The sequence below is a fragment of the Sulfuritalea sp. genome, assembly GCF_017302275.1.
GTDB lineage: Bacteria > Pseudomonadota > Gammaproteobacteria > Burkholderiales > Rhodocyclaceae > Sulfuritalea.
The window spans coordinates 1-56,402 of record NZ_JAFLDR010000020.1 but is presented as its reverse complement, the minus strand read 5'-3'; the positions used below and the strand labels follow the sequence as shown (position 1 = coordinate 56,402).

At 64.1% G+C, this 56,402-nt stretch carries 53 protein-coding genes and 3 tRNA genes (1 of these 56 running past the window's edge); 10 read left to right on the top strand and 46 right to left on the bottom strand.

Annotation, left to right across the window (positions count from 1 at the left end; genetic code table 11):
• The 25 genes from J0M27_RS12460 to tsaE form a co-directional block, all read right to left on the bottom strand.
• A protein-coding gene (locus tag J0M27_RS12460) for a FixH family protein (protein ID WP_294991976.1) crosses the window boundary here: on the bottom strand, positions 1-157 show its 5' portion. Its footprint begins 374 nt before the window's first position; 157 of the gene's 531 nt are visible here — the first part of the coding sequence; the start codon lies at positions 155-157; the stop codon falls past the left edge of the window.
• Positions 158-168: 11 nt separating this feature from the next.
• Entirely contained in the window at positions 169-1,641 is a 1,473-nt protein-coding gene (ccoG, locus tag J0M27_RS12455) for a cytochrome c oxidase accessory protein CcoG (protein WP_365962702.1), read from the bottom strand.
• Between the two features lie 24 nt (positions 1,642-1,665).
• Positions 1,666-2,619: a cytochrome-c oxidase, cbb3-type subunit III gene (gene ccoP / locus J0M27_RS12450; RefSeq protein WP_294991973.1), complete on the bottom strand. Its 954-nt coding sequence runs from the start codon at positions 2,617-2,619 to the stop codon at positions 1,666-1,668.
• Positions 2,616-2,819, bottom strand: a complete 204-nt coding sequence (locus J0M27_RS12445; protein ID WP_294991970.1) for a CcoQ/FixQ family Cbb3-type cytochrome c oxidase assembly chaperone — start codon at positions 2,817-2,819, stop codon at positions 2,616-2,618. The genes ccoP and J0M27_RS12445 overlap by 4 nt, the downstream gene beginning before the upstream one ends.
• Positions 2,820-2,823: 4 nt before the next feature.
• On the bottom strand, positions 2,824-3,432 hold the full coding sequence (ccoO, locus tag J0M27_RS12440) for a cytochrome-c oxidase, cbb3-type subunit II (RefSeq protein ID WP_365962715.1): 609 nt from the start codon (positions 3,430-3,432) through the stop codon (positions 2,824-2,826).
• A 35-nt stretch (positions 3,433-3,467) separates the two neighbouring features.
• Complete coding sequence (ccoN, locus tag J0M27_RS12435) at positions 3,468-4,904, bottom strand: cytochrome-c oxidase, cbb3-type subunit I (protein WP_294991965.1); 1,437 nt, start codon at positions 4,902-4,904, stop codon at positions 3,468-3,470.
• A 233-nt stretch (positions 4,905-5,137) separates the two neighbouring features.
• Positions 5,138-5,983, bottom strand: a complete 846-nt coding sequence (locus tag J0M27_RS12430) for a chlorite dismutase family protein (RefSeq protein ID WP_294991962.1) — start codon at positions 5,981-5,983, stop codon at positions 5,138-5,140.
• A gap of 88 nt (positions 5,984-6,071) precedes the next feature.
• Complete coding sequence (locus J0M27_RS12425) at positions 6,072-6,752, bottom strand: molecular chaperone TorD family protein (protein WP_294991960.1); 681 nt, start codon at positions 6,750-6,752, stop codon at positions 6,072-6,074.
• Positions 6,753-6,818: 66 nt separating this feature from the next.
• Entirely contained in the window at positions 6,819-7,538 is a 720-nt protein-coding gene (locus J0M27_RS12420; protein WP_294991957.1) for a cytochrome c family protein, read from the bottom strand.
• 59 nt (positions 7,539-7,597) lie between these two features.
• A complete protein-coding gene (locus J0M27_RS12415; RefSeq protein WP_294991954.1) occupies positions 7,598-8,599 on the bottom strand; it encodes a 4Fe-4S dicluster domain-containing protein in 1,002 nt (333 codons plus the stop codon).
• A 35-nt stretch (positions 8,600-8,634) separates the two neighbouring features.
• The gene (locus tag J0M27_RS12410; protein WP_294991952.1) at positions 8,635-11,427 is read right to left on the bottom strand and encodes a molybdopterin-dependent oxidoreductase; all 2,793 of its coding nucleotides are present in this window, start codon (positions 11,425-11,427) and stop codon (positions 8,635-8,637) included.
• Between the two features lie 172 nt (positions 11,428-11,599).
• A complete protein-coding gene (locus tag J0M27_RS12405) occupies positions 11,600-12,970 on the bottom strand; it encodes a sigma-54 dependent transcriptional regulator (RefSeq protein WP_294991949.1) in 1,371 nt (456 codons plus the stop codon).
• Positions 12,967-14,826, bottom strand: a complete 1,860-nt coding sequence (locus J0M27_RS12400) for a PAS domain S-box protein (protein WP_294991946.1) — start codon at positions 14,824-14,826, stop codon at positions 12,967-12,969. Before J0M27_RS12400 ends, J0M27_RS12405 begins: the two co-directional genes overlap by 4 nt.
• A gap of 99 nt (positions 14,827-14,925) precedes the next feature.
• Positions 14,926-16,191, bottom strand: coding sequence for a peptide-methionine (S)-S-oxide reductase MsrA (gene msrA, locus J0M27_RS12395; protein WP_294991944.1), 1,266 nt, complete (start codon positions 16,189-16,191; stop codon positions 14,926-14,928).
• A 377-nt stretch (positions 16,192-16,568) separates the two neighbouring features.
• Positions 16,569-16,772, bottom strand: a complete 204-nt coding sequence (gene ccoS / locus J0M27_RS12390; protein WP_294991941.1) for a cbb3-type cytochrome oxidase assembly protein CcoS — start codon at positions 16,770-16,772, stop codon at positions 16,569-16,571.
• An 8-nt stretch (positions 16,773-16,780) separates the two neighbouring features.
• Positions 16,781-19,255 carry a heavy metal translocating P-type ATPase gene (locus J0M27_RS12385; protein ID WP_365962696.1) on the bottom strand — a complete coding sequence of 825 codons (2,475 nt, stop codon included), beginning with the start codon at positions 19,253-19,255 and terminating at the stop codon, positions 16,781-16,783.
• Between the two features lie 69 nt (positions 19,256-19,324).
• The gene (locus J0M27_RS12380; RefSeq protein ID WP_294991938.1) at positions 19,325-20,092 is read right to left on the bottom strand and encodes a 3-hydroxyacyl-CoA dehydrogenase; all 768 of its coding nucleotides are present in this window, start codon (positions 20,090-20,092) and stop codon (positions 19,325-19,327) included.
• Positions 20,093-20,147: 55 nt separating this feature from the next.
• A tRNA-Thr gene (locus J0M27_RS12375) sits at positions 20,148-20,223 on the bottom strand.
• A 76-nt stretch (positions 20,224-20,299) separates the two neighbouring features.
• The gene (gene ispH, locus J0M27_RS12370) at positions 20,300-21,232 is read right to left on the bottom strand and encodes a 4-hydroxy-3-methylbut-2-enyl diphosphate reductase (protein WP_294991935.1); all 933 of its coding nucleotides are present in this window, start codon (positions 21,230-21,232) and stop codon (positions 20,300-20,302) included.
• Positions 21,232-21,663: an FKBP-type peptidyl-prolyl cis-trans isomerase gene (locus J0M27_RS12365; RefSeq protein WP_294991932.1), complete on the bottom strand. Its 432-nt coding sequence runs from the start codon at positions 21,661-21,663 to the stop codon at positions 21,232-21,234. Before J0M27_RS12365 ends, ispH begins: the two co-directional genes overlap by 1 nt.
• Positions 21,660-22,145, bottom strand: coding sequence for a signal peptidase II (gene lspA, locus J0M27_RS12360; protein WP_294991930.1), 486 nt, complete (start codon positions 22,143-22,145; stop codon positions 21,660-21,662). The genes J0M27_RS12365 and lspA overlap by 4 nt, the downstream gene beginning before the upstream one ends.
• On the bottom strand, positions 22,138-25,029 hold the full coding sequence (gene ileS, locus J0M27_RS12355; RefSeq protein WP_294991927.1) for an isoleucine--tRNA ligase: 2,892 nt from the start codon (positions 25,027-25,029) through the stop codon (positions 22,138-22,140). Before ileS ends, lspA begins: the two co-directional genes overlap by 8 nt.
• Entirely contained in the window at positions 25,022-25,966 is a 945-nt protein-coding gene (locus tag J0M27_RS12350) for a bifunctional riboflavin kinase/FAD synthetase (RefSeq protein WP_294991924.1), read from the bottom strand. The genes ileS and J0M27_RS12350 overlap by 8 nt, the downstream gene beginning before the upstream one ends.
• Positions 25,967-26,156: 190 nt before the next feature.
• The gene (locus tag J0M27_RS12345) at positions 26,157-27,422 is read right to left on the bottom strand and encodes an N-acetylmuramoyl-L-alanine amidase (protein ID WP_294991921.1); all 1,266 of its coding nucleotides are present in this window, start codon (positions 27,420-27,422) and stop codon (positions 26,157-26,159) included.
• Entirely contained in the window at positions 27,377-27,877 is a 501-nt protein-coding gene (gene tsaE / locus J0M27_RS12340; protein WP_294991918.1) for a tRNA (adenosine(37)-N6)-threonylcarbamoyltransferase complex ATPase subunit type 1 TsaE, read from the bottom strand. Before tsaE ends, J0M27_RS12345 begins: the two co-directional genes overlap by 46 nt.
• Between tsaE and queG the strand changes: the two genes are divergently transcribed.
• Positions 27,863-28,948, top strand: coding sequence for a tRNA epoxyqueuosine(34) reductase QueG (gene queG / locus J0M27_RS12335; protein WP_294991915.1), 1,086 nt, complete (start codon positions 27,863-27,865; stop codon positions 28,946-28,948). The genes tsaE and queG overlap by 15 nt on opposite strands.
• Here the strand turns inward: queG and J0M27_RS12330 are convergent.
• The 5 genes from J0M27_RS12330 to J0M27_RS12310 form a co-directional block, all read right to left on the bottom strand.
• Positions 28,945-29,790, bottom strand: coding sequence for a sulfurtransferase (locus tag J0M27_RS12330; protein ID WP_294991912.1), 846 nt, complete (start codon positions 29,788-29,790; stop codon positions 28,945-28,947). The genes queG and J0M27_RS12330 overlap by 4 nt on opposite strands.
• The gene (locus J0M27_RS12325; RefSeq protein WP_294991909.1) at positions 29,787-30,140 is read right to left on the bottom strand and encodes an STAS/SEC14 domain-containing protein; all 354 of its coding nucleotides are present in this window, start codon (positions 30,138-30,140) and stop codon (positions 29,787-29,789) included. The genes J0M27_RS12330 and J0M27_RS12325 overlap by 4 nt, the downstream gene beginning before the upstream one ends.
• A gap of 162 nt (positions 30,141-30,302) precedes the next feature.
• Entirely contained in the window at positions 30,303-30,593 is a 291-nt protein-coding gene (locus J0M27_RS12320; RefSeq protein WP_294991907.1) for an HU family DNA-binding protein, read from the bottom strand.
• 85 nt (positions 30,594-30,678) lie between these two features.
• Positions 30,679-31,779 carry a tRNA 2-thiouridine(34) synthase MnmA gene (gene mnmA / locus J0M27_RS12315; RefSeq protein ID WP_294991905.1) on the bottom strand — a complete coding sequence of 367 codons (1,101 nt, stop codon included), beginning with the start codon at positions 31,777-31,779 and terminating at the stop codon, positions 30,679-30,681.
• Complete coding sequence (locus J0M27_RS12310; protein WP_294991903.1) at positions 31,772-32,224, bottom strand: NUDIX hydrolase; 453 nt, start codon at positions 32,222-32,224, stop codon at positions 31,772-31,774. Before J0M27_RS12310 ends, mnmA begins: the two co-directional genes overlap by 8 nt.
• Before the next feature lie 63 nt (positions 32,225-32,287).
• Between J0M27_RS12310 and J0M27_RS12305 the strand changes: the two genes are divergently transcribed.
• Genes J0M27_RS12305 through J0M27_RS12280 form a run of 6 tightly spaced genes read left to right on the top strand, consistent with a single transcriptional unit; the run spans position 32,288 to position 37,290 of the window.
• Complete coding sequence (locus J0M27_RS12305; protein WP_294991900.1) at positions 32,288-33,208, top strand: branched-chain amino acid transaminase; 921 nt, start codon at positions 32,288-32,290, stop codon at positions 33,206-33,208.
• Positions 33,209-33,228: 20 nt separating this feature from the next.
• Complete coding sequence (locus tag J0M27_RS12300) at positions 33,229-33,435, top strand: zinc-finger domain-containing protein (protein WP_294991898.1); 207 nt, start codon at positions 33,229-33,231, stop codon at positions 33,433-33,435.
• Positions 33,436-33,469: 34 nt separating this feature from the next.
• Positions 33,470-34,462: a lipopolysaccharide heptosyltransferase II gene (gene waaF / locus J0M27_RS12295; RefSeq protein WP_294991895.1), complete on the top strand. Its 993-nt coding sequence runs from the start codon at positions 33,470-33,472 to the stop codon at positions 34,460-34,462.
• 2 nt (positions 34,463-34,464) lie between these two features.
• On the top strand, positions 34,465-34,890 hold the full coding sequence (locus J0M27_RS12290; protein WP_294991892.1) for a nuclear transport factor 2 family protein: 426 nt from the start codon (positions 34,465-34,467) through the stop codon (positions 34,888-34,890).
• On the top strand, positions 34,887-35,876 hold the full coding sequence (locus J0M27_RS12285; RefSeq protein WP_294991889.1) for a hydrolase: 990 nt from the start codon (positions 34,887-34,889) through the stop codon (positions 35,874-35,876). Before J0M27_RS12290 ends, J0M27_RS12285 begins: the two co-directional genes overlap by 4 nt.
• Before the next feature lie 31 nt (positions 35,877-35,907).
• Positions 35,908-37,290, top strand: coding sequence for a phosphomannomutase/phosphoglucomutase (locus J0M27_RS12280; RefSeq protein ID WP_294991886.1), 1,383 nt, complete (start codon positions 35,908-35,910; stop codon positions 37,288-37,290).
• A gap of 65 nt (positions 37,291-37,355) precedes the next feature.
• Here J0M27_RS12280 and alaS read toward each other — a convergent pair whose 3' ends face one another.
• The 4 genes from alaS to J0M27_RS12260 all read right to left on the bottom strand — a co-directional run bounded on the left by alaS (position 37,356) and on the right by J0M27_RS12260 (position 42,572).
• A complete protein-coding gene (gene alaS / locus J0M27_RS12275; protein ID WP_294991884.1) occupies positions 37,356-39,977 on the bottom strand; it encodes an alanine--tRNA ligase in 2,622 nt (873 codons plus the stop codon).
• 169 nt (positions 39,978-40,146) lie between these two features.
• The gene (locus J0M27_RS12270; RefSeq protein ID WP_294991881.1) at positions 40,147-40,527 is read right to left on the bottom strand and encodes a hypothetical protein; all 381 of its coding nucleotides are present in this window, start codon (positions 40,525-40,527) and stop codon (positions 40,147-40,149) included.
• Between the two features lie 99 nt (positions 40,528-40,626).
• Positions 40,627-41,346 carry a glycerophosphodiester phosphodiesterase gene (gene ugpQ / locus J0M27_RS12265; RefSeq protein ID WP_294991878.1) on the bottom strand — a complete coding sequence of 240 codons (720 nt, stop codon included), beginning with the start codon at positions 41,344-41,346 and terminating at the stop codon, positions 40,627-40,629.
• Positions 41,343-42,572 carry an extracellular solute-binding protein gene (locus tag J0M27_RS12260; protein WP_294991876.1) on the bottom strand — a complete coding sequence of 410 codons (1,230 nt, stop codon included), beginning with the start codon at positions 42,570-42,572 and terminating at the stop codon, positions 41,343-41,345. The genes ugpQ and J0M27_RS12260 overlap by 4 nt, the downstream gene beginning before the upstream one ends.
• Before the next feature lie 180 nt (positions 42,573-42,752).
• Here J0M27_RS12260 and J0M27_RS12255 point away from each other — a divergent pair, with 180 nt between their 5' ends.
• The 3 genes from J0M27_RS12255 to J0M27_RS12245 all read left to right on the top strand — a co-directional run bounded on the left by J0M27_RS12255 (position 42,753) and on the right by J0M27_RS12245 (position 44,747).
• Entirely contained in the window at positions 42,753-43,328 is a 576-nt protein-coding gene (locus J0M27_RS12255) for a hypothetical protein (RefSeq protein ID WP_294991874.1), read from the top strand.
• Positions 43,329-43,410: 82 nt separating this feature from the next.
• Positions 43,411-43,487, top strand: a tRNA-Arg gene (locus J0M27_RS12250).
• 159 nt (positions 43,488-43,646) lie between these two features.
• The gene (locus J0M27_RS12245; protein ID WP_294991871.1) at positions 43,647-44,747 is read left to right on the top strand and encodes a DUF2855 family protein; all 1,101 of its coding nucleotides are present in this window, start codon (positions 43,647-43,649) and stop codon (positions 44,745-44,747) included.
• 66 nt (positions 44,748-44,813) lie between these two features.
• On the opposite strand, the gene J0M27_RS12240 is transcribed toward J0M27_RS12245, so the two are convergent.
• From J0M27_RS12240 to J0M27_RS12185, 12 genes are all read right to left on the bottom strand, one after another.
• Positions 44,814-44,889: transfer RNA gene (locus J0M27_RS12240), tRNA-Ala, on the bottom strand.
• A gap of 49 nt (positions 44,890-44,938) precedes the next feature.
• The gene (locus J0M27_RS12235) at positions 44,939-45,208 is read right to left on the bottom strand and encodes a hypothetical protein (RefSeq protein WP_294991869.1); all 270 of its coding nucleotides are present in this window, start codon (positions 45,206-45,208) and stop codon (positions 44,939-44,941) included.
• Positions 45,209-45,299: 91 nt separating this feature from the next.
• The gene (locus J0M27_RS12230) at positions 45,300-46,259 is read right to left on the bottom strand and encodes an L-threonylcarbamoyladenylate synthase (RefSeq protein WP_294991866.1); all 960 of its coding nucleotides are present in this window, start codon (positions 46,257-46,259) and stop codon (positions 45,300-45,302) included.
• A complete protein-coding gene (locus J0M27_RS12225) occupies positions 46,252-47,373 on the bottom strand; it encodes a 5-(carboxyamino)imidazole ribonucleotide synthase (RefSeq protein WP_294992036.1) in 1,122 nt (373 codons plus the stop codon). Before J0M27_RS12225 ends, J0M27_RS12230 begins: the two co-directional genes overlap by 8 nt.
• Positions 47,374-47,396: 23 nt before the next feature.
• A complete protein-coding gene (gene purD, locus J0M27_RS12220; RefSeq protein WP_294991863.1) occupies positions 47,397-48,677 on the bottom strand; it encodes a phosphoribosylamine--glycine ligase in 1,281 nt (426 codons plus the stop codon).
• A gap of 3 nt (positions 48,678-48,680) precedes the next feature.
• A complete protein-coding gene (gene purH / locus J0M27_RS12215) occupies positions 48,681-50,261 on the bottom strand; it encodes a bifunctional phosphoribosylaminoimidazolecarboxamide formyltransferase/IMP cyclohydrolase (protein ID WP_294991861.1) in 1,581 nt (526 codons plus the stop codon).
• Between the two features lie 95 nt (positions 50,262-50,356).
• On the bottom strand, positions 50,357-50,587 hold the full coding sequence (locus tag J0M27_RS12210; protein WP_294991858.1) for a helix-turn-helix domain-containing protein: 231 nt from the start codon (positions 50,585-50,587) through the stop codon (positions 50,357-50,359).
• The gene (gene dusB / locus J0M27_RS12205) at positions 50,584-51,606 is read right to left on the bottom strand and encodes a tRNA dihydrouridine synthase DusB (RefSeq protein ID WP_294991855.1); all 1,023 of its coding nucleotides are present in this window, start codon (positions 51,604-51,606) and stop codon (positions 50,584-50,586) included. Before dusB ends, J0M27_RS12210 begins: the two co-directional genes overlap by 4 nt.
• A 104-nt stretch (positions 51,607-51,710) precedes the next feature.
• Entirely contained in the window at positions 51,711-52,808 is a 1,098-nt protein-coding gene (locus tag J0M27_RS12200; RefSeq protein ID WP_294991853.1) for an FAD-dependent monooxygenase, read from the bottom strand.
• Complete coding sequence (locus J0M27_RS12195; protein WP_294991851.1) at positions 52,798-54,153, bottom strand: aminopeptidase P N-terminal domain-containing protein; 1,356 nt, start codon at positions 54,151-54,153, stop codon at positions 52,798-52,800. Before J0M27_RS12195 ends, J0M27_RS12200 begins: the two co-directional genes overlap by 11 nt.
• 7 nt (positions 54,154-54,160) lie before the next feature.
• Complete coding sequence (gene murU / locus J0M27_RS12190) at positions 54,161-54,892, bottom strand: N-acetylmuramate alpha-1-phosphate uridylyltransferase MurU (RefSeq protein ID WP_294991849.1); 732 nt, start codon at positions 54,890-54,892, stop codon at positions 54,161-54,163.
• 125 nt (positions 54,893-55,017) lie between these two features.
• A complete protein-coding gene (locus tag J0M27_RS12185; RefSeq protein ID WP_294991847.1) occupies positions 55,018-56,055 on the bottom strand; it encodes a phosphotransferase in 1,038 nt (345 codons plus the stop codon).
• Positions 56,056-56,402: the final 347 nt, after the last annotated feature.

Below are 56,402 nucleotides of genomic sequence, written 5' to 3'. Positions count from 1 at the left end.
GGCCCTTGCGGTAATAGTCATCCGTTACGAGGCCATCGTTGCTACTGACTGCAAGCCAGGCGGTGTAGATGCCGGCAACTATCACGATGAACGGTCCGGCGGCCAGGATCCAGGGCCAGGGTTCGCGATACCAGGGACGCGCGGCGAGCGAGTTCATTTTTCCATGCTTCATGGCAGCAGAAAACTTGCCTTCTCGTGCACGGCTACCTTTTCGTCGGCCAGCGATTTCACGTCGAAGAAAATCTGATTCGAACCTTTCTTCCCGGCATCCGGAGGCACCCTCACCTGGATCGAAAAGCTGCGCGCGCCAGCGGCTGGCACCTCAAGGATGCGCTCACCGACCATATCGATGTCCGGCAACCCGGAAACACTTACAGCATACCTGTGGGCCGTCTCGGATATATTGATGACGTGCAGGCGATACACGTTCTCAATCAGCCCGCCCTCAACCTCCCGGGCCAACGTCGCACGGTCGCGGATCACATCGACCCGCAGGGTGGGCTTGGTCGCAATGCCCCAGACAAAGGCGACGCAGATCGCGGCAAGGACTACGGTGTAGATGATCACCCGGGGCCTCGCCACATGACCGACGATTTCCTTCCAGCCCCAATGCGATTCGATGGCATGCTCGGTCGAGTACCGAATCAGGCCTTTCGGATAGCTCATCTTTTCCATGACCTGATCGCACGCGTCGATGCACGCAGCACAGCCGATGCATTCGTACTGGAGTCCTTTGCGGATGTCGATGCCGGTCGGGCAGACTTGCACACAAATGCCGCAATCGACGCAGTCGCCCTTGGCAATCGCTTTCGGGTCTATACCCTTTTTCCGCGCGCCGCGCGGCTCGCCGCGCTCGGTGTCGTAGGTGATGGTCAGCGTGTCGGGATCGAACATGACGCCCTGGAACCGTGCGTACGGGCACATGTGCTTGCAGACCTGTTCGCGCATGTGCCCGGCGAACAGATAGGTAAACGCGCCGTAGAAGATCATCCAGAAGGTTTCCCAGGGACCCAGGGAGAAACTCCACACGGATCCCCACAAGGTCTGGACCGGGGTGAAATAGCCGACGAAGGTAAACCCGGTCCAAATTGACAACAGGCCCCAGGCGCCGTACTTGAAGCTGCGCAGCAAGAACTTGCGCGCACTCATGGGCGCGGCATCGAGTTTGATGCGGGCATTGCGCTCACCCTCGATCTTCTGTTCGATCCAGGTGAAGATTTCGGTATAGACCGTTTGCGGACAGGCATAGCCGCACCACAAGCGTCCGCCGACCGCGGTGAACAGGAACAGGGAATAGGCGGAGATGATCAACAGGACAGCTAGAAAAATCACGTCCTGCGGCCAGAAGACCAATCCGAAGATGTAGAACTTGCGTTCCACCAGATCGAACAGCACTGCCTGCCGCCCATTCCACGGTAGCCAGCACATGCCGTAGAAGATCAGTTGGGTAATCCAGACCAGCGCCCAGCGCCAAGTGGCGAAGATCCCGCTGACCGCACGTGGATGAACCTTCTGATGAACCTCGTAGAGGCTCTCTTCGACAAAGCTCGGTTTGGTCTCCTGCGCTTGGGTGGGGGTAGCTGAAGACATGATTATCGTATTACTATATTCTGATAGACCTTCGTAAAAAGTCCCCGGCACGCATGCCGGGGACGGTCTTGCGGCTTACTTCTTTTCTACGGGTGCTTCAGTCGCCGCCGGAGCCGCCACAGGGGCGTCCTTCTCACCGCCACCGAGCCCGTAGACATAGGCAGTCAGCAGGTGCACCTTGGCCTCGCCGAGGAATTCGCCGTAGGCGGGCATCCGATTGACGCGGCCCTTGGTGATGGTTTCAATGATCGAATTCTCGGAACTGCTGTAGAGCCATACCTTGTCCGCCAGGTTGGGTGCCACACCGACCATGCCCTTGCCGTCCGGACCATGACAGGCGCTGCACGCCGCAGCAAACAGTTCCTTGCCGCGCTGAGTGCGAATCGAATCGGCCGACAGCCCCGACAGCGAACGCACGTAGTTCGCCAAGTCCTTGATCTGGTCACCATTGAGGTCGGGCTTGACACCCTTGGCCGGCATCATGGCATCGCGACCCTTCAGCAGGGTTTCCTTGATCTGGTCCGGGGTGCCGCCGAACAGCCAATCGTTGTCGGTCAGGTTGGGGAAACCAACGGCGCCCTTGGCATCCGAACCGTGGCACTGCGAGCAGTAGGTCAGGAACAGGCGCTGGCCCATTTCCTTCGCCTCGCTGTTGGCCGCAACGGCACGAATGTCCTGGCTCTGGAATTTCTTGAAGATCGGCCCGTACTGATCGTCGGCCTTCTTCATCTCGACGTCATATTGTCCGGTAGACGTCCAGCCAAATTGCCCTTTAAAAGTACCCAGGCCGGGATACATCGCCAGATAGAACAGCGAGAACACGATCGTGATGTAGAACAGCCAGCGCCACCAGCTGGGCAGGGGATTGCTGAATTCCTGCAGATCCTCGTCCCAGACGTGACCCGTGGTTTCACCTTCCACATGCCGCGCCGTGCTTTGCATCCAGAGGAATACGCCACAACCAATGACGCTTGCGAGCACGATGCCAATTACATAGATGTTCCAGAAACCGCTGACAAAATCACTCATGATGATTTCCTTTCCTGATTCTTCGTAACCTGCGGCCCGGACGGCACCATGGGAACAAACGGGCTGTCATCGTCGAGCGGCAGCATCGCCGCCTCGTCGTAGGTCGCCTTGCGCCGGTCCGAATACGCCCACCATACGATGCCTATGAAGGCGATGAAAGCCAGCACCGTGAAGATGGAACGCAGATCGTTGATGTCCATTTGCTTACCTGGTCTGCTTGAGCGCGAGGCCCATGCCCTGCAGGTAGGCGATCAAAGCCTCGACTTCGGTCGCGCCCTCGATGGCCTTTTTCGCGCCGGCGATTTCGGCGTCGGTATAGGGAACCCCGACCGCGCGCAGCGCTTTCATCTTGGCGTCGATCGCATCGTCCTTGAGCGGCCGATCCAGCCAGGCATAGGCCGGCATGTTCGATTCCGGTACCACATCGCGCGGATTCAGCAGGTGGGTCTTGTGCCACTGATCCGAGTAGCGCCCGCCGACGCGTGCCAGGTCGGGTCCGGTACGCTTGGAACCCCACTGGAAGGGATGGTCATAGACGAATTCGCCTGCCACCGAGTAGTGGCCATAGCGCTCCGTTTCGGCGCGGAAGGGGCGAATCATCTGCGAGTGGCAGTTGTAGCAGCCTTCGCGTATGTAGATGTCGCGTCCCGCCAGGCGCAAGGGAGTGTAGGGCTTGACCAGCTCATTGGTCGGCGTGGTCGTGGATTTCTGGAAGAACAGCGGGACGATCTCGAGCAAACCACCCACACTGATGGTGAGGATGGTGAGGACGATCATCAGTCCCACGTTCCGTTCAATTTTGTCATGCGTCAACATGATGTATGGCTCCTTAATCTTTGCGATCGGGCTCAGTGAGCCCCTGCGGGTGCGAGTACCGGCGCATCGACGGCCTTGCCGCCCGCCATCGTCAGGAACATGTTGTAGGCCATGATCACCATGCCGGAGAGGAACAGCAGGCCGCCGAGCAGGCGTATGGTCCAGAACGGATAGGTCGCCTTGACCGACTCGACGAAGGAATAGGTCAGCGTGCCGTCCACGTTCGTTGCGCGCCACATCAAACCCTGCATCACGCCGGCAATCCACATCGAGGCGATGTAGAGCACCACGCCGATCGTTGCGATCCAGAAGTGCGCTTCGATCAGCTTCTTCGAATGCATCTCGGGCTTGCCGAACAGGCGCGGCAGCAGGTAGTAGATCGAGCCGATGGAAATCATCGCCACCCAGCCCAGCGCGCCGGAATGGACGTGGCCGACCGTCCAGTCCGTGTAGTGCGACAGCGCGTTGACGGTCTTGATCGACATCATCGGACCTTCGAAGGTCGACATGCCGTAGAAGGACAGCGAGGTGATCATGAACTTCAGGATCGGATCGTCGCGCAGTTTGTGCCAGGCGCCCGACAGCGTCATGATGCCGTTGATCATGCCGCCCCAGGAAGGTGCGAGCAGGATCAGCGAGAAGATCATGCCGACCGATTGCGTCCAATCGGGCAGGGCCGTGTAGTGCAGGTGGTGCGGACCCGCCCACATGTAGGTGAAGATCAGCGCCCAGAAGTGCACCACCGACAGGCGGTAGGAATACACCGGACGCCCGGCCTGCTTGGGCACGAAGTAGTACATCATGCCGAGGAAGCCGGCGGTGAGGAAGAAGCCGACCGCGTTGTGGCCGTACCACCACTGGATCATCGCATCCTGCACGCCGGCATAGGCCGAGTAGGACTTCGGCGTCAGGACGCCGGCTGAAAACACCGGGATCGCCGCGCTATTGACGAGGTGCAGCACGGCGACGGTCAGGATGAAGCCGCCGAAGAACCAGTTCGCCACATAGATGTGGGATACCGTGCGCTTGACGATGGTGCCGAAGAACACCACGGCATAAGACACCCAGACCAGCGTGATCAGGATGTCGATCGGCCATTCGAGTTCCGCGTACTCCTTGGCCTGGGTGAAGCCCAGCGGCAGGGACAGCGCCGCCAGCACAATGACCACTTGCCAGCCCCAGAAGGTGAAGGCCGCCAGTCCCGGCGCGAACAGCGGTGCATGGCTGGTGCGCTGCACGCAATAGTAGGAAGTGGCGAACAAGGCGCAACCGCCGAAGGCGAAGATCACGGCATTGGTGTGCAGGGGACGCAGGCGCCCGTAACTCAGGAACTCGTGCACGTTCAACTCCGGCCAGACCAGCTGGGCGGCGATGATGACGCCGACCAGCATGCCGACGATGCCCCAGATTACGGTCATCACGGCGAACTGGCGCACGACTTTGTAGTTGTAAGTCGCTTGCGATTGCATGATGGATTCACCTCACATTAAAAAAGAAACCGTGCGCAATACTGCTTTTGATGCGGTGCAGTATATGAATTTTCGGGAGATTACACGCTTAATATTAGCGTTGTTTGATGCACATCAAAATATATACGACTTCAACCATAATAACAATACCATTAGAATGGTCTATAGGCGAATGCGTCCGTCTCATGAGACGGACGCATTCGTGGATACCCGGTCAACAGGCCTTCAAAGGCTTACTCAGCGAGCGCCTTCATTACTTCTTCCGGACTGTGAATGGTGCCCAGCACCGTCGGGCTGCCCCAGCGAACGTGATATTTATTCTCCGGGACCGAGGCCAGCGAGATCATCAGATTGTTGAAGGCACCGAGGTCGTTGGTCTCGAAGTAGGTGATGAAATCGGTGTCATCGATCCCGGTGGAATGGTAGAGCTTGCGTTTGACATTCACCAAGTAGGCCAGAGTCGGCGCTGTATGGGCTTCCATTTCCCGCAGCCGCTGGTCAACCGGAATATTCCACCACTCGGCACTCTTCTTCACGGGAACAACCAACGTGTAGCGCGGGGCCGGCCCCGTATAGCTGGCCGAACTCAGGCCCGCATTCAGTCCGGGCGAGTCTGTCTTGGTAATATAGTTCAAGGGCTTGGTCAAGCCTACCAGCGTCTCGGAAACATCCGCATTCCTGCCGATGCTGGTCGAGCGGAACTGGCGCATGAAGGTCTGCGCCTTGGCCAGATCATAGGCATGGACGCGGAAAAAGAAATCGGAGCCAGTCTCCAGACCGCGCGTCAGATAAACATCGACCAGCACATTGTTCTTGTGTTTCTCGATCAATTGCTTGACTTCGTTGGCGGCTTTCATGCGTTCGGCAGCAGCTACCCTGGACCATTCGGGGCGCAGCTTGAACATGGTGAAGACGCCGAAAACGCCTGGCTGGACGAGAATCTTGGCCCGCTCGATGTTCATGTTGTCGGCGGCTGGCTGCTGAGCAGCGGCAAGGGAAGGCATCCCCGCCACCATGGCGGCAATCGCCGCTCCGATCACGACTGTCGCTCGCGGACTTCTGAAGAATTTTTTGCTCATGACTAGCTCCTTTACAGTTGATGTTCAAGCTTCAAATATCGATGACGGTATCGACTCGCGGCACGCCGTCGATGGAATCACATGCCCACTACGCACCCCGGTCTGCAACATCACGTTTCACCGCCTTTGCGTCGAGAGCCACAAAGTTGTTGGCGAGGGCAATAAGCGCCTTGTAGAAGGGACTCTTCAGCTTGCCCTCTGCCTCCGCCAGCAGTGGTGGCAACCACGCGGCCAGATGGCGCTCCAGAAAATCCTTCTGTGCGCGCAAATAGGGCGACTTGTCCAGCGTTCCATCCTCGGCCTGCACCTGCTTGGCCGTCAGGAATTGCATGAACTCGAGTTCCGCGGTCAGTGAATCCTCCAGGTCGTTTTCCGCCTCGGCCATGGTCAGGCCGAATGCGCGGTAGAAGCTTTTGAGCTCCAGCAGCAGTTCCGGCTTGTTGCCATGCAAGTGGTGACTTCCCTCGTAGAGCGAGATACTGGGCTCCGGCATGTTCGTCTCGAAGGCGCTGATGTAGGCTGCTTCCAGCTCCTGGCGCGGCCCTGTCGCCCACAGACCAGCCAGGCTGTCCTGGCACCCACCGGCGATGTCCGCCGCGCATACCGCCAAGGCATTAACGATAGCATCGGCGTAAGCACCATCCGCCAGTTGCGAGAATACCTCCTCGTCGGGATAGCGAAATCCCATTGCGAGCAATGCATAAATGCGGTTTCGCGCCTTCGCGTTTTCGATCCGACCGATGTTCATCGCTGAGCTCATTTCATTCATGATTTTTCCGTCCTGGTAGGTTCGTATTGCCGTACCCGGTGCATCGACTCCTTTGCGTCAGGTACTTCATTCCTCGGGTTCCTGTGCGTTCTGTTGGAGCTCAGCCCGGATTGCCGGAACCGTTCCTCCCTTGAATACACCGCGCAACTTGTAATGCGTGTGAACCGGATTCTTGTCGCCGGTCGCTCGCACCGCCTTGTTGAAATCGAACTGGTACTTCGGATCGACTTTCGGCGTAAAAGGCGAAAATGGCGCCTTCGCTCCCGCCCAAGGCGAACCCTGATAATTGAGGTGGCAACTCACGCAGGCGCTTTCGTAGTCAAAGTTCTGCTTCGCATCGATCAGCACCTGACGATCAGTGGTTTCACCAGAGGCCTTCAGCTTGTCCACCGCGTCCGCATGCTTCTGGCGATAGATACTTCCGGCACCGTGACACGATTCACAGCTCACTCCGATAACCAACTTGGCATCGTCCGGATTCATGCCAGTCTTGTAACCACCGTTTTCGCCGTGACCAGTCACGTGGCACGCGACGCAATTTGGATCGGCACTGTAATCCTTGGCCGGATCAAGTCCGGCCCGGGTCTTGGCAGCCGCCTTGACATTGGGCTTCAGCGAGTCGAAGGCCTTGGCGTGGCCTGTCTTGCGCCATGCTTCACCTTGGTCGAAATGACATTTGGCGCAAACGCGGTTGCCCGTGTATCCCGGCGTCTGGGCGCCGACGGGCGTTACGAACGAAACGGCCGCCAACAGCCAGCCGAAAATGACAAGAAGTCTGGTATTCATTTTGAAAAGTCTGGGGTCAGGAACCGAGCGGGAGCGGCGCGAGCCGCCCCCGCATGGCTTCAGGTCATCGGCGAGATCATCATGTCGACGCTGCGACGCGCGATCAGGACATCCATCAACTCGGACGCCTGCCCCTTGATCTTCTTCTCACGCTCGGCAGCGAGTATCTTCAGCACATCCTTGACGCCCTTGCCGAATAGTTCTTCGAGCTGCGCGAGGGGAATCTTCGGATCTTCGAAGACATTGCCCTGGGAATCTTCCTTGCGCGGCCCGAGTACCGGAGGCACATAAAACACATTGGGTTCGGTGCCAAATTCCGGATGCAGGGGCAGCGCCACCTTCCACTGCTTCACCAGCTTGTACACCGAGCTATTGACGTCGTCGATAAAGCCGACGTGCATGGCGCGCCCCACACACTGGGCGACACACGCCGTGGCGACACCCTTCTCGATGCGCGGGAAGCAGCCAATGCACTTGTTCGCCTTGTTCTGCAATGGATTGAAGTAGGGCTTGGCGTAGGGGCAGGCCGAAACGCAGTTCTGCGATCCCTTGCACTTGTCGAGGTGGATGAGCACGATGCCGTCCTGTTCGCGCTTGTAGATGGCGTCGTTGGGGCAAGCCTCAAGGCAGGCAGGCTTGGCGCAGTGGTTGCACATGCGCGGCAGGTAGAAGTACGAGTTGTTCGGATAGTCTCCGGCACCCTCGTCCTCATCCCAGTTCGGTGCGGTGCGAGGGGTCGGGCTGGGCCGCACGCGGCCCTTCTTGCCCTCGAACAAACGGCCTGCATAATCGAACTCGAAAGGCACGCCGTAGTCAATCATCGCCGGCACCTTGCCCTTCTGCAGTTGCCCATCCTTGTAACCGCCGCCCTTGCTTGCCCAGTTGCGCGGGTAGCCCATGCCGGGCGCGGTCTCGACGTTACGCCAGTACATGAAGTCCTGGCCGGGGCCGCTGGTCCAGAGTTTTTTGCATGCCACCGTGCAGGTCTGACAACCGATGCACTTGTTGAGATCGGTGACGAAGGTGAGCTGCCGTTTGGGCGCTTTCATAACTGTTGCCATGATGTATTTCCTTCCTTATTGTCCGGTGGTGGCGATCAGAGGGGCATCGGGGTGGCGCCGATATAGCGCTTGACCTCGACCCGCGTATCACGCTGGGTGCCGCCCGGACCGTAGTAGTTCGGCCTGAATACCAAGTGCCCGTAGTTGCCGACCAGGTGGGTCGGCGTGATACGCACCGGGCAGACGCTCTGGGTACTGCCTTCGATCAGGTCCATGTAGAGCTCGGGCGTGTGCCACATCGAGACGCGGCCGCTTTGCTCGCCCTTGCGTACCTTGACCCGGCAGATCACCTTGCCGTGTTCGTTCCAGACCTCGACCCAGTCGTTGTCGTTGATGCCGCGTGCCTTGGCATCCGCCGGCGCCATTTCGACCGACGGGCCGCCGCGCTGAAGCCTGAGCATCTGCACGTTGTCCTTGAAGGTCGAGTGGATCGCGTAGCGGCTGTGCGGCGTGTTGAAGCGCAACGGGAACTTGTCGGCGTTGATCGGACCCTTGAAGACCGGCAGTTCCAGGCCCATGTCGAAGAAAGTGTCATGATCAATGTAGAACTGCTGACGTCCGGTCAATGTAGGCCAGGGTTTCTTGTCCACCGTGTAGTTCTGGAACGGCGTGTAGGGCACGCCCTCCTTCATCGGCGACGTCCAATTGCCCCGGAAGCGCTGCGGCTTTTCGCGCAGCATCGCCATGGTGATGCCCTTGGTCTGCGGCGCCGTGTCGAGGATGAATTGGCATGCCGCCTCATCATCGGCCAGCTTGCCGTCCGAGGTCATCTGGTTCCACAGGTTGGTCAGATCGCGCACCCACTTGAACTGCTCGTCGTTGAACTTCTCGAACTTCTTGCGCCGCGCCGATTCTTCGACCTTCTTCGCCAAGGCCTGGAAGATCTGCCAGTCGGTCCTGGATTCCCACATCGGCTTGATGGCGGGCTCGGTCATGTTGATGGAGGTGTGCTCCATGGTCACATTGAGATCGGTCTTCTCGTACCAGTGGGCCGAGGGCAGGACGATGTCCGAGTAGAGCGCCGTCGAATCCATGCGAATATTGATGTCGACGATCAACTCGAGCTTCGGCCACAGGTTCTGCAGTACATATTTCTGTCCCTTGGCCTGGTTCAGGTAGTTGCCGCGATAGACGATGAAGACCTTGGGGTCACGCCCATTGGCAGGAAGCAGCGGCATCTGCTTGGTCGCGATACTCTTCTGCAGATACTTGTTGGTGTCGATGTTCGAGTTCAACATCTCGTCGTTGACTTCGGCGTGTACATAGGTCCAGATGGTGGTCTGGCAGAACCGTTGCTTGGCCGGGGTTTCAGGCCAGGCCAGGGCGGCCAGACCGGGCAGGAAAGTCGGCTTCCACTGTCCGATGTAGTGCTGCAGTCCGCCACCGTTCTTGCCTTCGCTGCCGGTCAGGGCGCTGAGCAGGTGGAATACGCGCATCAACACGTCACTGTAATACCAGTGGTTGGTGCCGCCACCGCTGATGATCATGGCGGGCTTGGCTGTCGCGTAATCCTTCGCCAGTTGCACGATGACCTTGGCCGGAATGCCGGTGACGGCGGCGGCCTGTTCGGGCGTGTTCTGCTTCATGATGCGCGACTTGAGGATGTCGAACACCGGCTGCACTTCAACCGTTGAACCGTCCTTGAGCTGAATCTTGTAGGTTCCTTCCAGCGCCGGATCGAGGTCGCCGAGATCGATATAACCCTTGGGGAAGGTATTCGTGTTGCGCCCCATGAACCCAATAGGCGGCCCTTTCTGCGCCGGCTCATCGCCCCAGCAGCCCTTCATGATGACCGCCTTGCCTGTCTTCGTATCCCAGGCGTAGAACTTGCCAGTGGAGCCGTTGGCCACCACGTCGGACTCGCGCAGGAAGCGCTGGTTGTCCTTGCGCACCAGGTAGGGCAGATCGGTCTGCTCCTTGACGCTATGCACGTCGAAGAGCTTCTCCTTGATGATCACATGGGCCATGGCCATGCCGAGGGCACCGTCGGTGCCGGGCTTCAGGTGCAGCCACTGGTCGGCCTTGATCGAGGAGGCGTTGTAATCCGGCGAAATGCTGACGATCCTGGTGCCGTTCAACGAGGCTTCCGACAGGTAGTGGGCGTCGGGAATCCGCGTGATCGAGGGATTGGCACCCCAGAGGATGATGAACTTGGCGTTGAACCAGTCGGCGGTTTCGCAGGAGTCGCCCTGCACGCCGCAGGTCTGGGTCTGCCCGGTCGGGTGATCGCCGTACCAGTCGAAGAAGGTATGCGTATGGGCGCCGATGTAATGGGCGAAACGGTGGCCGGCGGCAAACGAAACCGGCGCCACAGCCGGAACCGGAGAGAAGACGCTGATGCAGTCGGGCGCTTCGTTCTTGATCGTATCGACGATCTTGTCGGCGATCATTTCCAGTGCCTCGTCCCAACTGGCCCGCCGCCACTTGCCTTCGCCGCGCTCGCCGACGCGGATCAGCGGGTACTTGATGCGATGCGGTCCATACTGGTAGTCCACGCCGCAGACGCCCTTGTTACAACCGCGCGGGTTGTATTCGGGAACCCCCGGCATCGGCGCGATGTCCTTCGACGCTTCCTCGCGCAGGACCACGCCATCCTTGGTATATACGTTGTGCGGGCAGGCGCCCGTACAGTTGATGAGATGGGCGCCGCGTGTTTTCTTGTCCCAGCTCCATTGATTGCGGTGGAAGTTTTCCCACCCGGCGTATTCGTGCTGAACCATCGCCCCTTGCGTCTGGGCCAATGCGCGCAATGAGTACGCGCCGCCAAGCATGAGACTCAGCGATGTGGCACCTGTAGCCTTGATGAATTCCCTGCGAGATGCTTTCATGATTTCCGCTCTCCTTGCACAATTGATATGACCAAATTAGTTCCACCCCTCCTAGTGCATGGTTTATGCCAGCGCGAAAAAAAGCCACTGGCGCATGGCAGTGGCTGGTGTCAGGGGATTTGGGCGATGCTGATACGGTCAATAAATGACCGTCCGATTGCATTCAGACCGGTCAGGAAATGGCCGGACTGTCGTCGAGGTCGTGGTGCTTGAGCTTGTTGCGCAGGGTCAAACGGGTGATCCCCAGGAGTTCGGCGGCGCGGGTCTTGTTGCCGCCAACCGAGTCCAGAACGCGCTGAATGTACCGGCGCTCCATCTCGCCCAAGTTTACGAAGGGCTGGTCGAGCACTTCTGAGGAAACCAGGGGCACATCGCGGCCAACGATCTCGCGCGGCAACTGCACGCTGGTCACGCTGCTTTCGACACAGAGTATCGCGGCGCGCTCGAGTACGTTACGCAACTCGCGGACGTTTCCTGGCCAGGCGTAGTTTTCCAGCAGCGGCTCCAGCGCCGGAGCCAGGTCCAATGTAGAGGAGCCGACGGCCCGCGCCGCCTCGGCGAGGAAGTGTCGCGCCAGCGGCAGGATATCTTCCCGTCGCGCGCGCAAGGGCGGCACGTCGATGGCGCCGACATTGAGCCGATAGTAGAGATCCTCGCGAAACTGACCGTTCTTCACCATTTCCGGCAGATTGCGGTGCGTCGCGGCAACAAAACGCACGTCGACGCTGATCTCGCGACTGCCGCCCAGCCTGCGGAAGGTCTGCGTTTCCAGCACTCGCAGCAACTTGGGTTGCAGGGTCAGGGCAAGATCACCGATTTCATCCAGGAAAAGTGTGCCGCCGTCGGCCAGTTCGAGCAGGCCGCGCTTCATCTGGCGGGCATCGGTAAAGGCGCCCTTCTCATAACCGAACATTTCGGATTCGAGCAGGTTCTCAGGCAGCGCCGAGCAATTGAGCGTCACCCACGGGCCGTTGGCCCGCGGCGAACCGCAGTGGATGGTCCGCGCCACGCGCTCCTTGCCGCAGCCGGATTCGCCGCAAATCAGCACAGGGACGTGCTCGGCGCCGGCAATCTTGCGCGTTACCTCGGTCAGTCGCTGCCATGCCGGGCTCTCGCCGCCGACACCCTCCACCTCGCAGACGTTCGACTGGGCCCGCCGCCAGGCCACCTCCTGGCGCAAGCGGCTGGTTTCCATGGCGCGGCCAACCAGTTCGCGCACGTCTTCGAGATCGAACGGCTTGGTGATGTAGTCGTAGGCGCCGGCCTTGAGCGTCGCCACCGCGGTACGCACCTCCGGAAACGCAGTCATGATCACCACCAGCGTGTCTTCGTCCAGTTCGCGGAACTTGCCGATCAGATCGAGGCCGCTGCCGTCGGGCAGGTGCAGGTCGAGCAGGATCAGCCGGTAACGCTTGCTGCGCGCCTGCTTGAGAGCGCCTGCAGCGTCTTCCGCGACGTCAACGGCATAGCCCAGGCGAGCGAGAAACTTGCCCAGGGTGACACGGATGGTGGTGTCGTCCTCGACGATCAGCATGGCGCTCATGCGGGCAACTCCTTGAGACTCGGGGCAGCAGGCCAGCGCAAAGTAAAGCAGGAGCCATGCCCGGGCTGACTCTGTACTTCGATGCGCCCGCCATGCTCACTGACGATCTTTTTCACGACGGCCAAGCCGAGGCCCGAGCCTGTCTTACGAGTGGTAAAGAAGGGATCGAAAATTCTCGGCAGGACGTCGGCGCCAATCCCGCCGCCGGTATCGACGACCTCTATACGGGCGCCAAGGTCACTGTCATGAACGGCGGCAATGTGCAGTGCACCACCTTCCGGCATGGCGTGGATGGCATTGACCACCAGGTTCAGCAGCACCTGCTTGACCTGGTTCGGATCAGCACGCACCCACAGGTCGTCCTCGATGGAAAGGCCAATGGCAACATCATGGGATATGGCCTCCTTGCGAACCCAGAACAGTATGTCATCCACGATCTCACGCAAGCGGCAAGCTACCGGATGCACGCGCTGTGGCGTGGCAAAACCATGAAAACCGCGCAGGAAGTCACCAAGCCGATCAATCTCCGCTTCCATTCGTCGCAATGACTCCCGGGTGTCCGCCGGCAGATCGTCTTCATACTGGAGTGACTGGGCCACTGCTTTCATGCCGGCGAGCGGGTTGCCGATTTCATGGGCTACGCCCATCGCCAGTTCGCCCAGGGTCGCCATGTTCTCCATCTGGAACATCTGCCGGTCGAGTTCCCGGCGCTCATCTGCAAGACGGTGCTCTTCACTCACGTCGCGCGCGACAATTACGTAGCGGGTGCCTCCTGGTTCTCCGGTGCGCACGACCGAAAGTGACAGTACACGCCCCGCAGTTTCGAGATCATGGCGCACCTCCCCGCGATCGGCAGCCGCTCTGGCGATCAATGGCCATTCCGACCAAAACCCGGCCAGACGATGCGGCGCATCACCTTCGCCCGCTCCCAGCATGCTCCGCGCCTTCTGGTTGGCCAGCGCGATGTAACCCTCGCCGTCCACGGCCAGTATGCCGTCGCCGGTATGCTCGAAAATTGCCTTGAGCAAGGCGCGCTCACGCTCCAGTTCGGTTGTGCGCGAGCGCACCTCATCCTCAAGTTGCCGGCGTTCCGTGATGTCGCGAGCGATGCCGAGGACGCCCATCAGGCTTCCATCCGCGGTGCGCATGGGCGTAGTGGTGGTTTCCAGCAGAATATGGCGCCCGTCGCTGGCGCGGGCAACCCACATTTCGTTGGTGGCAGGACCGTCTGCGTTCAACGCCGCCTGGTCCTGACGTTGGACCGACTCCGCTATCCGGTCCGGAAACAGGTCGCGTGTTGTCTTGCCGATCACCGCGTCGCGGTTCAATCCATAAAACCGCTCGACGGCAGGGTTGCACTCCAGGTAGACACCGTTCGGGTTTTTCAGCCAGACCAGGTCGGGGATCGTCTCGATCAGCGTATTCAGTTCCGCATTCTGATCCTTGCTAAGCCGGTAAAAACGATGCAAGGCAGCGATTGCCGAACAAACCACGATCTCGTCAAGTATGTAAACGACATTGCTGAACACCGTCTCGTAGCGGAACTCGAACAAGTACATCGAGTACGGAGGAATGAAAAAGTAGGTCGCAACCACCGACCCCATGGCGGTCGCCAGCATGCCGGCCCAGAATCCACCGAAGACCGCCGATATCGCCGCTGCGGGGAAAAAAGTCAGGAATGGCACGCCCAGCTCGGGCGGGCCGATCAGTCGTCGAACCATGAAGGCGGTGAAGACCAGCAGCAGCACAATGCCGATCCGGTAAGCCCACGACCGCCCCGAGGGAAAGAGAATCGCCTCGAGCCGGGGCATGGTCCGGTTCAGTTGCCCTCGAACACGATCAAGCAGCAGTCGCATGGTTAAGCCTTCAATTTTCCGTGGTGCACGAAAATGGGTTCAATCGCCAGGCAATCATGGCAGATATGCCGACGTTCCTGCTACATATCCCCACTGGAATTACTTTGCCGCGTCGGGCACGAACTTGAGGACATTGCCGTTGATGCAGTAGCGCTTGCCGGTTGGCGGCGGACCATCGTCAAAGACGTGCCCAAGGTGGATGCCCGAGCTGGCGCTTCGCACCTCCACGCGGCGCATTCCATGCGAGCCATCGACATGCTCCGTAATCGCGCCGGGCAACGGGCTGAAGAAGCTCGGCCAGCCTGTACCGCTGTCAAACTTCGAGTCACTGCGGAACAGCGGCGCGCCGGTAATCGGATCGACAAAGGTGCCGGGGCGCTTTTCGTCGAGATGCGATCCGGTTCCCGGGCGTTCGGTACCTTGCTCATAGGCGATTTTCTGCTGCGCGGGCGTGAGCAGGTGGAATCCCAGCCATTTCCAGAAGCGCGGTTGATCGCCGTTGTAGCCAGTGAAGCGCGAGACTTCCCTGCCCTTTTCGAACAGCACGACGGTGGGCGTGGCGAACAGTGCCTTCTCCAGTGTCCAGCCGACCGGAGGTAGGGAGCTGAAGCTACGCGCCACCGCAACCTCGGATTTCCAGCGATCGAGCACCTCGGCCTTGAACTGCTTGCAGTAGGGGCAATCTTCCGCCTCGAAGATGATCAACTGCCGCTTGAAGTTCAACGCCTTGACATCAAGCGGCTTGATGCTCTGCTCGACAACTGTCGGCGATTGCGTTGCGCCCGGATAGCGCACTCCGGTACCGCCCGGGCCGCAGTAACCATCCGGATTTTTCTTCAAATAATCCTGGTGATAGCTCTCGGCGGTATAGTATTTTTTCAGTGGTGCGATTTCGGTGGTGATGGCCTTGTAGCCAGCTCGCATCAGCGCCACCTGATAGACGTCGCGTGTTTTCATCGCAGCCGCCTGCTGCGCTTCGTTGAGCGTGTAGATCGCGCTGCGGTAATTTGAGCCGATATCATTTCCCTGGCGGTTTCCCTGGGTCGGATCGTGGTTTTCCCAAAAACGGGCCAGTACGACTTCGAGGCTGACCTTGGTCGGATCGAAGGTGACCTTGACGACTTCAGCATGATTGCGCTTGCTGGATTGTCCGCGCCGCAGGGCGGCTTCGGTCGCCAGGACGTCCTGATAGTTCCCGGCAATATCGCCGTTGGCGTAGCCGCTCTCGACGTCAATAACGCCGGGCAACTCGGCCATGCGCTTTTCCGCGCCCCAGAAGCAGCCCATACCCAGCACAATTGTGTCGACGGCGCCGGCCACTGTATTCACGCCCAGCAGTCCCAAAACAATAAGGAGTCGAATCACTCGGGTCACCTTGGCAGTCTGTCGCGGCCACTGGGGCCACCCCGTTGGTCATGACAATTAGCAATAGCGCATCATTACGCCGACAAACATGCGTTCCTCATTCCGGAAATGGAACCGGACTCGGCACCATGACACCATGCCCGAGTAACTTGAGCAGATATCATGCCAAGTTCGGATTCGTGCTTCTAAAAGGGAATCGGGACATAGGGCCCAACACCACGCCAGCTTGCATATTGTTGCCATTCGATCAATGCACTTGCTCGAGGCCACTTTATGAATGCCAAAAAAAAGGGTGCGCAGCGCGCACCCCTAACCCCAACAGAGAGCCTTCCGGCAACGGCGCGAAGCCATTACCATAAAACCCGCCGGCAGTATGGTTACTTCTCTTCCGTCGCACCTTGATCTGGGTCAATAGTATTTCGGGTTTCACGCACGTCAGACCGATCGTCATCCATCAGGATGCGGTGACCGGGGCCTTCAAGATCTTCGTACTGCCCGGTCTTCAACGACCACCAGAACAAGGCCGCGATGACGAAGACCAGTACCAGGGAAAGCGGGATCAGGAGATACAGGATGTCCATGCCGAGCATTATCTCCGCTGCAGCCGCAAGGCGTTGAGCACCACCAGCAGCGAACTCGCCGACATGCCGATGCCGGCCATCCAGGGCGTTACCCAGCCCGCCATGGCCAGCGGGATGGCGAGGAAATTGTATGCAAAAGCCCAAACGAGATTCTGTTTCACAATGCGCACGGTGCGCCGCGCAAGCGCCAGCCCGGGGGGAAGCGCGCGGAGATCATTGCCGAGCAGCACCACATCGGCGTTGGCCCGCGCCAGATCGGCGCCGCCGCCCATGGCGATCGATACCTGCGCCCGCGCCAGTACCGGCGCGTCATTGACGCCGTCGCCGACCATCGCCACGGTTTCGCCGGCGTCCTGCAGGGCTTTCAGCGCGGCATGCTTGTCCTCCGGCGACAATCCGCCACGAGCGTCGGCGATTCCCAGCGCGGCGCCCACCCGCTTTGCCGCGGCGGTCGCGTCACCGCTGAAAATCGACAGCTTGATGCCGGCGGCAGAGAGTCCGGCGGTCATGGCGGAGGCCTCCGAACGCAGGCTGTCGCTCAGGCGGAAGAATGCCTGCCATCCATCGGCATTGCCCAGCGCGACCACCGTGTCGCCGGCGCCGACTTTTGACTCGAACTCCAGCGGAACCGCGAGGCCATGGATGGCGGCGACGAACTCCGGGCGCCCGAGACGCCAGGGTCGCCCGTCGATCAGGCCTTCGACTCCCGCCCCGGCCGTGGCGCGCACGGAGGACGCCACTAGCCCCGCATCGGCACCGCCGGCAATCAGCGCCCGCGCTATGGGGTGTTCCGAGCCGCGCTCGAGGGCTGCAGCCGTTGACAAGGCGAACCCCGCCTCGCCGCGGACGGGATTTACCTCGACCAGGTCCATTTGCCCCACGGTCAATGTGCCGGTCTTGTCGAAGATGAAGCGATCCGCCCGCGCCAGGGCCTCGATCGCATGGCCGCGCGTCACCAGCACGCCGCGGGCGGCCAGCGCACCGGTCGCCACGGTCAATGCGGCCGGCGTCGCCAGCGAGAGGGCACAGGGACAACTCACCACCAGTACGGCGACAAAAATCCACAGCGCGCGCGACGGATCCAGCCACCACCAGGCGAGGGCGGTCGCCACCGCCAGCAGCAGCAGCGCGACGATGAAACGGCCCGCGACGCGATCGGCCATTTCCACCAGGCGCGGCTTTTCCGCCGCCGCCCGCTCCATCAGGCGCTGTATGGCGGCGACCCGCGTCGACTCGCCGACGCGCTCTATGCGCATCACCAGCGGGCTGGCGGTATTCACGCTGCCGCCGATCAACGCGTCGCCGACCCGTTTCGGCACCGGCCGGCTTTCGCCGGTGAGCAATGACTCATCCGCCGCACTCGCGCCATCGAGCACGCGGCCGTCGGCGGGGATCGTTTCGCCCGGCTTGACTTGGACCGTATCACCGACGTTCAACCGGGCCACGGCAACGCGCTCACCATCGGCCTCGCCGGCGTTGCCCGGCCAACCTGAAAGGCGCGTGGCGAACGCCGGGATGGCACGGGCCAGGGTTTCGACGCTGCGCGCCGCCCGCTGCCGCGCCATCATTTCAAGGTAGCGCCCCGACAGCAGGAAGAATACGAACATCGTGACGGAATCGAAATAGACCTCGCCGGCGGCGATCAGCGTGGCCCAGACGCTGGCCGCGAACGCCGCGCCGACGCCCAGCGCCACCGGCACGTCCATGCCGACGCGTTGCAGCTTCAGGTCACGCCAGGCGCTGACGAAAAAAGGTGCCGCGGAGTATCCGATCACCGGCAGCGTCAGGATCAGGCTGGCCCAGCGCATCAACTGTTCGATGTCCGGCGTCATGTCGCCATCTGCCAGATACACCGGAACGGCGTACATCATCACCTGCATCATGCCGAAGCCGGCGACGAACAGCCGCCACAACGCCGTCTTGCGCTCCTTTTGCGCCAGCTCCTCCGCCCGACCGATATCGTAGGGATGGGCACGATAGCCGATGGTGGATATCGCTTCGAGGATGGCCGACAAACGGGTTGCGCGCTGGTCCCAGCGCACGCGTGCGCGGCGCGTGGTGTAGTTGATGTCGACCGAGGTGACGCCGGGCTGGCGGCGCACGTGGGATTCGTTGAGCCAGACGCAGGCGGCGCAGGTGATGCCCTCGAGGATCAGCGCCGCTTCGCGTTCGTGTTCGCCCGCCGCGCCCTCGGCGCGACGCACGAAGTTTTTCTGCACGTCGGGATGGTCGAACAGGCCGAAATCGGCGAGCACCTGCGGCAGCGCCTCGCGCGGGCTTTCCGGCAGGGCGTCGCGATGACGGTAGTAGTCGCCAAGGCCGTTGCCGACGATGGCCTGAGCCACGGCCTGGCAGCCGGCGCAACACATCTCGCGCCGCGTCTGGTCGATCTCGACCGGAAAATCCGCGCCCGCCGGAATCGGCAGGCCGCAGTGGTAGCAGGATTGGTCGGCCATGGTCACGAGTTTGTCATTCCCGCGCAAGCGGGAATCCAGTCGGGCCTCGGATCTGGACCCCCGCCTACGCGGGGACGACGGAGCCGAGTGGCGCCGTCACTTCGGCGCCATGCGGATGGCGCCATCGAGGCGGATCACCTCGCCGTTGAGCATCTCGTTCTCGACGATATGCCTGACCAGCGCCGCATACTCCGCGGGCTTCCCCAGGCGCGGGGGGAAGGGCACCATCTTGCCCAGCGCGTCCTGCACCTCCTTGGGCATGCCCAGCAGCATCGGCGTTTCGAAAATGCCGGGGGCGATGGTCATGACGCGAACGCCGAAACGCGCCAGCTCGCGCGCGATCGGCAGCGTCATGCCGACCACGCCGCCTTTCGATGCGGCGTAGGCCGCCTGGCCGATCTGGCCGTCGTAGGCCGCCACCGAGGCAGTGCTGACGATTACGCCGCGCTCTCCGGCCGCGTTCGGCTCGCCCTTGCTCATCGCCTCGGACGCCAGTCGGATCATGTTGAAGCTGCCGACCAGATTGACCGTCACCGTCTTCGCGAACACGTCCAGCGAATGCGGACCGTTCTTCCCCAGCACCTTCTCGGCCGGCGCGATGCCGGCGCAATTGACCAGGCCGTGCAGTCCGCCGAAAGCCGCCAACGCAGCCGCGATACACGCCTTTGCGCTGGCCTCGTCGGCCACGTTGGTCGCGACGAAACGCGCGTTGGCGCCCAGTTCCGCAGCCAATGTATTTCCCGCAGCTTCGTTGAGGTCGGCCAGCACCACCTTGCCGCCCTGCTCCACCAACATCCGCCCGGTGCCCGCGCCGAGACCCGAGGCTCCGCCTGTGACGATGAAAACACTGTCCTTGATCTGCATGCGCGTCCCCAAAAAATCAAGGCCTGCCTCCGAACAGGAGACAGGCCCAATGAATTGGTGCTGTTGGCCGGAATCGAACTGGCGACCTACTGATTACGAATCAGTTGCTCTACCAACTGAGCTACAACAGCGTCCTGAAAGGCCGCGAATTATACCTGCTGGCCGCAACGCGTGGCAACGTGGCGGGCAGCCTCACGCCGGTGGCGCCTATCCGGCCAGCAGTTCCTTCGGCAAGGGAAAATTGACGTGCTCCTCGACGCCCGACAGGGTTTCGATGCTGCCGGCACCCAGGGCGCGCAGCCGTTCCACCACGCCGCTAACCAGGACTTCGGGGGCCGAAGCGCCGGCCGTGACGCCGACGCGCACGTTCCCCGCGAGCCAGGCGCCATCGATCTGCTCCGCGCCATCGACCAGGTAGGCCGGAACGCCGCCGATCGCCGCGACCTCGCGCAGCCGGTTGGAGTTTGAACTGTTCTTCGAGCCGACCACGACCACCACGTCGACCTTGCCGGCCATCGCCTTGACCGCATCCTGGCGATTCTGCGTGGCGTAACAGATGTCGTCCTTGCGCGGGCCGATGATGTCCGGAAAGCGGGCCATCAGCGCATGCACGATCACCCGCGCGTCGTCGACCGACAAGGTGGTTTGGGTGACATAGGCCAGCGGCGCCGTACCGTCAGCGCCGACTTCCAGTGCTGCGACGTCATCGACGTTCTCCACCAGGTACATGCGGCCGGTGGCCTGGCCCATGGTGCCTTCCACTTCGGGGTGGCCCTTGTGACCGATCATCACGATCTCGTAGCCCTGCTTGTGCAGGCGTGCCACTTCCAGATGCACCTTGGTCACCAGCGGACAGGTGGCGTCGAAGACCTTGAGGCCGCGCTTGTCCGCCTCGATGCGCACCGACTGCGGCACCCCATGGGCGCTGAAAATCACCGTGGCGCCGTCCGGAACTTCATCGAGATCCTCGACGAACACGGCTCCCTTGGCCTTGAGGCCATCGACCACGTAGCGGTTGTGCACCACCTCGTGACGCACGTAGATCGGCGCGCCGAACTTTTCCAGGGCGCGCTCGACGATGGCGATCGCGCGTTCGACGCCGGCACAGAATCCCCTTGGGTTTGCGAGCAGGATTTGCATCACAGTATTCCGATGATTTCGACTTCGAAGCGCACCGGCTTGCCGGCCAGTGGATGGTTGAAATCGACCAGCACCGCCTCGTCGTCGAGCTCGCGCACGATGCCGGTGAACTTGTCGCCGCCGGGCGCCGCGAATTCGATCAGGCCGTGCAGTTCGGGGCTGGAGTTGGCCGGCAGCGTGGCGCGCGCCATGCGCTGCACCAGTTGCGGGTTGTGGCCGCCGAAGGCCTGGTCGGCATCGAGCAGGAACACGTGGCGTTCGCCGACATTGACGCCGATCAGGCAGTGCTCGAGCGTCGGCGCCAATTCGCCGCTGCCGAGTTGCAGCGTCGCCGGCGTCGAATCGAAGGTGCTCACCAGTTCCGTGTCGTCGCCGGTGGCGACACGGTAGTGCAGGGTGATGAGGTTGCCGGCGCGTACGGTCTCGGTCATGGGTTGCCCGTTTCAGTTTCCTTGCCGTAGCGGAACTGATGCCAGAGCATCAGTACCACACCGACGGTGATGGCCGAATCGGCCACGTTGAAGGCCGGCCAATGATAGCCCGCTAGGTGAAAATCGAGGAAGTCGACCACGGCGTCGAAACGCAGGCGGTCGATGACATTGCCGATGGCGCCGCCCAGGATCAGCGACAAGGAGGTCGGCAGCAGCCGCTCCTGCGCGTAGTGGCGCAGCATGCTCAGCAGCCAGGCCGAGATACCCAGCGCGAGGGCAACGAAGAACCACTTCTGCCAGCCGCCGGCACCGGCGAGGAAGCTGAAGGCGGCGCCGGAGTTGTAGACCAGGACCAGGTTGAAGAAGGACGTCACGCTCAGGCTCTCCATCAGGCGGAAGCTCCCCAGCACCCAGGCCTTGCTGGCCTGGTCGAGCAGCACCACGAACGTCGCCAGCGCCAGCCAGCCAGCCAGCCTAGGCAATCTCGCGTGCCTCGCCGGCGCCGAACAGGTTGGACGTGCAGCGCCCGCAAAGTTCGGGGTGCCCGGCATCGTGGCCGACGTCCTCGCGCCAGTGCCAGCAGCGCGCGCACTTGGCGTGCGGGCTTGGCGTCGCCGAGATCGCCGTGTCGCCGGCGCCGACTTTTTCGAGCGTCACCTTCGAGCAGATGAGGACGAACTTCAGGTCGTCGCCCAGCGCAGCCAGCAGGTCGTAGGTATCCGGCGCCACGCCCAGGCTGACTTCGGCCTGCAACGAGGAACCGATCTTGCCGGCCGAGCGCAGTTCTTCGAGCACCCGGGCGACCTCGGCGCGCAGCGCGCGTATCGCCTGCCACCGTGTCGCCAGCGCCGACTCTTCGGCCTGCTCCGGCAGCGCATGCCAGGTGGAAAGCATCACGCTGTCGCCTTGTTTCAGCGTTGTCCAGATTTCCTCGGCGGTGAAGCTGAGTACCGGCGCCATGAGGCGCGTCACGGTTTGCAGGATGTGCCACAGCGCGCTTTGCGCCGAGCGCCGCGCGCGGGAGTTCTCCGCGGCGGTGTACAGCCGGTCCTTGAGGATGTCGAGGTAAAAGGCGCCGAGGTCCTCCGAACAGAAGTTCATCAGGCCCTGCACCACCTTGTGGAATTCGAAGCGCGCATAGTCCGCCGTGCACTGCGCCTGCAAAGCCCGCGTCAGGGCCAGCGCGTAGCGGTCCGATTCCAGCCACTGCTCCGGCGGCAGCATCTGTTTCGCCGGGTCGAAGTCTGCAGTGTTGGCGAGCAGGAAGCGCAGCGTGTTGCGCAGGCGGCGATAGACCTCGACCACGCGCGGCAGGATGGTCTTTTCGTCGATCGACAGTTCGCCCGAGTAGTCGGTGCTGGCCACCCAGAGGCGCAGGATCTCGGCGCCCAGCGTGTCGGAAATCTTTTGCGGCGCGACGACGTTGCCTTTCGACTTGGACATCTTCATGCCCTTGCCATCGACCACGAAGCCATGCGTCAGCAGCGCGTTGTAGGGCGCGCGGCCATCGATCGCCGCACCGGTCAGCAAGCTTGAATGGAACCAGCCGCGATGCTGGTCCGAGCCTTCGAGGTAGAGGTCGGCCGGGTAGGTACTCTCCGCCGCATGCGAGCCGCGCAAGACCGTTTTGTGCGTGGTGCCGGAATCGAACCAGACGTCGAGCGTGTCGCGCATCTTGTCGTAGTTCGCGGCATCTGCGCCGAGAAGTTCGGCCGCGTCGAGCTTGAACCAGGCGTCGATGCCCTCCTGCTCGATCTTCTGCGCCACGGCTTCGAGCAATTCCAGCGTGCGCGGATGCGGCTCGCCGGTCTCCTTGTGCAGGAAGAAGGGAATCGGCACGCCCCAGTTGCGCTGGCGCGACACGCACCAGTCGGGCCGGTTGGCGATCATCGCGTGCAGCCGCGCCTTGCCCCAGTCGGGATAGAAGGTGGTCGCCTCGACGGCGGCCAGCGCCTTGTCGCGCAATGTCGCCTGAATTTTCTCTGTCGCCGCAGGCGACCCGAATTCATCGCCCCCTTTTCCGGAAAGAGGGCCGGGGGGATTGTCCTTGCTTGCCGTGGCATGGATCGGGTGGGCCACCACCCGATCCATGCCCACGAACCACTGCGTCGTCGCGCGGTAAATAATCGGCGTCTTGTGGCGCCAGCAATGCATGTAGCTGTGCGTGATCTCGCTGCTGGCGAACAGCGCGCCGACCTCGGCCAGCTTCTCGATGATGACCGGATTGGCCTTCCAGACGAACATGCCGCCGAAGAAGGGCAGGCTGGCGGCGAACACGCCGTCACCCTGCACCGGGGTCAGGATCTCGTCGTTGTGCATGCCGTGCTTCTTGCAGGAGTCGTAATCCTCCAGGCCATAGGCCGGCGCGCTATGGACGATGCCGGTGCCGGCGTCGAGCGTGACGTAGTCACCCAGATAGACCGGCGACGCGCGATCGTACATGGGATGACGGAACGCCACCTGGGCCAGCGCCGCGCCCTGGCAGGCGCCGAGCACCTCGCCGTCGAGGCCGAAGCGCTGCAATGCCGCGCCGCGCAGTTCGGCGGCGAGGATGATGCAGCCGCGCGCCGTCTTCACCAGCTCGTAGGTGAATTCCGGATGCATGTTGAGCGCCTGGTTGGAGGGGATGGTCCACGGCGTGGTGGTCCAGATCACCGTCCAGCAGTCGCCCTCCGGCAGCGCCGCGATGCCAAAGGCGTGGGCGACGCGCTGGCGCTCGCCGTCGGCCAGGCGAAAGCCGACGTCGATCGCCGGCGACTTCTTGTCCTGGTATTCGACCTCGGCCTCCGCCAGCGCCGAACCGCAGTCGAAGCACCAGTTGACCGGCTTCAGCCCCTTGAACAGATAGCCGCGCTGGTAGAGCTCGCCCACCGCGCGGATCTCGTCGGCCTCGTTGCGGAAGGCCATGGTCAGGTAGGGATTGCCCCAGTCGCCGAGCACGCCGAGGCGGATGAAGTCCTTCTTCTGCCGCTCCACCTGTTCGGCGGCGAAGCTGCGGCACAACTCGCGCGCCTTGTCGGCCGGCAGGTGCTTGCCGTGGGCCTTTTCGATCTGGTGTTCGATCGGCAGGCCATGGCAGTCCCAGCCCGGCACATAGGGCGCGTCGAAGCCGGCCAGCGTCTTGGAGCGGACGATGATGTCCTTGAGGATCTTGTTCACCGCGTGGCCGATGTGGATGTCGCCGTTGGCATAGGGCGGGCCGTCGTGGAGCACGAAGCGCGGGCGGCCCTTGGCGGCGGCGCGAATCTTCTGGTACAGCTTCTGTTCCTGCCAATGGGCGATCCAGCCCGGTTCCCGCCTGGCGAGGTCGCCGCGCATCGGAAACGCCGTGTCGGGCATGTTGAGGGTCTTGCGGTAATCAGCCATGGGTCTTGCCGTCGTTTAGCTTAAAAAAGGCGCGCACGTCTGCGACGTCGCGGGCGATCTGGGCTTTGAGTGCATCGAGGGAATCGAACTTCGCCTCGCTGCGCAGCTTGTGCAGGAAATTCACGTCGACGTGGCGGCCGTAAATGTCGCGGTCGAAATCCAGCAGATGCACCTCGAGCACGGGCTTGAGGCCCTCGGCAATGGTCGGCCGCACGCCGATGTTGGCAGCGCCGGGCAGGGGCTGCGCGTCTATGCCCGAGACGGTCACGGCAAACACGCCGGACAAGGGCAGGCGCTTGCGCTTGACCTGGATGTTGGCGGTGGGAAAGCCGATGGTGCGGCCGATCTTCTTGCCGTCCATGACGCGGCCGGCGATGACGAAGGCGCGCCCGAGCAGTTGCTCGGCATGCTCGATGTCACCCGCGGCCAGCGCCTCGCGCACCGCCGAACTGGAAACCCGGATACCGCCGAGGTCGACCGTATGCATCGCCTCGACCACGAAACGGTGTTCCTGCCCGGCCCGCTGCAGCATCGCGAAATCGCCGCCGCGCGCCTTGCCAAAGCGGAAGTCATCGCCGATGATCAGGTGCCTGACCGACAGCCCGCGCACCAGGATCTGCTCGATGAACTGCTCGCCCGTCAGCGCGGCCAGCTTGCGGTCGAAGCGGCAGACATGCACGCGATCGACGCCGGCCTCGGCCAGCAGTTCGATCTTGTCGCGCATGCTGGCAAGGCGCGGCGGCGCCTGGTCGGGCGCGAACAGCTCGCGCGGATGCGGCTCGAAGGTCAGCACCGTCGCCGGCAGCGCAAGCTCGCGCGCCTTGGCCGTCAATTCGGCAAGCAGTGCGCGATGGCCGCGATGCACGCCATCGAAATTGCCGATGGTCAGTACGGTGGACGTCGTTGCGCGTCCGGGGACACCGCGAAAAACCAGCATGGGATTTAGCGTGAAATAGCTCGTTCGGAGCGACTGGTGATAGCCGAGCGAAGCGAGCTGACCAGTAGCCTCCCCGTGAGGGGAGGATGGGAGGGGCGGGCGTTCAATTCGCTTTTCGCATGTTTCATCATCAGGGGAGCCCTGTCACTGCTGCATTAAATTGAGGCCGCAGGGAAAGCGGCGAATTATATCAATCCAGCCGCGCCAGCTTCGACTTGGCCAGCGGCGGATTCTTCGCGAAGTAGCGGCGGATGCCGCGCAGGATGGCCTCGGCCATCTGCTCCTGGTAGGCCTCGTCGTTGAGCCGCTTCTCTTCTTCCGGGTTGGAGATGAAGGCGGTTTCGATCAGGATGGACGGGATGTCGGGCGCCTTCAGTACCGCGAAGCCGGCCTGCTCGACGTGGGCCTTGTGCAGGGTGTTGATGCGGCCCAGTTCGCCCAGCACGTCCTTGCCCAGCTTGAGGCTGTCGTTGATGGTCGCGGTCTGCGACAGATCCAGCAGGGTGCGTGCGAGGTAAGGGTCCTTGACGCCCAGATTGACCCCACCGACCAGGTCGGCCGAATTCTCCTTGTTCGCCAGCCAGCGCGCCGCCGAACTCGATGCGCCGGTCTCCGAAAGCACGAAGACGCTTGAGCCGCGCGCCGTCGGTTTGACGAAGGCATCGGCATGCACCGAAACGAAGAGGTCTGCCTGCACCCGGCGCGCCTTCTGCACGCGGCTTTGCAGGGGAATGAAATAGTCGCCATCGCGCGTCAGCACGGAACGCATGTTCGGCGTGGCATCGATCTTTTCCTTGAGCCGACGCGCCACGGAAAGCGTCACGTGCTTTTCGTAACTGCCGCCTCGCCCGATCGCGCCGGGATCCTCGCCACCGTGGCCGGGATCGAGGACAATGGTCACCAGACGAGCAACATCGGGCTTCTGCTCGGGCCGGCCGGCTTCAACCGAGGCCTTGTCTGCGGACTTTGTCTCCACCTTGGGGGCCGACCCGTCGGGCTTATCCAGCAGCGCCATCAGCGGATCGACCGGTTCGGCGGGAAAGAGGTCGAGCACCAGGCGATGGCCGTATTCGCCCACCGGCTTCAGCGCAAAGACCTGGGGCTTGACCTCGCTCTTGAGCTCGATCACCACGCGTACCACGCCCGGCTTGTTGCGTCCGGCGCGGATCAGCCTGATGTAGGGATCGGCATCGATGATCTTGGCCGGCAACGACTGCAGGACGGAATTGAACTCGATGCCTTCGATGTCCACCACCAGTCGCTCCGGGTCCTTCACCAGAAGGTGGCTGTAGCTGATCGGTCGGTCATGTTCCAGCGTCACTCGCGTGTAGTCGCGCGCCGGCCAGACGCGCACCGCGAGGATGCTGCCGGCCGCCGTGGCGCCGGCGCCGACTTTCGAAACCAGCAGCGTCAGGCCGGCGGCGGCGAACTTGAGGACCTCACGCCGGCGAGGCATGCGCGTCCCCGGTCGGTGGCGGCGGAAATGCCGGCGATGCGGCCCTCGCCGCTTGCGGCGGGCGCCAGCTGCAATTCAATTCGCATGTCGGCGGCAGGCAGGTAAGGCGCGGCCTTGTCGGGCCATTCGACCAGACAGATGCCGCTTCCTGAAAAATATTCGTCGAGCCCCGCATCGAGATACTCTTCTGCCTGATTGAATCTATAAAAATCAAAGTGATAGAAGTGTAATCCAGAAAGGGGATGAACTTCAAGCATCGTGTAAGTGGGACTCTTGACCGGGCCGGACTCGCCGGCCGCGCGCAACAGCCCGCGCACCAGCGTCGTCTTGCCTGCGCCGAGGTCGCCTTCCAGCCAGACCACCATGCCGGGCCTGAGATGCGCCGCCAGCGCGGCGCCCAGGGCCAGTGTGGCGGCCTCGTCGGGGAGGGCTAACGTAAGATGCTCGGCATGCATGTCGATGGCGAAGACTCTGGACTACTGAAGGAAAAAATCCGCGGCTGGGGCACGGAGCTCGGCTTCGATGCGATCGGCTTTTCCGCCACTGCCATCGACGAAGCCGCCGAGAACCTGTCCGCATGGCTCGCTGCGGGCTGCCATGGCGACATGGATTATATGGCGGCGCATGTCACGGACGCCGGCAACAAGCGCGCACTGCCGACCGAACTGGTGCCGGGCACCCGCTGCATCATCACCGCCCGCATGAATTACCGTAGCGCCAGCGCCGACTCTTGCGCGGTACTCGCCGACGGCGAACTTGCCTTCGTTTCGCGCTATGCGCTGGGCCGCGATTATCACAAGCTGTTGCGCAACCGCCTGCAGCAGCTCGCCGATCGCATCACTGCCGAGATCGGCGAATTCGCCTATCGGGTGTTCACCGACTCGGCGCCAGTCATGGAAGTCGGCCTCGCGCGCAACAGCGGACTCGGCTGGCGCGGCAAACACACGCTGCTGCTCGACCGCGAGGCGGGTTCCTGGTTCTTCCTGGGAGAAATATTCACCGACCTGCCGCTGCCGCCCGACACGCCGGTCACCGACCACTGCGGCACCTGCCGCGCCTGCCTCGACGCCTGCCCGACGCAAGCCATCGTCGCGCCCTATCAGCTCGATGCGCGGCTGTGCATTTCCTACCTCACGATCGAGCACAAGGGCAGCATTCCCGAAGCATTGCGCCCGCAGATGGGCAACCGCGTCTACGGCTGCGACGACTGCCAGTTGGCCTGTCCCTGGAACCGCGACGCGCCATTGACGCGGGAAAGCGATTTCACGCCGCGCCATGACCTCGACCAGGCGAGACTGATCGAGCTTTTTGCCTGGGAAGAAAGTGATTTCAACGAACGGCTGGCCGGCTCGCCCATCCGCCGCATCGGCCATGAGCGCTGGCTGCGCAACATCGCGGTGGCGCTGGGTAACGCACCGGGCAGCGACGAAGTGATCAGTGCGCTGCGCTCACGCGCCGACCACCCGTCAGCCTTGGTGCGCGAGCACGTAGCCGTGGCGCTTCGGCGCCACGGCGCGGAAAGCTAGCCCCGCGCGATGGGCCGCGCCGGATCGGCGCACCACTCGCTCCACGAACCGGGATACAGCTTCGACCCGGACAGGCCGGCCAGTTCCATCGCCAGAAGGTTGTGGCAGGCGGTCACGCCCGATCCGCACTGCTGCACCACCGAATCCGGCGAGCGATCACCGAGCAGTGCGGCGAACTCGGCGCGCAATTCGGCTACCGGCTTGAAGAAGCAGCCGTCGTCGTCAAGGTTGTCGAAATAGAAGCGATTCACCGCGCCCGGAATGTGGCCGCCCACCGGGTCCAGCGTTTCGTTCTCTCCGCGGAAACGTTCCGGGCTGCGCGCGTCGAGCATCAGCATGCGCGGCGATCCGAGGTCGGCCAGCACCCGGCCGACGTCGACCGCCATGTCGCGCGGATGCGGCACGAACCGGCATGGCGTCGCCGTCGGCAAGGTGGATTCCAGTGCCCGCTTGCTGCGCTTCCAGCCGGCCAGTCCGCCATCGAGCACCGCCACCCGTTCGTGTCCCAGCCAGCGCAGCAGCCACCACAGCCGCGACGCGAAGATGCCTCCTTCATTGTCGTAGGCCACCACCTGCGTCTCCTGGTCGACACCGCATTCGGACATGCGACGGGCGAAGGCGTCCGCGTCCGGCAGGGGATGGCGGCCGTTGCTGCCGCTGGTCGGCCCCGACAGGTCGTCGTCGAGATGCAGGAACAGCGCCCCTGGGATGTGGCCCTGGGCGTAAGCCTGGCGCCCGTACTGCGTGTTGCGCAGGTCGTGCCGGCAATCGAATACGCGCCACTCGGGATGCGCGGCGAGTTCCGCGGACGTCACCAGGAGCCGCGACGCAACCTCACTCATGAGTTGGCTTCCGCCAGCCAGGCTCGGGCCTCGGCCTCGTCCTCGAACACGGTGACGTCGGCATTGACGAAAAGCTGCGACAGCCAAGCGCTCCACGCCACCCACTGGCTGTTGGTGATGACCGCGATGCGCCGGAAGTCGCCCGAGTGCTCCTTGGAAAAGCGGATTTCCTCCCACGCCACGTCCAGCGTGAAATCCGCCATGTCGCGCAAATCGACCAGCAGGTCTACCTGCCCCGAGAACTTGATCTCGTGCAACACGAGTTCCTCGAATTCCATGAAATCGGCCAGCGTGAACTCGCCGAACACGGCGAATTCGACAAGATGGCCCTGATGCTGTGTCGTGATCATTTTGGTTCTCCTTCTCGCGAAGAATATCAGCGGGGAGCAAAAAGACAATGGCAATCCTGCGACCCGCGTGAATCCGCAGAAGAACTTCGAACTAAGGGCGCGCAGGAAACGACAAGGGCCCGCGAACGGGCCCCCGGATTGTTCGGTGCTGGAAGCAGCCGCTTACTTTTTCGCCTTCTTGCCCGACACGGCCAGCTTGAAGCCGGCGCCCGCGCTGAACTTCGGCACGGTGGTGGCGGCGATCTTGATCGCGGCGCCCGTCTTCGGATTCTTGCCGGTGCGCGCCGCGCGTTTGGCGGACTTAAAAGTGCCGAATCCCACCAGAGTGACGGGATCGCCCTTCGCTACGGATTTGACGATCGCAGCCATTGCGGCATCGAGCGCCTTGCCTGCGGCAGCCTTGCTAATGTCGGCTCCCTTGGCGGTAATTTCTATCAGTTCAGCCTTGTTCATTCTTTGGTTTCCTCCGGATATATTGTTGGGGCAGCCAGCCCAAAAAATATTCTAAACCCATTGCCCATGCATCGTGCAAGGTTTTTTATTCGGATGGCGCGGCGTTGCTGGCGATGATTCCTCCGCCCAGGCAAACCCTGGATTCGTACAGCACGACCGACTGTCCGGGCGTCACCGCCCATTGCGGAGCGGCAAAGACTACCTCGCATCGCTGCGCATCGACACGCTCGACTTGACAGGCGGCATCGGGCTGGCGATAACGGGTCTTGGCGGCATAGACCCAGTGCGAATGCGGCGCCCGCCCCGACACCCAGGACAGATCCATCGCTTCCAGGCTGCCGGCGAGCAAAGCCGGATGCTCGTGGCCCTGCACCACCCAAAGGATGTTGCGCGCCATGTCCTTGCCGGCGACGAACCACGGCTCCTCCGGCGCGCCCCTGACACCACCGATGCCCAGGCCCTCGCGCTGGCCAAGCGTGTAGTACATCAGGCCCTCGTGGCCACCGACCACCCGATCGGTGCCGAGCATCCGGATTTCGCCCGGCTGCCGGGGCAGGTAGCGCGCGAGGAACTCGCGGAAGGGCCGTTCACCGATGAAGCAGATGCCGGTCGAATCCTTGCGCGCGTGGTTGGGCAGCCCGGCTTCCTGCGCGATCCGCCGCACCTCGCGCTTGTACAGGTGGCCGACGGGAAACAGGGTCTTCGCCAGTTGCGCCTGATTCAACCGGTGCAGGAAGTAGCTCTGGTCCTTGTTGCCGTCCTCACCCTTGAGCAACTGCCACTCGCCAAGGAACTCGCGTACCTGGGCGTAGTGGCCGGTGGCGATCTTGTCGGCGCCCAGCGCCAGGGCATGGTCGAGGAAGGCCTTGAACTTGATCTCGGAATTGCACAGCACGTCCGGGTTCGGCGTGCGTCCCGCCTGGTACTCGCGCAGGAAATCGGCGAAGACGCGCTCGCGGTATTCGGCGGAAAAATTCACGGCCTCGAAATCGATGCCGATAACGTCGGCGGCGGCGGCGGCATCGACCACATCCTGGTTGGCGGAACAGTATTCGTCGCTGTCGTCGCCCTCCCAGTTCTTCATGAACAGGCCGGTGACCTCGTAGCCCTCGCGCTTCAGCAGCAGCGCCGCCACCGACGAATCGACGCCGCCGGACAAACCGACGATGATTCTGCCCCTAGCCATAATGCCGGATCAGGTCGAGCGGAAAGCGCCGCCCGGCAAGCCAGTCCTCGATGCACTGGAGCACCAGCGGGCTGCGGTGGCGAGCCTGGCAGGCGGCGATTTCCGCAGGCGTCATCCACACCGCGCGCAGGATGCCGGCATCGAGTACCCGGCCTTCCTCGTGCGCTCCCAGTTCGCCGGCAAAGGCGAAGCGTAGATAGGTGATGTCGCCCCGCGGCCGCTTCCACTGATAGGCGCCGACCAGTTGCCGCGGCTGGAAGTGCCAGGCGGTCTCCTCCAGCGCCTCGCGCGCGCAGGCCGCCACCAATGATTCACCTTCATCGAGGTGGCCGGCGGGCTGGTTGAAGCGCAGGCCGTCCTCGGTTTCTTCCTCGACCAGCAGAAAACGGCCCTCGCGCTCGATCAACGCGGCGACAGTGACATTGGGTTTCCAGACACGATTCATGGCTGCATTTTAGCGCCCCTGCTAAAATCATCGCTTCAACCAACGCAACGCTGGAGAACCCCCATGTCCATGGCCGACCGTGACGGCTTCATCTGGTACGACGGCAAGCTCGTGCCCTGGCGCGATGCCACCACCCACGTGCTGACGCATTCGCTGCATTACGGCCTCGCCGTGTTCGAAGGCGTGCGTGCCTACAAGACCGTTTCCGGCACCGCGATCTTCCGCCTCCAGGACCACACCAACCGCCTGTTCGCCTCGGCGCACATCTACCGCATGCCGATGCCCTACGACAAGGCCACGATCAACGCCGCGCACCTCGACGTCGTGCGCAGCAACAAGCTCGAATCCTGCTACCTGCGTCCGATCGCCTTCTACGGCTCGGAAAAGATGGGCGTCAGCCCGCGCGGCGCGGCGACGCATGTCTCGATCGCCGCCTGGCCCTGGGGCGCCTACCTCGGCGAGGAAGGCATGGAAAAGGGCATCCGCGTCAAGACGTCGAGCTACTCGCGCCACCACGTCAACGTGAACATGGCGCGCGCCAAGTTCGCCGGCACCTACGCCAATTCGATCCTGGCCAACATGGAAGCCACCGAGGACGGCTACGACGAGGCCCTGCTGCTCGACGTCGATGGCTTCGTTGCCGAAGGCGCGGGCGAGAACCTGTTCGTGATCAAGGATGGCGTGATCTACGAACCCGAGATCGCCTCGGCGCTGATGGGCATCACCCGCAACACGGTGATCACGCTGGCCGCCGAACTCGGCTACCAGGTAATCGCCAAGCGCCTCACGCGCGACGACATCTACATCGCCGACGAGGCCTTCTTCACCGGCACGGCGGCCGAAGTGACGCCGATCCGCGAACTCGACAACCGCACCATCGGCACGGGCAGCCGCGGCCCGATCACGACAAAGATCCAGAGCCTGTTCTTCGACGTGGTGAACGGCAAGGTGCCGGCCCACGCCGACTGGCTGAGCTATATCTGATCGCCTTCCGGAGAACCAATATGAGCACTCTCGACGAAACCCAGCGCCAGGTCGCCGTGACCGCCCATGACCTGCCGCTGGCCTGCCCGCGACCCGGCGCCCCCCTGTGGGCGCGACATCCCAAGGTCTTCATCGACGTCCTGAAGAGCCCCACGGGCGAGGCGGCCTGTCCCTACTGCGGCACTCAGTACCGTTTCACCGGCGAGCGGCCGAAGGGCCATCATTAAAGGCGGGCCGTGCCACGCGGCCCTTCCTTCCGGCGTGAAGATACTGGTCGTCGCACCGTCATGGATCGGTGACACGATCCTCGCCCAGCCACTCCTCGCGCTGCTCAGGCGCAATCACCCGACGGCCCGCATCGAGGTGCTGGCCGCGACGTGGTCTGCGCCGCTGCTCGGGCGCATGTCCGACGTCGACGCGGTCATCGCCAACCCCTTCCGCCATGGCGAGTTCAGTTTCGGCGCACGCCGCGCCCTCGGACGCCGTCTCGCCAGCGCCGACTTCTCGCACGCCTACGTCTTGCCGAACTCCTGGAAATCGGCGCTGGTCCCCTACTTCGCATGCATTCCGCGCCGCATCGGCTACCAGGGCGAGTCGCGCTACCTGCTGCTCAACAAGCGCCACCGGCTCGATCCCGCCCGCCATCCGCAACTCGCGCAGCGCTATGCGGCGCTGGCCGGGCCCCTGCCTACAGACCTGCCGCAACCGCGGCTGAATTCGACGCCCGAACAACAGCAGGCGGCCCGCAAGGCGCTGGGCCTACCCGCCTCAGCCCAGCCCGTGGTTTTCTGCCCCGGCGCCGAGTACGGCCCGGCCAAGCGCTGGCCGGCGCGGCATTTTGCCGAGCTGGCACGGCTCGTTGCGAGCCCGGAAAACCCGGCATGGCTGGTCGGCTCGGACAAGGACGCCGCCGTCGGCGATGAAATCGCCACCGCGGCGAAAGGCGCGGCGTTGAACCTGTGCGGGCGCAGCACGCTGGAACAGGCGATCGACCTGATCGCTTCGGCCTCCGGCGTGGTGAGCAACGATTCGGGCCTGATGCATGTCGCCGCCGCGCTCGACAGGCCGTTGGTGGCGCTTTACGGTTCCTCGTCGCCGACCTACACGCCGCCGCTCTCGCCACGGGCGCGCATCGTCTCCAGGAACCTGTCATGCAGCCCCTGCTTCAAGCGCGAATGCCCGCTCGGGCATTTCGACTGCATGAACGGCATCGCGCCCGAACAGGTCGCGCAAACCCTGCTGGCCTTGCGCTGACCATGCCCAGCCAGAAAATCTTTGCCAGCCCCCAGGATGTCGAGGCGGCCTTCTACGAAGCGCTGGAGAACTCCGATCTGGAAGCCATGATGGCGGTCTGGGCCGAGGACGAAGAGGTGGTCTGCGTGCATCCCGGCGGCCCCCGCCTGGTCGGCTACAACGAAATCCGCGAGGCCTGGCGGCGCGTCTTTTCCGGCGGCGGAAAGCTTCGCGTCCGACTTTCGCAACAGACTGCGATCAGCACCCCGTTCGCGATGATCAGCACGCTGCTGGAAAGCATCGCCAAGGCCGACAACGAAAGCCAGAGCGCGCCGGTGGCCGCGACCAACGTCTATGTACGCGGCGCGTTGGGCTGGCGCATGGTGGCGCACCATGCTTCGCCGGTGCCGCCCGCCAGCGTCGGCGAAGCGCCACGCATCCTGCATTGAGGCCATCCGCCGACGCCGCGCCCTACCAGGCGGCGCCCTGGCTGCCCGGCCGCCACGCGCAGACCATCTGGCCACTGCTGATCAAGGGGCCATTGCCGCGCTACCGGCGCGAGCGCTGGGAGACGCCGGACGGCGATTTCATCGACCTCGACTGGATCGACGGAATGCCCGGCACGCCCTGCGTGGCACTGTTCCACGGGCTGGAGGGGAGTTCGCGCAGCCACTACGCGCGCCGCCTGATGCACGCCGCGGCGCAACGCGGATGGCATGGCGTGGTTGTGCATTTTCGCGGATGCTCGGGCGAACCCAATCGCCTGCCACGCGGCTACCACTCCGGTGATTCCGCCGAGATCGGCTGGATCCTGAGGCGCCTGCGCGACATCGGTCACCCAGCGCTGTTCGCCGCGGGGGTTTCCCTCGGCGGCAATGCCCTGCTGAAGTGGCTGGCCGAACAGGGCGCGGCGGCGGCCGACGTGGTCGACGCGGCCGCATCGGTCAGCGCGCCGCTCGACCTGGCCGCCGCCAACCTGTCGCTGTCTTCGGGATTCAACCTCGTCTATGCGCGGCATTTCCTGCGCACGCTGATCCCCGCGGCACGTGCCAAGGCGCGACGGTTTCCGGGCCGCTTCGACCTGCGCCGCGCGGAGTCCGCGCGCACCCTGCGCGACTTCGACGATGCCGTCACCGCGCCGCTGCACGGCTTCCTCGGCGCCGACGACTATTACGCGCGCAGCAGCGCCGGGCCGCTGCTCGCCGCGATACGCGCGCCGACCCTGCTGTTGCATGCCGCCAATGACCCCTTCCTGCCCCGGTCGGCACTGCCGCGCCCCGAAAGCCTGCCCGCCGCGGTAACGCTGGAAATCCATCGCCAAGGCGGCCATGTCGGCTTCGTACACAATGCCCTGCCCGGTCGCATCGACTGGATGCCACAACGACTGCTCGCGCATTTTTCCGGCCAGCGGCCCGAGTTCGGCCGCATGCGATAATTCCCGCCTGTTCCCTTACCAATCACTCGTCATGCAAATGCCCGCTCCCGAAATCTTCAAGGCCTATGACATCCGCGGCATCGTGCGCACCACACTGACGGCGGATACGGTGCGCCAGATCGGCATGGCCCTTGGCACCGAGGCCGTGGCGCGCGGCGTCAAGTCCATCGTCATCGGTCGCGACGGCCGCCTGTCCGGCCCGGCACTGGCCGGCGCCCTCGCGGACGGCATCACGTCCACCGGCACCGACGTGATCGACATCGGCCGGGTGCCGACGCCGATGACCTATTTCGCCGCCCACGAACTGGGTACCGGAAGCTGCGTTTCGGTCACCGGCAGCCACAACCCGCCCGAGTACAACGGCCTGAAAATGGTGCTCGATGGCCAGACGCTTTACGGCGAGATGATCCAGGACCTGCGCCGCCGTATCGTCGGCGCCGACTATTGCGAGGGCCACGGCCGCGTGCGCCACGCCAGCGTGCGCCAAGCTTACATCGACCGCATCGTCGCCGACGTCAAGCTGGCGCGACCGATGAAGATCGTCATCGACTGCGGCAACGGCGTCGCCGGCAGTGTCGCCCCCGACCTGTTCCGCCGCATGGGCTGTGCCGTCACGCCGCTGTTCTGCGAGGTCGATGGCAACTTCCCGAACCATCACCCCGATCCGTCCAAGCCCGAGAACCTCATCGACCTGCAGCGCGCCCTGCGCGAAACCGGCGCCGAACTCGGGCTGGCCTTCGACGGCGACGGCGACCGGCTGGGTGTCGTCACCCGGGACGGCGAGATCATCTATCCCGACCGCCAACTGATGTTGTTCGCCGCCGACGTGCTGACGCGCAATCCCGGCGCCCAGATCATCTACGACGTGAAATGTTCGCGCTGGGTCGCGGAATCCATCCGCCACCAGGGCGGCCGGCCGCTGATGTGGAACACCGGCCACGCCCTGATCAAGACCAAGCTCAAGGAAACCGGCGCGCCGCTGGCCGGCGAGATGAGCGGCCACATGTTCTTCAAGGAACGCTGGTACGGCTTCGACGACGCGCTCTACACCGGCGCCCGCCTGCTCGAAATCGTCTCGCGCTGGACGGATTCCAACTGGCCGCTGCAGAACCTGCCCAATGCCATCTCGACCCCGGAACTCAACGTCAAGATGCAGGAAGGCGAACCGCACACGCTGGTGGCCAAGCTGCGCCAGGGTGGCAGGAAGCTGCTGCCCGACGCAAAGGAACTCATCACCATCGACGGCGTGCGCGCCGAGTATGCCGACGGCTTCGGCCTGGCGCGCGCTTCGAATACGACGCCGGTGGTGGTGCTGCGGTTCGAGGCGGACACCCAGGTGGCGCTGCGCCGCATCCAGGATGAATTCCGGTCTGCGTTGAAAGCCATCTGGCCGGGGCTGGACACCGGCTTCTGAACCGGCAATGGCACCTGCGGCGGGCGCCGTGATGGCGCGAAGCGCCGTATCGTCAGCGCCGACTCTTACAGCTTCGCCTCCACCCAGCCCTTGACCGAGGCAAGCGCCCCCGGCAAGGCCGCCGGCTGGGTGCCGCCGGCCTGCGCCATGTCCGGCCGGCCGCCGCCCTTGCCGCCGACCTGCTGGGCGACGAAGTTGACCAGTTCGCCGGCCTTGAGCTTGCCCGTCAGGTCCGCGGTGACGCCGGCGATCAGGCTGACCTTGCCGTCGGCGCTGCTGCCGAGGACGATGGCCGCGCTCTTCAGCTTGTCCTTCAGCTTGTCCAGGGTTTCGCGCAGCGCCGTGGCGTCGGCGCCTTCCAGCATCGCGGCGAGCATCTTGACGCCCTTGACATCGACTGCCTGACTCACCAGGTCGTCGCCCTGGGAAGCGGCGAGCTTCGACTTGAGGCGCGCAAGCTCCTTTTCGAGTGCCTTCGCATGGTCCATGATCTGCGCCACGCGCGCCGCCGCTTCGGCCGGCTGCGCCTTGAGTTCGGCGGCGACGGCGTCGAGCAGCGCCTGTTGCCGCTGCACGCTGGCCAGCGCGACGTCGCCGCAGACCGCCTCGATGCGTCGCACGCCAGCGGCGACGCCAGCCTCCATGACGATGCGGAACAGGCCGATGTCGCCGCTGCGGGCGACGTGGGTGCCGCCGCACAATTCGCAGGACGAGCCGATGTCCAGCACGCGCACTTCGTCGCCGTACTTTTCGCCGAACAGCATCATGGCGCCGGTCTTCTGCGCGTCCTCGATCGGCATCACGCGCGAACGGGTCGCCGCATTGGCGATGATTTCCTCATTGACGATGCGCTCGATGCGGGCGATTTCATCCGCGGTAACCGGTTGCGCGTGGGCGAAATCGAAGCGGGTCTTGTCCGGATCGACCTGCGAGCCCTTCTGCTGCACGTGCGGACCCAGCACCTCGCGCAATGCCTTGTGCATCAGGTGCGTCGCCGAGTGGTGGCGCACCGTGCGTGCGCGCGCCAGGGTATCGACTTTCGCCGTGACGCCGCCGCCGACTTTCAGGGTTCCGGTGCGCACCACGCCGTGGTGGCCGAACACGCTGGCCTGGATCTTCTGCGTGTCCTCCACCGCGAAGATGCCGTGGCTGGACCGCAGTTCGCCGACGTCGCCGACCTGGCCGCCGGATTCCGCATAAAACGGCGTGTCGTCGAGAACGACGACACCCATTTCGCCTTCCACCAGTTCATTGACCGCCGTGCCGTCACGGTACAGCGCAAGGATGTTGCCGCGCGCTTCGAGCCCTTCATAACCGTGGAAGCGGGTAGCGGGGCCGTCGTAGTCCAGGTTGGTCGCCATCTTGAACTTGCCGGCGGCGCGCGCCTGTTCCTTCTGTCGCGTCATGGCCGCATCGAAGGCGGCGCTGTCCACACTCACCTGCCGTTCGCGGCAGATGTCGGCCGTCAGGTCGAGCGGGAAGCCGTAGGTGTCATGCAGCTTGAATGCGGTTTCGCCGTTGAAGGCGGCGATGCCGGCCCTGTCCATCGCTTCCAGTTCGGCTTCGAGGATCGCCATGCCGTGCTCGATGGTGGCGAAGAAGCGGTCTTCCTCCAGCTTGAGGATGTCCATCACGCGCGCCCGGCCAGCGACCAGCTCCGGGTAGGCGGCGCCCATCTCGGCCACCAGGTCGGGCACCATCCTGTGGAAGAAGGCGCCGCGCGCGCCGAGCTTCCAGCCATGGCGGATGGCGCGGCGGATAATGCGGCGCAGGACGTAGCCGCGTCCCTCGTTGCCCGGAATCACGCCGTCGGCGATGAGGAAGGCGCAGGCGCGAATGTGGTCGGCCAGCACGCGCAGCGAGGGACTGTCCATGTCGGCGTCCGAGGTTTCACGCGCGGCAGCCTTGATCAGCGCCTGGAACAGGTCGATCTCGTAGTTGGCATGCACATGCTGCAGCACCGCCGAGATGCGTTCGAGGCCCATGCCGGTGTCGACCGAGGGCTTGGGCAGCGGATGCATGACGCCCGCTTCGTCGCGGTTGAACTGCATGAAGACGTTGTTCCAGATCTCGATGTAGCGGTCGCCGTCCTCGTCCTCGCTGCCCGGCGGGCCGCCCCAGATGTGCTCGCCGTGGTCGTAGAAAATCTCGGTGCAGGGGCCGCAGGGACCCGTGTCGCCCATCATCCAGAAGTTGTCGGAAGCGTAGCGCGCGCCCTTGTTGTCGCCGATGCGGATCACGCGCTCGGCCGGCACGCCGATCTCTTTGGTCCAGATCTCGTAGGCTTCGTCGTCCTCGGCGTACACCGTGACCCAGAGCTTGTCCTGCGGCAATTGGTACACATCGACCAGCAGCTCCCAGGCGTACTTGATGGCGTCGCGCTTGAAGTAGTCGCCGAAACTGAAGTTGCCCAGCATCTCGAAAAAAGTGTGGTGCCGCGCGGTGTAGCCGACGTTTTCGAGGTCGTTGTGCTTGCCGCCGGCGCGCACGCATTTCTGCGAGGTCGTGGCCCGGTTGTAGCTGCGCTTGTCGAAGCCGAGGAACACGTCCTTGAACTGGTTCATCCCGGCATTGGTGAACAGCAGCGTCGGATCCTCGTGCGGCACCAAGGAACTGGAGGCGACGATCTGGTGGCCCTTGGAGGCGAAAAAGTCGAGGAATTTCTGGCGAATTTCGGAGCTTTTCATGGCGGGCGCGCAGCCTGAGAGGCAAAAGATGGATTTTACGCGATGAAGGCGCATCGCCGGGGCAAGTCCCGCTCCGACAGCGGGCCGCGTTCCGACTGCGGGATGCCGACCGCGCCGCGCGGGAAAACAAAAACCCGCCTCGCGGCGGGCTGTTGTCCGGTTCGAATGCTCAGCGGTTGCGAGCCGGGCGATCCTTCTTGCCGTCGTGGTTGCGGTCATGCTGACGATCATGCTTTTCGCGGGCGATCTTGCGACTCTGGCCGTCCTGGGCCTTCTGGATCCTCGCGCGTTCCCTGGCAGTCACCTTCCCGTCGGCCTTGGCCTTGTCTTCCATCGCCTGCACCCGATCCTGACCCTTTTCGAGGCGCGCCGCTTCCCTGGACGTCAGTTCCCCCGTCTTGACACCCTGGTCAATGCGCTGCTGCTGGTTGGCCTGGCGCTTGTCGATGCCGGGCGTTGTGGCAGGATCCTTTGCCGGCGCGGTTTGCGCCAGCACGGGCAGGGTGAATGCGGCGAAAACGGCAAGCAGCAGCCTTGATGTGCTTTTCATTTGTTGCTCCTCTTGTCTGGAATGGGACAACCCCATGCGCAGAGTAACGCCGGCACCGCAATCCAGGTGACAGGAAAATGTAAGCGGCGGTAAGCCGGCTTACATTTCCTCGGCCTGCCAGAGGTCGGGGCGATCGCTGAAGACCGCGCTGACCCCGAGCGCAAAAAGCCGCGCGCCCTCGTCGCGGCCATTCACCGTGTAACAGGCCAGCGGATAGCCGGCCTTGCACACTGCGTGCGCCACATCCTCCGCCAGCGAGTTCGCCGCGCAATGCAGCGCCCGCGATCCCGATCGCTCCAACAGCCCAGGCCAGTCGGTCGGAACCGCCTCGACCAGCATGGCGCGCGGCAGCAGCGGCGCCTCGACGGCGGCGGCCTGCAAGGCCACCTCGGAAAACGACGAAAGTACCAGCTTGCCGCCGATCGCGGCCGAGGCTCGAGCCACGGCGCGCCCGGTCTCCGCTTCATGACCCGTGGCGGGCTTGATCTCGACATTGGCCCACAGCCCTAAGGCGGCACACAACCGCAGGGCCTGGTCCAGGCTCGGCAGTGGCTCCCCACCGAACGCCCGATGATGCCGGCAACCGGCATCGAGCCGCAGCAGTTGTCCGGAATCCGCGGCCGCCACGCCACCCAGGCCCGAGGTGGTGCGCTCCAGGGTCTCGTCGTGGATCAGCACCGGAACGCCATCGGCGCCGAGCATGGCGTCGAACTCGACGCCGCGGCAGCCGATGCGTGCCGCGATGCGCAAACCGGCCAGGGTGTTCTCCGGCGCCAGCGCGCCACCACAGCGATGCGCGATGATGCGCGGATAGATCATGGCCGGACCGGAACGGATCCCGCCTTGGGCGGCGCCGCAATCGCCGCATTGACGCGGCGCATGGCGTTGTCCAGCGCCTCCTTGGCCGCCCGGTCGGTGGTCCATACGAACTCCACTTCCTCGCCGAGGAATTCGTGCAGGCGGTCGCGAATGGGTCCGTGCTTGATCCGGGTGCTGCCCTTGCGCGACACCGACAGGCGCCTTTGCGCCGCATCCAGCAGATGCGGCGGGATGTCCGCACTGCGGAGCGCGGCCAGTGCGCCCGGTGTCATCGGCAGGTAACTGGTCGCCTGCACCCATTCCTTCTGCACCTCGGGGCGCAACAGGTAACCCACGAATCGTGCCGCAAGCCGGTTTTCGTCCTTCTTGTGCCCCGCCAGCACCCACAGTCCGGCACCATCGGGAAGGACATCGTTGGGCTTCGCCGCATAGGCGTCGTCGTAATGGGGCAGGGGATGGATGCCGACATCGATGCCGGCGCGCCTGGCCTCGGCAAAGAGGGATGACGGTCCCGTCAGCATCGCGCATTCACCGGCGAGGAAGCGACGGTCGCCTTCGCGCGCCCGGCCGGAATAGTGGAAGTAGCGGCTCTTTTGCCAGCTCGCCAGCAGGGCGAGGTGCTTGACGTTGGCCATGCCATTGAGCAGCACCTGATCCACTTTGCCGTTTTTCGCCATCAGCGGCTCGCCGGCCTGCGCCGAGATGTTCTCCGAATGCACCCAGGCGAAACGCGAGGTGGTCAGGGGGCATTTGCCACCGCGGTCGTAAATTTCGCCGGCCACCTTTTGCAGCTCCCACCAGGTGCGCACCGGCTGGTCCGGATCGACGCCAGCCCTGCGCAGTGCAGTGCGGTTGGTGAGCAGCACAGGCAGGGTCAATGCCAGCGGCAGTGCCTGGATGCGCCCGCCGGCGTCGTCCACCGCATCGGCCACCTGCGGATAGAACTGCGCCGCGTCCAGCCTCTGCCCGGCCTCGCCCATGACCTCGTGCAGCGGGCGAAAGCGCGGCCGCGTGTCGAAAAAATCCATGCTGTCGTCGGGATCGAGCAATGCCAGATTCGGCAGCACCTGCTTATGCTCCACGCCGCGCGCGTCCTGCAAGAGCACGCGGCCCTTGCCCTTGAGTCCATCGTTGAAGCGCAGCACCAGCGTCGCCAACGTATCCAGCGCGCGGCCGTCGAGGTCATGGCGCAGGGTGACGTCCTGCGCAACGGCCGCGCCGGCCATGCAGCATCCGATCAAGATTCCGATTGTCTTCCCCATCCGACCGCCTCTCGTTCAAGCAAACAGAACGAGTTTATACGCGAACGACACGGGGCCCGAAACTGTTGCACCCTCATCGCTTGTCGATTACGCTATGCCTGAATTCCCGACTGGAGCAGGCATTCCGCCCGCAATTCGAGCGTCATGAACACCTCACAACGGATCGCCGTGTTCGTGGCGGTCGCCAACCTGCTTCTGCTGGCGGCCTTCCCGCCTTACGACTACGTCTCCCTGCAACGCGGCAACGTGCCGACCTTCGACGGCTTCTACTTTGCCTTCGGCTCCCACCTCAACCGCGTGCTGAACAAGGATTTCCTCCTGCTGGAGGTCATCGTGGTGCTGATCAACGCCTGCATCGCCGTGCTGCTGTTGCGCGCTCCGGCAGTCAGCCAGGCGCGCCGCCTAGGAGGCAACAAGCGCCAGCGGTCGGTACTCCTGCTGGTTGCCATCAACCTTGTGCTAATGGTCCTGTTCCCGCCCTTCGAGTACTACTCGGCCATCACCAAGGCGGCCCTGCCGACCTTCGAGGGTTTCTACTTCGTGTTCGGCGACAACTCCCAGCGTCAACTGGTAACTCCGATCCTCTATATCGAGGCCGCGCTGGTTCTGATCAACGGCGCGCTGCTCTGGCTGGTCTTCCGCGACAAGACGCCAGAAGAACTGTCGGCGGAACAGGTGCGTGCGCTGGCGCAGCGAGTGCGGGCCACCCAGAAGAATTGACCGGCGTCGGCGCGCGCCACCACCGGCGGCGGCTTGGCGCCTTGTTTTCATCGGTATCTTCGGTATAATCCGCCCCTCTCAAGCGCCCGTAGCTCATCTGGATAGAGTACTTGGCTACGAACCAAGGGGTAGGGAGTTCGAATCTCTCCGGGCGCGCCAGCAATACCAAAGGGCTTGCAGCAATGCAGGCCCTTTTCGTTCATGTCCGCGCCAAAAGCGCGGACGGTATCCCTGCGATGTAGCCTGTGCCAGACTTGCGCGGACGGCTCGTCCGCGAGTCGTCCGCCGCCTGCCACCAACCCGAGGGAACGCGCCATCATGGACACCTTAGACTTCCTCGTCCGCAAGGACCAGCTTTCGCGCACGGAATTGCGCACGGTGCCGGCACCCGCCCTCGACGCCGGGCAGGTCCGCCTGCGCGTGGACAAGTTCGCGCTGACCGCCAACAACATCACGTACGCGGCGTTCGGTGATGCCATGAGCTACTGGGGTTTCTACCCGGCCGAGGACGGCTGGGGAAGAATCCCCGCGTGGGGCTTCGCCGACGTGATCGAGTCCCGTTGTTCCGGCATCTCGCTCGGCGAGCGCTTTTACGGCTACTACCCGATGTCGTCCGCCGTCGTTCTGCAACCGATCCGACTATCCACCGCGGGCTTCTCGGACGGCGCCGCCCATCGGGCCGCACTGCATGCGGTCTACAACAGCTACCTGCGCTGTTCCAGCGACCCGTTCCACACCGCGCAAACCGAGGACCAACAAGCGCTGCTGCGACCGTTGTTCATTACCTCGTGGCTGATCGACGACTTCCTGGCGGACAACAACTTCTTCGGCGCCAACGATACCGGCGACGCCATCGTGCTGCTCTCCAGCGCATCGAGCAAGACCGCCTGGGGCACTGCCTTCATGCTGGCGCAGCGCAAGGGCATCGAAGTGGTCGGACTGACCTCGGCAGCGAACGTGGAATTCTGCAAGAGCCTGGGGTGCTACCACCGGGTCCTCGACTATGGACGGCTTGAACAGGTCGCCGCCGACGCGGCCTGCATATACGTCGATTTTTCCGGCAATGCCGCCCTGCGCAAGGATATCCACACGCGCTTCGCCAACCTGAAATACAGCAGTTCCATCGGCGGCACGCACATCGACCGACTCGGCAGCGCGCGCGATCTTCCGGGTCCGCGGGCGACCCTGTTCTTCGCCCCGGCGCAGATCAAGAAGCGCAGCGGTGAATGGGGCGCGGACCTGCTTGGCCAGCGCCTGCTTCAGGCATGGCAGGCTTTCCTCGGCACCTTGGGCAAGCCCGGGCAGCCCTGGCTGGTGGTGAAGCGGCACCAGGGACCGCAGGCGGTGTCGGCCGCCTACGCCGACGTGCTCGCCGGTCGCGGCGACCCGCGCCTCGGCCACATCCTTGCGCTGAACTAGACCCGGCGCACTCTCGTCTTTCGCCGGGCAAAAAAAAGGCCAGACCGAAGTCTGACCTTGGTGAACTGGTGGAGGTGAGCGGGATCGAACCGCTGGCCTCGACGTTGCGAACGTCGCGCTCTCCCAACTGAGCTACACCCCCGTCAAGGGAGTGGATTATATCAATCGCGCCAAGGCAAGGAAAGCCGGCCTCAGACGAGGCTGACCTCCTTCAGCGCGCACTTGGTGACTCCCAGTTCGGTGCGCACGACCAGCGGATAGCTTTTGCCGAGGAAGGTGCCGACTGCGGCGATGTTGTAGCCGACGACGATGCCGGGGATGCTGCCGACCAGGACTTCGCGTCCGACCACAAAGCCCTGCTTGATCGCGGCGCCAACCGCACCGGCGATGGCGCTGTCGATTCGTTCCGCGCCCTGCCGGCCTGTTCCCGGATGCAAGCCATCGCGTTGCTTGGCAGCCATTCTCTCGCTCCTTGGCGGAAAGTCCGCCCTCAGGAAAATTATCGGCCGCAGCCAAAGAACTTCAGGCCTCGATGAAATTAAAGTTTCACCCCTATTTCGAAGTGGCGGCAGCCCGCCGCAGGCGGTCCGCAACGGCTCGCCACGCCTCGTCATCAGGGGGCGCGGCGACCAGGATCAGGTCACAGGAGAGCGCGTCCAGTTCGCGCAGCCGGGTATACAGGTCGTGTGCAAATCGCTCCGGATCGAGGTCGGCCGCGCGCCAGACCAGGCTTTCGTGGGCTATCCCGGGCGCTTGCGCTGCCAGCACGGCGACGCGCTGTCCGGCATCGAGCGCGCAGGTGGTGACCCCGGCGAGTTCCGTTGCGGCAGCCAGTTGCAGGGGAGTGCGCGGGGCGTAGTGGGCTTCGAGGCTGCCCGAGACGCGCGGCGCATCCGCCGTGCCGCCAAACGCAGGTACGACGCCCAGCACCTTGCCGATGGCCGCCGCGTCGAGCATGCCGGGACGCAGGATGCGCGGCGCGGCGCCGCTGAGGTCGAGGATGGTGGATTCGATGCCGACGGCGCAAGGACCGCCATCGAGCACCAGCGCCACGGCATCACCGAGATCCTCGCGCACGTGCGCGGCGGTGGTCGGACTGATGCGGCCGAATCGATTGGCCGAGGGCGCAGCAACGCCGCCACCGAATTCGCGCAACAATTGCAGCGCCAGCGGATGGTTCGGCACGCGCAGGCCGACCGTGTCCTGGCCGCCGGTGATCGCGTCGGAGACCGACGGATGGCGCCTGAGGATCAGGGTCAGCGGTCCGGGCCAGAATGCCGCCGCCAGTCTGTGTGCGGCTTCGGGAATATCGACGGCCCAGTGCTCGAGCTGGCTGGCATCCGGCAGATGGACGATCAGCGGATGGTCGACGGGCCGCCCCTTGGCGGCGAAGATCCGCGCAATCGCGCGGGGATTCGCCGCGTCGGCGCCCAGGCCGTAAACCGTTTCGGTGGGGAAGGCGACGAGTTCCCCGGCGCGCAGCAGGCCTGCCGCTCGAACGACGTCATTCATCGCCGATGCCGATCAGCCGCCGTGCCGCCAGCGCCGACTTCTGTACCTCCTGCGCATCGCCGCCGACCACCGTGAAGTGGCCCATCTTGCGTCCCGGCCGGGCGTGGTGCTTGCCGTAAAGATGAAGTTTCAGATTGGGCACGGCGAGCAATTGCGCCCAGTCGGGTTCGTGGGCGTGATGCGGGTCGCGCCGGTACCAGAAGTCTCCCAGCAGATTCACCATCACGGCGGCCGAATGCGCGCGCGCCTCGCCCAGCGGCAATCCGGTCAGCGCCCGCACCTGCTGCTCGAACTGGTTGCTGACGCAGGCATCGATCGTGTAGTGCCCGGAGTTGTGCGGCCGCGGCGCCATTTCATTGACCAGCAGGCCTCCGCGCACGACGAAGAACTCGACGGCGAGCGTGCCGACATAGCCCATCTCCTGCGCGATGCCCTCGGCGATTTCCTGTGCATCGCCGGCCATGCAGCCGCCGGTGCGAGCGGGCACGATGGAAACGTCGAGGATGCCGTGGCGATGGCTGTTCTCGGCGACCGGGAAGCACTTCACGCCGCCCGTCGCGTCGCGCGACAGCACCACCGACACCTCGTAGTCCAGCGGCAGCAGCTGCTCCAGCACGCAAGGCTCGTTCTTCAACTGGCGGAACGCCAGCAGGGCCTCGTCGCGGCCGGCAACCCGGACCTGGCCCTTGCCGTCGTAGCCGAAGCGCGCCACCTTGAGGATGCCGGGAAACAAGCCGGCGTTGGCCTGCGCGATGTCATCCTCGCTGCGGATGTCGGCATAGGGTGCGTGAGGAAAACCGTGCTGCCTGAGGAAACCCTTTTCCGCGCTGCGATTCTGGCTGATGGCGACGGCCTCAGCCGACGGCCGCACCGGCAGGAACTTCGACAGGTAGGCGAGGCTGCCGGCAGGAACGTTCTCGAACTCGGTGGTCACCGCCGCGCAGGACTCCGCCATCTGGTTCAGCGCGTCCTCGTCATCGTAGGCGGCCACCAGGTGCCGGTCGGCGATGCGCCCGGCGGGACTTTGCGGGTCGGGATCGAGCACCACCACGCGGTAGCCCAGTTCATGGGCGGCGATGACGAAGAAGCGGCCCAACTGGCCGCCACCGAGCATGCCCAGTGTCGCCGGCGGCAGGATCATCTCTTTATTGCGCGGAAACCTATATCGCGGCGGCATTGCATGCCGTCGAAACTGACCTGGTCGAGCACCTCGTAGGCGCGTTTCTGTGCCGCCTTGACGTTGTCGCCCAGCGCGGTGACGCAGAGCACACGTCCGCCGGCCGTCACCACCTCGTTCTTCGCCGAAGCGGTGCCGGCATGGAACACGTGGCTATCCTCGGTGCGCGCGGGCAGGCCGTGGATCACGTCGCCCTTGCGCGGCGTGTCCGGGTAGTTGGCGGCGGCCATGACAACCCCGAGCGCGACGCGACGATCCCAGTCGACCTCGACTTCGTTGAGGCGTCCGTCGATGGCGGCGTCGACGATCTCGACGAAATTGCTCTTCAGCCGCAGCATGATCGGCTGGGTTTCGGGATCGCCCATGCGGCAGTTGAATTCCAGGACGCGCAGGCTGCCGTCAGGTTTGATCATCAGCCCGGCATAGAGGAAGCCGGTATACACGATGCCGTCGGCGGCCATGCCGTTGATGGTCGGCATGATCACCTCGCGCATGACGCGGGCATGGATTTCCGGCGTCACCACCGGCGCCGGCGAATAGGCGCCCATGCCGCCGGTGTTGGGTCCCTGGTCGCCGTCCTTGAGCCGCTTGTGGTCCTGGCTGGTGGCCAGCGCCAGCGCATGCCTGCCGTCGGCCATGACGATGAAGCTGGCCTCCTCGCCATCGAGGAACTCCTCGATGACGACGCGCGCGCCGGCCTCAGTGTGGTGAACTGCGAGCTTGTTGTCGGAAAGCATCATGTCCACCGCGGCGTGGGCCTCGGCAAGATCCATCGCCACCACCACGCCCTTGCCGGCGGCGAGGCCGTCGGCCTTGACGACGATCGGTGCACCCTCGGCGTCGATGTAGTCGTGGGCTGCCCTGGTCTCGGCGAAGGTCTGGAACTTCGCGGTCGGTATCCTGTGCCGCGTCATGAATCGCTTGGCGAAGTCCTTCGAACTCTCCAGCTGTGCAGCGGCTTTTGTCGGGCCGAAGATGCGCAGGTTGCGGGCGCGGAACACGTCGACGATGCCGGCGGCCAACGGCGCCTCGGGGCCGACCACGGTGGCATGCACCTTCTCGCGTTGCGCGTAGTCGGCCAGCGCATGGATATCGGTCAGCGGCAGGTTCTCCAGTTCCTGTTCACGCGCCGTCCCGGCATTGCCCGGCGCCACATAAACCTTCTGCAGACCCGGCGACTGGGCCAGGCGCCAGGCCAGTGCATGCTCGCGCCCGCCGGAACCCACCACAAGAATCTTCATGGCTCAGTGACGGAAATGGCGGAAGCCGGTGAACACCATGGCCAGGTTCTGCTCGTCGGCCGCGGCAATGACTTCAGCATCGCGCACCGAACCGCCGGGCTGGATCACCGCCGTCGCCCCGGCCTTGGCCAGCACATCGAGACCATCGCGGAAGGGGAAGAAGGCGTCCGACGCGGCGACGCAGCCGGCCACGGTGAGGCCATTGTTCTCGGCCTTGATCGCGGCAATGCGTGCGGAATCGACCCGGCTCATCTGGCCGGCGCCGACGCCGACCGTCATGGCGTCCTTGCAATAGACGATGGCGTTGGATTTGACGTACTTGGCGACGCGCCAGGCGAACAGCAGGTCGGCCATTTCCCCGGCGGTGGGAGCGCGCTTGGTCACCACCTTGACGTCGGCCTGGACGATGCGCGACTCGTCGGCGCTTTGCAGCAGCAGGCCGCCTCCGACGCGCTTGTAGTCGAGCAGGCCGGCCACCTTGCCCAGGGGCACCACCAGCACCCGGAGGTTCTGCTTGGCGGCGAATACGGTGCGTGCCTCGGCGGTGATCTCCGGGGCGATGATGACTTCGGCGAACTGGCCGGCGATGGCCTCCGCCGCCGCCTTGTCGATGGCGACGTTGAAGGCGATGATGCCGCCGAAGGCCGAAGTCGGATCGGTCTTGAAGGCCTTGCGGTAGGTCTCCAGCGCATCGGCGCCGACCGCGACGCCGCAGGGATTGGCGTGCTTGACGATGACGCAGGCGGCCGGCGCGATCGAGGCGTCGAAGGCCTTGACGCATTCCCAGGCCGCGTCGGCGTCGGCGATGTTGTTGTAGGAAAGCTCCTTGCCCTGGATCTGCTGGTAGCTGGCGATGCTGCCAGGCACGGTCGTCGTCTCGCGGTAGAACGCCGCCTGCTGGTGCGGGTTCTCGCCGTAGCGCAGGGTCTCGACCTTGTCGAAAGCCAGCTGCAGCTTCTCCGGGAAAACACCGGGCTTGTTTTCGGCGTCGAGCGCGGTGAGCCAGTTGGCGATCGCCGAGTCGTAGCGCGCGGTGTGGGTGAAGGCCTTCTTCGCCAGTGCGAAGCGGGTGGCGTAGGAAATCGCGCCGCCGGCCTTGAGTTCTTCCAGGATCGGCGCGTAGTCCTCCGGATCGGTCAGCACGGCAACGCCACCCTGCTCGTTGCCGTGGTTCTTCGCCGCGGCGCGCACCATGGTCGGGCCACCGATGTCGATGTTCTCGATCGCGTCGTCGAGCGTACAACCGGTCTTGGCGACCGTCTCGCGGAAGGGATAGAGGTTCACCACCACGAGGTCGATCGCCTCGATGCCGTGCTCGGCCATGACGGACAGATGCTCGGGCAGGTCGCGCCGGCCGAGGATGCCGCCATGCACCTTGGGGTGCAGCGTCTTGACCCGGCCGTCGAGCATCTCGGGAAAGCCGGTGTAGTCGGAAACGTCGGTGACCGCGAGGCCGGCATCGCGCAACAGCTTGGCAGTGCCGCCGGTGGAAAGAAGCTTGACCCCGAGCTGGGCCAGGCCGCGGGCGAAATCAACCGCGCCGCGCTTGTCGGATACGCTCAGGAGCGCCTGTGTCACTTTCATGTAAACCTCGGGAAGTTGGAGTGAAGCATCGTGTATGAAATCCCCTGCGATGCGCGTGTTTCATCTTCTGCGGCTGGCGCTCGGTGCCATGAGCGTCAAAGCAGTTCGTGCTCAACCAGCATGCGGCGCAGGGTGCCGCGGCTGATGCCCAGCATCTCGGCGGCGATGGTCTGATTGCCTTCCGCCTGCTTCATCACGACTTCGAGCATCGGCCGCTCCACGCACTTGAGCACCATGTCATAGACGGCATGTGGCGCCTGGCCGTCGAGGTCGCGGAAATAGCGGTTCAGGGTACGCCGCACGCAATCGTGGATTTCGCTGCTCATGCGGCCATCACCTCCCGGTTGCGATCCTCGTAGCGCAAGCGCTCGTTGGCGGCCGCCTGGCCAAGGAAGAATTCGTCGGCGGCGGCAAGCTGCTCCCCGACGGATTGCAAACTGTTCATGGCATGGCGGAAATTCGCCGACCCGACCAGGCCCTTGGTGTACCAGCTGATGTGCTTGCGCGCGATGCGCACGCCGGTTTCTTCGCCGTAGAAGCCATAAAGCTCGGCAAGGTGCCCGCGCAGGATGCGATGGATCTCCTCGACGCGCGGCGGTGGCAGTTCATCCCCGGTGGCGAGGAAGTGCTCGATCTCGCGGAATAGCCAGGGACGGCCCTGAGCGGCACGGCCGATCATTACGCCGTCGGCGCCCGTGTATTCCAGAACGTAACGGGCCTTTTGCGGCGAATCAATGTCGCCGTTGGCGATGACCGGAATGCCGACCAGGGATTTGACCAGGGCAATGGTGTCGTATTCCGCGCAACCCATGTACTGGTCGGCCCGCGTGCGGCCGTGGATGGCGATGGCGCGAATTCCGGATTCCTCGGCGATGCGGGCGATGCTCGGCGCATTGCGGTTGGCACTGTTCCAGCCGGTGCGAAACTTGAGCGTCACCGGGGTGTCGGGAACGGCGGCCACCACGGCTTCGAGGATCCTGGCCACCAGCGGCTCGTTCTGCATCAGCGCCGAGCCAGCCATGACGTTGCAGATCTTCTTGGCCGGGCAGCCCATGTTGATGTCGATGATCTGGGCGCCGTTGTCGGCGTTGTAGCGCGCAGCCTGCGCCATCATCGCCGGATCGGCGCCGGCGATCTGCACCGAAATCGGATCGACTTCGCCTTCATGGTCGGCACGGCGGCGCGTCTTGGCGCTGCCGTAGAGCAACGAATTGGAGGTGACCATTTCAGAGACCGCGAGGCCGGCACCGAGCGACTTGCACAACTGGCGAAACGGGCGATCCGTGACCCCGGCCATGGGCGCGACAAACAGGTTGTTGCGCAACTGAAAGCCGAGGAAGTCCATGTCGGAATGGGAAGGGAACGCGATCGGGAGGGCGCGATTTTAGCGCAAAGCGGGCCGCCGGCGATCGAGGATGTTTATCAGGCATCGCTCCTGCGTGACATAAATCACGGCCAGGCGCGGGCACCAAAAATCATTCGCCTGGCAACGAACTCGCGCAATTCCGGAACCAGGTCCAGCGCCAGCAGTCCGGCGCCCCGCACATGCTTGAGCGGCGCAAAATCCGAGGCAAAGCCGTCGATCAAGAGGTCGGTAAACGCGATCGCGCCACGTCGGTCCACGCGCCGGGCACGCGCGTATTCGGCAAGCACCCCGGGCGCGCCAGGATCGGCGGCCGCACCAAGCTGGCGCGCCAGTTCCCAGATGTCGCGCAGGGCCAGGTTGAACCCCTGGCCGGCCACCGGATGCAGGGTCTGTGCCGCATTGCCGAGCCAGACCTGGCGCACGCCGACGGGGTCAGGCCGATAGCGCAGTCCGAGCGGGTAGGACACCCGCGGGGTTGCCGACACGAAGCGATGGCGAATGCCGAATCGCTTTTGCAGCAATGCGAGGAAAGCCGCGTCGTCGAGAACCCTGACCCCATCGACGACCGCGTCGTCGCAGGTCAGTACCACCGAATAGCCCTCGCCCAACGGCAGCAGAGCGACCGGACCATCGCCGGTGAAGCGTTCCCAGGCGACATTGCGATGCAATCCTTCAATGCCGACATTGCAAAGCACCGCGTGCTGGCCATAGTCGCGCCGGGTGCCGGCGCCGGGCTCGATCATGCCTTCGGCGTAGGCCGTCAGCGCAAAATTCGCCGTGTCGCCAGCGCCGACTTTGATCGAATCGCGATAGACGATCCCTGCGTTTGCCGCCGCGCCGTCCAGCGCAACGATCAGGTCGCGCGCCGGCAACACCCAGCCGAGCGCTTCCAGACCGAGTTCGGACGCGCGCAGGAGCGTGCGTCCGAAGCCGCCACGCTGCGAGATGTGGATGGTTTCGATCGCCGTCGCCGGCAAGCCTGACCAGGCGCCGAGCCAGTCGAGAATCTGGCGCGAACCTTCGGAGAGCGCCAGCACCCGCTGGTCGCGGCGCACCATGGCGCGCTCGCGCGCTTCGAAGATCTCTGCGTCGATGCCGTGGATTTTCAGGGCCAGGGCCGAGGCCAGCCCGGCAGGACCACCGCCAATGATCGCGACGGTCCGGCCGCTGTCAGCCGCCACGGGCGTCGCGCATCAGCGCTTCGATGTCGGCGATTTTCTTGGGCGCGGCGGCGGTGATGATTTCGCAACCGGCGGCGGTGACCACGGCATCGTCCTCGATGCGCACGCCGATGTTCCAGAAGGCTTCGGGCACGTCGTCCGCCGGGCGGATGTAGCAGCCGGGCTCGATGGTCAGCACCATGCCCGGCGCGAGCGGCGCCCAGTGCTCGCCTTCCTTGTACTCGCCGGCGTCGTGCACGTCCTTGCCCAGCCAGTGGCTGGTGCGGTGCATGTAGAAGCGCTTGTAGCTTTCCGACTCGAGCACGGCATCGAGCGAACCCGCGAGCAGCTTCATGTCGAGCATGCCCTGGGCCAGCACCTTGAGCGCGGCGTCGTGGGGGTCGGCGAAGGTGGCGCCGGGGCGCAGCGCGGCGATGGCCGCCGCCTGCGCGTCCAGCACCAGGTCGTAGACATCCGCCTGCGGTCCGCTGAAGCGTCCATTGACCGGGAAGCAGCGCGTGATGTCCGAGGCATAGCCGCCGAGTTCGCCGCCGGCGTCGATCAGCAGCAGGTCGCCATCCTTCAGCACCCGGTCGTTGCCGACGTAATGCAGCACGCAGGCATTGGCGCCGCCGGCGACGATCGGGGTGTAGGCCGGGTACTCGCAGCCATGGCGGCGAAACTCATGCAGCAACTCGGCCTCGACTTCGTACTCGTAACGGCCGGGCGCGACGAAGCGCATCGCGCGCATATGCGCATTTGCGGAAATTTCCGCGGCGCGGCGCATGGTCGCCAGCTCGGTCGCATCCTTGATCAGGCGCATCGCATCGAGCTCGGCGCGCACGTCGCGGATGGCGGGCGGCGCGCGCTTGCCGCTGCGGCTTTCGGCGCGCACCTTGTTCAGCACGGCGGCGATGCGCTGGTCCCAGCCCGCGTCGTGGCCGAGCGAAAACCACAGCGCCGGCTGGTCGGCGATCAGTTCCGAAAGCCTGGCGTCGAGTTCGGCGACCGGATGCGCGGCATCGAAGCCGAAGACCTCGCGCGCGCCCTCCGGACCATGGCGAAAGCCGTCCCAGATTTCGCGTTCGAGGTTCTTTTCGCGGCAAAACAGGATGGCCTGCGACGCCATGGCGCCAGGGCCAACCGCCATCACCAGCACGGCCTCCGGTTCGGTGAAACCCGTCAGGTATTGGAAATAGCTGTCGGCGCGGTAGGGGAAGTGCGTATCGCGATTGCGGGCCTGCTCGGGCGCGGTCGGAATCAGCGCGACGCCACCGCCGCTCGCCTTCATGCGTTCGACCAGCAGGAGTCGGCGCTGGCGATACGGCGCGCACTCGTCGTTTGCAACAGCCGGGGTCGTGTTCATCGGCCGATTATATGTCCCGTCGCGCGGGTGCCGGGAGCGAAGCCGAAGCCACATTGAGCTCGTCGTCGAGCGCCGCCAGGCGCTGCGGCGTGCCTATATCCTCCCAGCGTCCGGGGTGGAATTCACCGGACACTCGCCCGGCGCCCATCGCCGCCCGCAACAGGGGCGCGAGCTTCGCCGGCGTGCCGCGTGCGATGCCCGCAAAAAGTTGCGGGCGATAGATGCCGATGCCGGAGAACGTGCAGGCGCGGGCGCCGCGTTCCCCCGCCGTGGCGTCGGCGCCGACTCTTGCCCCAAGCAGGCTGAAATCGCCTTGCGGGTGCTGCGGCGGGTTGGGTACTAGCACCAGGTGTGCGAGGTCGCCGGGCAGCAGCCGGTGCGCCGCCTGCGACACGTTCCAGTCGCACCAGATATCGCCGTTGATCACCATGAAGGGGGCCGCGTCACCCAGCAGCGGCAGCGCATTGGCAATGCCGCCGGCGGTTTCCAGCGCGCCCGGTGGTTCCGGCGAATAGCGGATCGACAGACCCCAGCGACTGCCGTCGCCCAATGCCGCTTCGATCTGCGCGCCGAGGTGGGCATGATTGATCACCACCTCGCGCAGGCCGGCAACGGCAAGCCGCTCCAGGTGCCACGCGATCAGCGGTTTGCCCCCTACCGGCAGCAGCGGTTTCGGCGTGTGGTCGGTCAGCGGCCGCATGCGTTCGCCGCGACCGGCGGCGAGAATCATCACTTTCATTGGGCACTCGCCCAATGAAAGTGATGATTCTCGCCGGGGGCGAGCAGGAGTTGGCTCACCCCCCGGCCCCCTCTCCGGGAGAGGGGTGACCGGTCAGGGTCCGCGCTCGGCGCGGACCAAGGCAACTACTCACTGCGCCTCCCGAGGCTCCCGGCATCCATCGTGTAGCCCAGCACCGTGACCTTGTCCTCGACCATGTCGAGGATCTTGCGCAGCGGGGAAAGCTCGCTGTAGCGTTCGCAGGCTTTGCGCAGGTAGCGGGCGACCAGCGGCATGTCCTTGAGGTAGCCGTCCTTGCCGTCGCGGTGCCAGAGCCGGGCGAAGATGCCGAGCACCTTGAGGTGGCGTTGCACGCCCATCCATTCGTAATCGCGGAAGAACACGCCGAAGTCGCCGGCGATCGGCAGGCCGGCCTTCCGCGCCTGTTCCCAGTAACGCACCAGCCAGTCCAGCGCGAGGTCCTCGTCCCACTCGATATAGGCGTCCTTGAGCAGGGACACCATGTCGTAGCTGATCGGGCCGTAGACGGCGTCCTGGAAGTCGATGACACCGGGATTGCGGCCGCCAGCCGGGGCGATCCGCATCAGGTTGCGCGAGTGGTAATCGCGATGGACGAAGACTTTCGGCTCGGCGAGGTTGGTCGCCAGGATGCGCTCGAAGGCATCTTCCAGCGCCCGGCCCTCGGCATCGGCGAGCACGATCCCGAGATGCTTGCCGAGGTACCACTGCGGGAACAGGTCGAGTTCACGGCGCAGCAACACGCGATCGTAGTCGGGCAGCGCGCCGGGACGGCTGGCCCGCTGTATCGCCACCAGGGCGGCTATTGCGTCGGCATAGAGCGGCCTGGCGTTGTCGGCATCCAGTGCCAGCAGGTAGGTGGCGTTGCCGAGGTCGGACAGCAACAGGAAACCGCATTCGAGATCCTGCGCGATGACCTGCGGCACATGCGCCCCCGCGGCTTCGAACAACTGCCGGACGTGGAGCCAGGGGCGGCAGTCTTCGTTGGCCGGCGGCGCATCCATGACGATGCGGGTTGCGCCGTCCGCAAACGTGACGCGAAAATAACGACGGAAACTGGCGTCGGCCGAGGCCGGCGCAAGGCTGAATTCACGCCCCGGAAACAGGGCGGCGAGCCAGGTCTTGATCTGCTGCTGGCGTTCCATGGCGGGATGGCGCTGGAGATCCGGAACAGCGCAAAAGCTTTGTCCTGGAGCGCTTTGCGCGGAGTTGAAGTGTTAGAATTATTGATTCTAGCATCGGCCGGCAATGGCTCACCCCGCCTGTGATACGCGCGGTTTGCACTGCGATTTTCCGTTACCGCTGCAGCTACTCGACGACACGGCATGCCTCGATCGCATCGCGGACAATTCGGCCCGGATTCACTGCTCGTCCTGCTGGCGCTCGTTTCGGGCCCGGTAGCGGCGCAATCGCTGCCGCCATTGCGTGTCAATCCCGCACTGCTCGGCGCCGGCACGCCGCAGCCAGCCGCGGCGGTTGCCGCTCCGGCCCC

Coding starts and splice junctions, on each gene's coding strand:
- ccoP (WP_294991973.1), bottom strand. CDS start 2,619: ATGAGTGATTTTGTCAGCGGTTTCTGGAACATCTATGTAATTGGCATC.
- J0M27_RS12445 (WP_294991970.1), bottom strand. CDS start 2,819: ATGGACATCAACGATCTGCGTTCCATCTTCACGGTGCTGGCTTTCATC.
- ccoN (WP_294991965.1), bottom strand. CDS start 4,904: ATGCAATCGCAAGCGACTTACAACTACAAAGTCGTGCGCCAGTTCGCC.
- J0M27_RS12430 (WP_294991962.1), bottom strand. CDS start 5,983: ATGAGCAAAAAATTCTTCAGAAGTCCGCGAGCGACAGTCGTGATCGGA.
- J0M27_RS12425 (WP_294991960.1), bottom strand. CDS start 6,752: ATGAATGAAATGAGCTCAGCGATGAACATCGGTCGGATCGAAAACGCG.
- J0M27_RS12420 (WP_294991957.1), bottom strand. CDS start 7,538: ATGAATACCAGACTTCTTGTCATTTTCGGCTGGCTGTTGGCGGCCGTT.
- J0M27_RS12415 (WP_294991954.1), bottom strand. CDS start 8,599: ATGGCAACAGTTATGAAAGCGCCCAAACGGCAGCTCACCTTCGTCACC.
- J0M27_RS12410 (WP_294991952.1), bottom strand. CDS start 11,427: ATGAAAGCATCTCGCAGGGAATTCATCAAGGCTACAGGTGCCACATCG.
- J0M27_RS12405 (WP_294991949.1), bottom strand. CDS start 12,970: ATGAGCGCCATGCTGATCGTCGAGGACGACACCACCATCCGTGTCACC.
- J0M27_RS12400 (WP_294991946.1), bottom strand. CDS start 14,826: ATGCGACTGCTGCTTGATCGTGTTCGAGGGCAACTGAACCGGACCATG.
- ccoS (WP_294991941.1), bottom strand. CDS start 16,772: ATGGACATCCTGTATCTCCTGATCCCGCTTTCCCTGGTACTGGTCTTC.
- J0M27_RS12380 (WP_294991938.1), bottom strand. CDS start 20,092: ATGCAGATCAAGGACAGTGTTTTCATCGTCACAGGCGGAGCCTCGGGT.
- ispH (WP_294991935.1), bottom strand. CDS start 21,232: ATGCAAATCCTGCTCGCAAACCCAAGGGGATTCTGTGCCGGCGTCGAA.
- J0M27_RS12365 (WP_294991932.1), bottom strand. CDS start 21,663: ATGACCGAGACCGTACGCGCCGGCAACCTCATCACCCTGCACTACCGT.
- ileS (WP_294991927.1), bottom strand. CDS start 25,029: ATGGCTGATTACCGCAAGACCCTCAACATGCCCGACACGGCGTTTCCG.
- J0M27_RS12350 (WP_294991924.1), bottom strand. CDS start 25,966: ATGCTGGTTTTTCGCGGTGTCCCCGGACGCGCAACGACGTCCACCGTA.
- J0M27_RS12345 (WP_294991921.1), bottom strand. CDS start 27,422: ATGCCTCGCCGGCGTGAGGTCCTCAAGTTCGCCGCCGCCGGCCTGACG.
- queG (WP_294991915.1), top strand. CDS start 27,863: ATGCTCGGCATGCATGTCGATGGCGAAGACTCTGGACTACTGAAGGAA.
- tsaE (WP_294991918.1), bottom strand. CDS start 27,877: ATGCATGCCGAGCATCTTACGTTAGCCCTCCCCGACGAGGCCGCCACA.
- J0M27_RS12330 (WP_294991912.1), bottom strand. CDS start 29,790: ATGAGTGAGGTTGCGTCGCGGCTCCTGGTGACGTCCGCGGAACTCGCC.
- J0M27_RS12325 (WP_294991909.1), bottom strand. CDS start 30,140: ATGATCACGACACAGCATCAGGGCCATCTTGTCGAATTCGCCGTGTTC.
- J0M27_RS12320 (WP_294991907.1), bottom strand. CDS start 30,593: ATGAACAAGGCTGAACTGATAGAAATTACCGCCAAGGGAGCCGACATT.
- mnmA (WP_294991905.1), bottom strand. CDS start 31,779: ATGGCTAGGGGCAGAATCATCGTCGGTTTGTCCGGCGGCGTCGATTCG.
- J0M27_RS12310 (WP_294991903.1), bottom strand. CDS start 32,224: ATGAATCGTGTCTGGAAACCCAATGTCACTGTCGCCGCGTTGATCGAG.
- J0M27_RS12305 (WP_294991900.1), top strand. CDS start 32,288: ATGTCCATGGCCGACCGTGACGGCTTCATCTGGTACGACGGCAAGCTC.
- J0M27_RS12300 (WP_294991898.1), top strand. CDS start 33,229: ATGAGCACTCTCGACGAAACCCAGCGCCAGGTCGCCGTGACCGCCCAT.
- J0M27_RS12290 (WP_294991892.1), top strand. CDS start 34,465: ATGCCCAGCCAGAAAATCTTTGCCAGCCCCCAGGATGTCGAGGCGGCC.
- J0M27_RS12280 (WP_294991886.1), top strand. CDS start 35,908: ATGCAAATGCCCGCTCCCGAAATCTTCAAGGCCTATGACATCCGCGGC.
- alaS (WP_294991884.1), bottom strand. CDS start 39,977: ATGAAAAGCTCCGAAATTCGCCAGAAATTCCTCGACTTTTTCGCCTCC.
- J0M27_RS12270 (WP_294991881.1), bottom strand. CDS start 40,527: ATGAAAAGCACATCAAGGCTGCTGCTTGCCGTTTTCGCCGCATTCACC.
- ugpQ (WP_294991878.1), bottom strand. CDS start 41,346: ATGATCTATCCGCGCATCATCGCGCATCGCTGTGGTGGCGCGCTGGCG.
- J0M27_RS12260 (WP_294991876.1), bottom strand. CDS start 42,572: ATGGCCGGCGCGGCCGTTGCGCAGGACGTCACCCTGCGCCATGACCTC.
- J0M27_RS12255 (WP_294991874.1), top strand. CDS start 42,753: ATGAACACCTCACAACGGATCGCCGTGTTCGTGGCGGTCGCCAACCTG.
- J0M27_RS12245 (WP_294991871.1), top strand. CDS start 43,647: ATGGACACCTTAGACTTCCTCGTCCGCAAGGACCAGCTTTCGCGCACG.
- J0M27_RS12235 (WP_294991869.1), bottom strand. CDS start 45,208: ATGGCTGCCAAGCAACGCGATGGCTTGCATCCGGGAACAGGCCGGCAG.
- J0M27_RS12230 (WP_294991866.1), bottom strand. CDS start 46,259: ATGAATGACGTCGTTCGAGCGGCAGGCCTGCTGCGCGCCGGGGAACTC.
- J0M27_RS12225 (WP_294992036.1), bottom strand. CDS start 47,373: ATGCTCGGTGGCGGCCAGTTGGGCCGCTTCTTCGTCATCGCCGCCCAT.
- purD (WP_294991863.1), bottom strand. CDS start 48,677: ATGAAGATTCTTGTGGTGGGTTCCGGCGGGCGCGAGCATGCACTGGCC.
- purH (WP_294991861.1), bottom strand. CDS start 50,261: ATGAAAGTGACACAGGCGCTCCTGAGCGTATCCGACAAGCGCGGCGCG.
- J0M27_RS12210 (WP_294991858.1), bottom strand. CDS start 50,587: ATGAGCAGCGAAATCCACGATTGCGTGCGGCGTACCCTGAACCGCTAT.
- dusB (WP_294991855.1), bottom strand. CDS start 51,606: ATGGACTTCCTCGGCTTTCAGTTGCGCAACAACCTGTTTGTCGCGCCC.
- J0M27_RS12195 (WP_294991851.1), bottom strand. CDS start 54,153: ATGAACACGACCCCGGCTGTTGCAAACGACGAGTGCGCGCCGTATCGC.
- murU (WP_294991849.1), bottom strand. CDS start 54,892: ATGAAAGTGATGATTCTCGCCGCCGGTCGCGGCGAACGCATGCGGCCG.
- J0M27_RS12185 (WP_294991847.1), bottom strand. CDS start 56,055: ATGGAACGCCAGCAGCAGATCAAGACCTGGCTCGCCGCCCTGTTTCCG.